The 55,497-nt window shown below is 61.8% G+C and carries 59 protein-coding genes (2 of these 59 only partly in view); 35 read left to right on the top strand and 24 right to left on the bottom strand.

Going from position 1 to position 55,497, the window contains the following annotated elements; translation table 11 throughout:
• Nucleotides 1-1,206, top strand: partial view of a calcium-binding protein gene (locus Q5Y75_RS05025; protein WP_306194926.1) — the 3' portion only. 705 nt of this gene lie to the left of the window's left edge; 1,206 of the gene's 1,911 nt are visible here — the last part of the coding sequence; its start codon lies off the left edge, out of view; the stop codon is at nt 1,204-1,206.
• Nucleotides 1,207-1,309: 103 nt separating this feature from the next.
• Here the strand turns inward: Q5Y75_RS05025 and Q5Y75_RS05030 are convergent, their stop codons facing one another.
• Nucleotides 1,310-1,927, bottom strand: a complete 618-nt coding sequence (locus Q5Y75_RS05030; RefSeq protein ID WP_306194928.1) for a hypothetical protein — start codon at nt 1,925-1,927, stop codon at nt 1,310-1,312.
• Between the two features lie 341 nt (nt 1,928-2,268).
• Between Q5Y75_RS05030 and infC the strand changes: the two genes are divergently transcribed.
• The 4 genes from infC to Q5Y75_RS05050 all read left to right on the top strand — a co-directional run bounded on the left by infC (nt 2,269) and on the right by Q5Y75_RS05050 (nt 5,294).
• Complete coding sequence (gene infC / locus Q5Y75_RS05035; RefSeq protein WP_306195702.1) at nt 2,269-2,730, top strand: translation initiation factor IF-3; 462 nt, start codon at nt 2,269-2,271, stop codon at nt 2,728-2,730.
• 223 nt (nt 2,731-2,953) lie between these two features.
• Complete coding sequence (locus Q5Y75_RS05040) at nt 2,954-4,354, top strand: selenium-binding protein SBP56-related protein (RefSeq protein WP_306194930.1); 1,401 nt, start codon at nt 2,954-2,956, stop codon at nt 4,352-4,354.
• Nucleotides 4,355-4,369: 15 nt separating this feature from the next.
• Nucleotides 4,370-5,017, top strand: a complete 648-nt coding sequence (locus tag Q5Y75_RS05045) for a hypothetical protein (RefSeq protein WP_306194932.1) — start codon at nt 4,370-4,372, stop codon at nt 5,015-5,017.
• 76 nt (nt 5,018-5,093) lie between these two features.
• Nucleotides 5,094-5,294 (top strand): hypothetical protein, encoded by a 201-nt coding sequence (locus tag Q5Y75_RS05050; RefSeq protein ID WP_306194934.1) that lies wholly within the window; start codon nt 5,094-5,096, stop codon nt 5,292-5,294.
• 4 nt (nt 5,295-5,298) lie between these two features.
• Here Q5Y75_RS05050 and Q5Y75_RS05055 read toward each other — a convergent pair whose 3' ends face one another.
• Entirely contained in the window at nt 5,299-6,303 is a 1,005-nt protein-coding gene (locus Q5Y75_RS05055; protein ID WP_306194936.1) for a molybdopterin-binding protein, read from the bottom strand.
• Entirely contained in the window at nt 6,300-7,268 is a 969-nt protein-coding gene (locus Q5Y75_RS05060; protein WP_306194937.1) for an XdhC family protein, read from the bottom strand. The genes Q5Y75_RS05055 and Q5Y75_RS05060 overlap by 4 nt, the downstream gene beginning before the upstream one ends.
• A gap of 228 nt (nt 7,269-7,496) precedes the next feature.
• On the opposite strand from Q5Y75_RS05060, the gene Q5Y75_RS05065 reads away from it, so the two are divergent.
• Entirely contained in the window at nt 7,497-7,997 is a 501-nt protein-coding gene (locus Q5Y75_RS05065) for a hypothetical protein (protein ID WP_306194939.1), read from the top strand.
• 33 nt (nt 7,998-8,030) lie between these two features.
• Here Q5Y75_RS05065 and Q5Y75_RS05070 read toward each other — a convergent pair whose 3' ends face one another.
• The 3 genes from Q5Y75_RS05070 to Q5Y75_RS05080 are packed head-to-tail and all read right to left on the bottom strand — an operon-like array spanning nt 8,031 to nt 10,738.
• Entirely contained in the window at nt 8,031-9,287 is a 1,257-nt protein-coding gene (locus tag Q5Y75_RS05070) for a vWA domain-containing protein (RefSeq protein WP_306194941.1), read from the bottom strand.
• Nucleotides 9,280-9,825 carry a P-loop nucleotide/nucleoside kinase family protein gene (locus Q5Y75_RS05075; RefSeq protein WP_306194943.1) on the bottom strand — a complete coding sequence of 182 codons (546 nt, stop codon included), beginning with the start codon at nt 9,823-9,825 and terminating at the stop codon, nt 9,280-9,282. The genes Q5Y75_RS05070 and Q5Y75_RS05075 overlap by 8 nt, the downstream gene beginning before the upstream one ends.
• Nucleotides 9,826-9,829: 4 nt before the next feature.
• Nucleotides 9,830-10,738 carry an AAA family ATPase gene (locus tag Q5Y75_RS05080; RefSeq protein WP_306194945.1) on the bottom strand — a complete coding sequence of 303 codons (909 nt, stop codon included), beginning with the start codon at nt 10,736-10,738 and terminating at the stop codon, nt 9,830-9,832.
• A 182-nt stretch (nt 10,739-10,920) separates the two neighbouring features.
• Here Q5Y75_RS05080 and Q5Y75_RS05085 point away from each other — a divergent pair, with 182 nt between their 5' ends.
• The 18 genes from Q5Y75_RS05085 to Q5Y75_RS05170 all read left to right on the top strand — a co-directional run bounded on the left by Q5Y75_RS05085 (nt 10,921) and on the right by Q5Y75_RS05170 (nt 28,522).
• On the top strand, nt 10,921-12,000 hold the full coding sequence (locus tag Q5Y75_RS05085) for a glycosyltransferase family 2 protein (protein WP_306194947.1): 1,080 nt from the start codon (nt 10,921-10,923) through the stop codon (nt 11,998-12,000).
• A gap of 88 nt (nt 12,001-12,088) precedes the next feature.
• The gene (locus Q5Y75_RS05090; RefSeq protein ID WP_306194948.1) at nt 12,089-13,051 is read left to right on the top strand and encodes a phosphoadenosine phosphosulfate reductase; all 963 of its coding nucleotides are present in this window, start codon (nt 12,089-12,091) and stop codon (nt 13,049-13,051) included.
• Between the two features lie 52 nt (nt 13,052-13,103).
• The gene (gene pyrC, locus Q5Y75_RS05095) at nt 13,104-14,144 is read left to right on the top strand and encodes a dihydroorotase (RefSeq protein WP_306194950.1); all 1,041 of its coding nucleotides are present in this window, start codon (nt 13,104-13,106) and stop codon (nt 14,142-14,144) included.
• 70 nt (nt 14,145-14,214) lie between these two features.
• A complete protein-coding gene (locus Q5Y75_RS05100) occupies nt 14,215-14,895 on the top strand; it encodes an orotate phosphoribosyltransferase (protein WP_306194952.1) in 681 nt (226 codons plus the stop codon).
• A gap of 239 nt (nt 14,896-15,134) precedes the next feature.
• Nucleotides 15,135-16,625 (top strand): replicative DNA helicase, encoded by a 1,491-nt coding sequence (locus Q5Y75_RS05105; RefSeq protein ID WP_306194954.1) that lies wholly within the window; start codon nt 15,135-15,137, stop codon nt 16,623-16,625.
• Nucleotides 16,625-17,053 carry a VOC family protein gene (locus Q5Y75_RS05110; RefSeq protein ID WP_306194956.1) on the top strand — a complete coding sequence of 143 codons (429 nt, stop codon included), beginning with the start codon at nt 16,625-16,627 and terminating at the stop codon, nt 17,051-17,053. Before Q5Y75_RS05105 ends, Q5Y75_RS05110 begins: the two co-directional genes overlap by 1 nt.
• Nucleotides 17,054-17,139: 86 nt before the next feature.
• Nucleotides 17,140-18,174, top strand: a complete 1,035-nt coding sequence (gene alr, locus Q5Y75_RS05115; RefSeq protein WP_306194958.1) for an alanine racemase — start codon at nt 17,140-17,142, stop codon at nt 18,172-18,174.
• The gene (locus tag Q5Y75_RS05120) at nt 18,171-18,953 is read left to right on the top strand and encodes an MlaE family ABC transporter permease (RefSeq protein ID WP_306194960.1); all 783 of its coding nucleotides are present in this window, start codon (nt 18,171-18,173) and stop codon (nt 18,951-18,953) included. Before alr ends, Q5Y75_RS05120 begins: the two co-directional genes overlap by 4 nt.
• Nucleotides 18,950-19,696 (top strand): ABC transporter ATP-binding protein, encoded by a 747-nt coding sequence (locus Q5Y75_RS05125; RefSeq protein WP_306194962.1) that lies wholly within the window; start codon nt 18,950-18,952, stop codon nt 19,694-19,696. The genes Q5Y75_RS05120 and Q5Y75_RS05125 overlap by 4 nt, the downstream gene beginning before the upstream one ends.
• 453 nt (nt 19,697-20,149) lie before the next feature.
• Complete coding sequence (locus tag Q5Y75_RS05130) at nt 20,150-20,602, top strand: paraquat-inducible protein A (RefSeq protein WP_306194964.1); 453 nt, start codon at nt 20,150-20,152, stop codon at nt 20,600-20,602.
• 244 nt (nt 20,603-20,846) lie between these two features.
• Complete coding sequence (locus tag Q5Y75_RS05135; protein WP_306194966.1) at nt 20,847-21,515, top strand: DNA repair protein; 669 nt, start codon at nt 20,847-20,849, stop codon at nt 21,513-21,515.
• Between the two features lie 99 nt (nt 21,516-21,614).
• The gene (locus Q5Y75_RS05140) at nt 21,615-23,354 is read left to right on the top strand and encodes a pentapeptide repeat-containing protein (protein ID WP_306194967.1); all 1,740 of its coding nucleotides are present in this window, start codon (nt 21,615-21,617) and stop codon (nt 23,352-23,354) included.
• Nucleotides 23,355-23,474: 120 nt separating this feature from the next.
• The gene (gene radA / locus Q5Y75_RS05145; protein ID WP_306194968.1) at nt 23,475-24,836 is read left to right on the top strand and encodes a DNA repair protein RadA; all 1,362 of its coding nucleotides are present in this window, start codon (nt 23,475-23,477) and stop codon (nt 24,834-24,836) included.
• 44 nt (nt 24,837-24,880) lie between these two features.
• Nucleotides 24,881-25,435 (top strand): CvpA family protein, encoded by a 555-nt coding sequence (locus tag Q5Y75_RS05150; RefSeq protein ID WP_306194970.1) that lies wholly within the window; start codon nt 24,881-24,883, stop codon nt 25,433-25,435.
• Between the two features lie 129 nt (nt 25,436-25,564).
• A complete protein-coding gene (locus Q5Y75_RS05155; protein ID WP_306194972.1) occupies nt 25,565-26,080 on the top strand; it encodes a hypothetical protein in 516 nt (171 codons plus the stop codon).
• A 157-nt stretch (nt 26,081-26,237) separates the two neighbouring features.
• The gene (gene purF / locus Q5Y75_RS05160; protein ID WP_306194974.1) at nt 26,238-27,698 is read left to right on the top strand and encodes an amidophosphoribosyltransferase; all 1,461 of its coding nucleotides are present in this window, start codon (nt 26,238-26,240) and stop codon (nt 27,696-27,698) included.
• Nucleotides 27,699-27,830: 132 nt separating this feature from the next.
• Nucleotides 27,831-28,076: a hypothetical protein gene (locus Q5Y75_RS05165; RefSeq protein ID WP_306194976.1), complete on the top strand. Its 246-nt coding sequence runs from the start codon at nt 27,831-27,833 to the stop codon at nt 28,074-28,076.
• Complete coding sequence (locus Q5Y75_RS05170) at nt 28,073-28,522, top strand: DUF1284 domain-containing protein (RefSeq protein ID WP_306194977.1); 450 nt, start codon at nt 28,073-28,075, stop codon at nt 28,520-28,522. Before Q5Y75_RS05165 ends, Q5Y75_RS05170 begins: the two co-directional genes overlap by 4 nt.
• Here Q5Y75_RS05170 and Q5Y75_RS05175 read toward each other — a convergent pair.
• The gene (locus Q5Y75_RS05175; RefSeq protein ID WP_306194978.1) at nt 28,514-29,503 is read right to left on the bottom strand and encodes a zinc-dependent alcohol dehydrogenase family protein; all 990 of its coding nucleotides are present in this window, start codon (nt 29,501-29,503) and stop codon (nt 28,514-28,516) included. The two genes, Q5Y75_RS05170 and Q5Y75_RS05175, sit on opposite strands and share 9 nt — an antisense overlap.
• A gap of 107 nt (nt 29,504-29,610) precedes the next feature.
• Nucleotides 29,611-30,213, bottom strand: a complete 603-nt coding sequence (locus tag Q5Y75_RS05180) for a biotin transporter BioY (RefSeq protein ID WP_306194980.1) — start codon at nt 30,211-30,213, stop codon at nt 29,611-29,613.
• Between the two features lie 100 nt (nt 30,214-30,313).
• Between Q5Y75_RS05180 and Q5Y75_RS05185 the strand changes: the two genes are divergently transcribed.
• The gene (locus Q5Y75_RS05185) at nt 30,314-30,958 is read left to right on the top strand and encodes an SDR family NAD(P)-dependent oxidoreductase (RefSeq protein ID WP_306194982.1); all 645 of its coding nucleotides are present in this window, start codon (nt 30,314-30,316) and stop codon (nt 30,956-30,958) included.
• Here the strand turns inward: Q5Y75_RS05185 and Q5Y75_RS05190 are convergent.
• From Q5Y75_RS05190 to Q5Y75_RS05205, 4 genes are all read right to left on the bottom strand, one after another.
• Nucleotides 30,955-31,803, bottom strand: a complete 849-nt coding sequence (locus Q5Y75_RS05190) for an ATP-binding protein (protein ID WP_306194984.1) — start codon at nt 31,801-31,803, stop codon at nt 30,955-30,957. The genes Q5Y75_RS05185 and Q5Y75_RS05190 overlap by 4 nt on opposite strands.
• A 122-nt stretch (nt 31,804-31,925) precedes the next feature.
• On the bottom strand, nt 31,926-32,801 hold the full coding sequence (gene tatC, locus Q5Y75_RS05195) for a twin-arginine translocase subunit TatC (RefSeq protein ID WP_306194986.1): 876 nt from the start codon (nt 32,799-32,801) through the stop codon (nt 31,926-31,928).
• Entirely contained in the window at nt 32,798-33,256 is a 459-nt protein-coding gene (gene tatB, locus Q5Y75_RS05200) for a Sec-independent protein translocase protein TatB (protein ID WP_306194987.1), read from the bottom strand. The genes tatC and tatB overlap by 4 nt, the downstream gene beginning before the upstream one ends.
• 6 nt (nt 33,257-33,262) lie before the next feature.
• Nucleotides 33,263-33,478 carry a twin-arginine translocase TatA/TatE family subunit gene (locus tag Q5Y75_RS05205; RefSeq protein WP_306194988.1) on the bottom strand — a complete coding sequence of 72 codons (216 nt, stop codon included), beginning with the start codon at nt 33,476-33,478 and terminating at the stop codon, nt 33,263-33,265.
• Between the two features lie 218 nt (nt 33,479-33,696).
• Here Q5Y75_RS05205 and Q5Y75_RS05210 point away from each other — a divergent pair, with 218 nt between their 5' ends.
• Together Q5Y75_RS05210 and Q5Y75_RS05215 are read left to right on the top strand one after the other, a co-directional pair.
• Nucleotides 33,697-34,005 carry a hypothetical protein gene (locus Q5Y75_RS05210; RefSeq protein WP_371933231.1) on the top strand — a complete coding sequence of 103 codons (309 nt, stop codon included), beginning with the start codon at nt 33,697-33,699 and terminating at the stop codon, nt 34,003-34,005.
• Nucleotides 34,006-34,032: 27 nt separating this feature from the next.
• Nucleotides 34,033-34,701: a helix-turn-helix transcriptional regulator gene (locus Q5Y75_RS05215; RefSeq protein WP_306194991.1), complete on the top strand. Its 669-nt coding sequence runs from the start codon at nt 34,033-34,035 to the stop codon at nt 34,699-34,701.
• Nucleotides 34,702-34,711: 10 nt separating this feature from the next.
• Here the strand turns inward: Q5Y75_RS05215 and Q5Y75_RS05220 are convergent, their stop codons facing one another.
• Entirely contained in the window at nt 34,712-35,521 is an 810-nt protein-coding gene (locus tag Q5Y75_RS05220; protein WP_306194993.1) for a M90 family metallopeptidase, read from the bottom strand.
• Between the two features lie 25 nt (nt 35,522-35,546).
• Entirely contained in the window at nt 35,547-36,008 is a 462-nt protein-coding gene (locus Q5Y75_RS05225) for an Lrp/AsnC family transcriptional regulator (RefSeq protein WP_306194995.1), read from the bottom strand.
• A 101-nt stretch (nt 36,009-36,109) separates the two neighbouring features.
• Between Q5Y75_RS05225 and Q5Y75_RS05230 the strand changes: the two genes are divergently transcribed.
• From Q5Y75_RS05230 to Q5Y75_RS05250, 5 genes are all read left to right on the top strand, one after another.
• A complete protein-coding gene (locus tag Q5Y75_RS05230) occupies nt 36,110-37,528 on the top strand; it encodes an aminotransferase class V-fold PLP-dependent enzyme (protein ID WP_306194997.1) in 1,419 nt (472 codons plus the stop codon).
• 88 nt (nt 37,529-37,616) lie between these two features.
• Entirely contained in the window at nt 37,617-39,260 is a 1,644-nt protein-coding gene (locus Q5Y75_RS05235; RefSeq protein ID WP_306194999.1) for a peptidoglycan-binding domain-containing protein, read from the top strand.
• A gap of 59 nt (nt 39,261-39,319) precedes the next feature.
• A complete protein-coding gene (gene hisC / locus Q5Y75_RS05240; RefSeq protein ID WP_306195001.1) occupies nt 39,320-40,405 on the top strand; it encodes a histidinol-phosphate transaminase in 1,086 nt (361 codons plus the stop codon).
• Nucleotides 40,402-41,322 (top strand): prephenate/arogenate dehydrogenase family protein, encoded by a 921-nt coding sequence (locus Q5Y75_RS05245; RefSeq protein WP_306195003.1) that lies wholly within the window; start codon nt 40,402-40,404, stop codon nt 41,320-41,322. The genes hisC and Q5Y75_RS05245 overlap by 4 nt, the downstream gene beginning before the upstream one ends.
• Nucleotides 41,319-42,155 carry an extensin-like domain-containing protein gene (locus Q5Y75_RS05250; protein WP_306195005.1) on the top strand — a complete coding sequence of 279 codons (837 nt, stop codon included), beginning with the start codon at nt 41,319-41,321 and terminating at the stop codon, nt 42,153-42,155. The genes Q5Y75_RS05245 and Q5Y75_RS05250 overlap by 4 nt, the downstream gene beginning before the upstream one ends.
• Before the next feature lie 34 nt (nt 42,156-42,189).
• Here Q5Y75_RS05250 and Q5Y75_RS05255 read toward each other — a convergent pair whose 3' ends face one another.
• The 4 genes from Q5Y75_RS05255 to Q5Y75_RS05270 all read right to left on the bottom strand — a co-directional run bounded on the left by Q5Y75_RS05255 (nt 42,190) and on the right by Q5Y75_RS05270 (nt 45,543).
• The gene (locus Q5Y75_RS05255) at nt 42,190-43,377 is read right to left on the bottom strand and encodes a LysM peptidoglycan-binding domain-containing protein (RefSeq protein WP_306195007.1); all 1,188 of its coding nucleotides are present in this window, start codon (nt 43,375-43,377) and stop codon (nt 42,190-42,192) included.
• 69 nt (nt 43,378-43,446) lie between these two features.
• Complete coding sequence (locus tag Q5Y75_RS05260; protein ID WP_306195009.1) at nt 43,447-44,094, bottom strand: protein-L-isoaspartate(D-aspartate) O-methyltransferase; 648 nt, start codon at nt 44,092-44,094, stop codon at nt 43,447-43,449.
• Nucleotides 44,091-44,873 (bottom strand): 5'/3'-nucleotidase SurE, encoded by a 783-nt coding sequence (gene surE, locus Q5Y75_RS05265; protein WP_306195011.1) that lies wholly within the window; start codon nt 44,871-44,873, stop codon nt 44,091-44,093. Before surE ends, Q5Y75_RS05260 begins: the two co-directional genes overlap by 4 nt.
• Nucleotides 44,874-44,955: 82 nt before the next feature.
• Nucleotides 44,956-45,543, bottom strand: coding sequence for a riboflavin synthase (locus Q5Y75_RS05270; protein ID WP_306195014.1), 588 nt, complete (start codon nt 45,541-45,543; stop codon nt 44,956-44,958).
• A gap of 129 nt (nt 45,544-45,672) precedes the next feature.
• Here Q5Y75_RS05270 and Q5Y75_RS05275 point away from each other — a divergent pair, with 129 nt between their 5' ends.
• The 3 genes from Q5Y75_RS05275 to Q5Y75_RS05285 all read left to right on the top strand — a co-directional run bounded on the left by Q5Y75_RS05275 (nt 45,673) and on the right by Q5Y75_RS05285 (nt 50,223).
• Complete coding sequence (locus Q5Y75_RS05275) at nt 45,673-46,992, top strand: capsule polysaccharide biogenesis protein (protein ID WP_306195016.1); 1,320 nt, start codon at nt 45,673-45,675, stop codon at nt 46,990-46,992.
• A 105-nt stretch (nt 46,993-47,097) separates the two neighbouring features.
• Complete coding sequence (locus Q5Y75_RS05280; protein ID WP_371933232.1) at nt 47,098-48,219, top strand: polysaccharide biosynthesis/export family protein; 1,122 nt, start codon at nt 47,098-47,100, stop codon at nt 48,217-48,219.
• 3 nt (nt 48,220-48,222) lie between these two features.
• Nucleotides 48,223-50,223 carry a capsule polysaccharide biogenesis protein gene (locus Q5Y75_RS05285; RefSeq protein WP_306195021.1) on the top strand — a complete coding sequence of 667 codons (2,001 nt, stop codon included), beginning with the start codon at nt 48,223-48,225 and terminating at the stop codon, nt 50,221-50,223.
• A gap of 4 nt (nt 50,224-50,227) precedes the next feature.
• Here Q5Y75_RS05285 and ribD read toward each other — a convergent pair whose 3' ends face one another.
• The 6 genes from ribD to rpoD form a co-directional block, all read right to left on the bottom strand.
• Complete coding sequence (gene ribD / locus Q5Y75_RS05290) at nt 50,228-51,328, bottom strand: bifunctional diaminohydroxyphosphoribosylaminopyrimidine deaminase/5-amino-6-(5-phosphoribosylamino)uracil reductase RibD (RefSeq protein ID WP_306195023.1); 1,101 nt, start codon at nt 51,326-51,328, stop codon at nt 50,228-50,230.
• Nucleotides 51,325-51,795 (bottom strand): transcriptional regulator NrdR, encoded by a 471-nt coding sequence (gene nrdR, locus Q5Y75_RS05295; protein WP_306195025.1) that lies wholly within the window; start codon nt 51,793-51,795, stop codon nt 51,325-51,327. Before nrdR ends, ribD begins: the two co-directional genes overlap by 4 nt.
• 136 nt (nt 51,796-51,931) lie before the next feature.
• Entirely contained in the window at nt 51,932-52,342 is a 411-nt protein-coding gene (locus Q5Y75_RS05300) for a secondary thiamine-phosphate synthase enzyme YjbQ (protein ID WP_306195028.1), read from the bottom strand.
• A gap of 60 nt (nt 52,343-52,402) precedes the next feature.
• The gene (locus tag Q5Y75_RS05305; protein ID WP_306195030.1) at nt 52,403-52,837 is read right to left on the bottom strand and encodes a hypothetical protein; all 435 of its coding nucleotides are present in this window, start codon (nt 52,835-52,837) and stop codon (nt 52,403-52,405) included.
• A 129-nt stretch (nt 52,838-52,966) separates the two neighbouring features.
• Nucleotides 52,967-53,380 carry a hypothetical protein gene (locus Q5Y75_RS05310; RefSeq protein WP_306195031.1) on the bottom strand — a complete coding sequence of 138 codons (414 nt, stop codon included), beginning with the start codon at nt 53,378-53,380 and terminating at the stop codon, nt 52,967-52,969.
• Between the two features lie 162 nt (nt 53,381-53,542).
• Nucleotides 53,543-55,497, bottom strand: partial view of an RNA polymerase sigma factor RpoD gene (rpoD, locus tag Q5Y75_RS05315; protein ID WP_306195032.1) — the 3' portion only. Its footprint extends 43 nt past the window's final position; only the last 1,955 of its 1,998 coding nucleotides appear in the window; the start codon falls outside the window, past its right edge; it ends in the stop codon at nt 53,543-53,545.

Below are 55,497 nucleotides of genomic sequence, written 5' to 3' on the forward strand. Positions count from 1 at the left end.
TCCGAAGAATATGCCAATGGGGGCAGCGGAAACGATCTGTTGTTGCTCGTTATAGAGGGCGAAGAGGACCATCTGATCACATTTAATCCGGGCGGCAGATCGACTGTGTCCAACGGGTTGATCCTGGATGATTTCGAGTATCTCTATCTTGAGACCGAAGCAGGAAATGTGACGCTGGAACTTGGGCTGCACGACGCCGACTGGAATTACTATTGGACAGCCGGGCTTGGCAGGGATCATGCAATTATTGACATATCTGCTTTCTCGGGCGCGGTCTCTTTCGATGTGCAATATGGATACGATGAATTGCCAGAGATGTTTGGGCCGATCTGGGCGGGGCCTAGAATTAGCTTGCACGATGTGGACCGGCTAACGTTCCGGGGCAACAACGACGCAAACGAAGTCTACGGTGGGGATTTTCGCGACGCTCTGTTTGGCGCAGGGGGCGAAGACACTCTGTTCGGTCGCGCTGGACAAGATCAGCTCTTTGGCGAAGCAGGCAACGATAGTTTGTCAGGCGAAGATGGGGCCGACAGCCTGAATGGCGGCAACGGCAACGACGCGTTGGATGGCGGAGCGGGCAATGATTTTCTGTCCGGTGGCAACCAGAATGACAGTCTGCATGGCGGGCAAGGCGATGATGTTTTGCTGGGCGGAAATGGCGCTGACTGGCAAAGCGGCGATGAGGGAGCGGACCGGCTTCAGGGAAATCAGGGACATGACAGGCTCATCGGCGGTGATGGCGCTGATACCGCCTATGGGGGCGACGGAGAGGATGCATTGGGCGGCGGTGCGGGCGACGATCATCTGGGCGGCGGCACCGGCAAAGACAGGGTGTTCGGAGGGCTCGGAAACGATGTGATCTTCGGCGGGTCGGGCGCGGATGTGCTGTTTGGCGGCGCGGACAATGACCTGATACGAGGCGGCCTGGGCAACGACACTCTGAACGGTGGTAGCGGCTCTGACATTTTTGTTTTCAAGGCGAAACACGGGAAAGATCAGATCGTTGATTTCGAACTTGGACTGGACAGGATTGCGGTGGAAGGGGAAGGCATTGCCTTTGATGACCTGAGTTTCACCTCCAATGGCGGCGGTGTGACGGTCGAGATTGCCGATCTTGACCATCCGCTCGCATTGAGCGTGCAGATCGATGGCGTGAGCGTCGACGATATCGCCCAAGAAGCGAATTTTGTGTTTCTGGGCTAGGCGCTGAGCGGTGCTATCCAGAAGGCTTTTAGCCTAAGCGCCCAACCAAAAAGAAGGGCCGCGTACCCGTCCGGTACGCGGCCCTTCTCTTGTTTTTCGGGTATCAGTTGCCCGATGTGGTCGTGTCGTCGGCTGTGCCGGTGGCAGCGTCATTTGCCGTGCCAAGCGCATCCGAGACCGAATCGTTGACCGCATCTGCCGCGTCCGAGGCCGCGTCACTTACCGCGTCAGCCGCATCGCTTGCCGCGTCCGTAGCCGCCTCGGTTGCATCTGTCGCTGCATCACTTGCTGCGTCAGTCACTGCATCTGCGGCATCGCTTGCAGCATCACTTGCCGCATCGGCGGCGTCACTTGCCGCGTCGCTTGCTGCATCAGCAGCATCGCTCGCCGCATCGGTGGCCGCGTCAGCCGCGTCGCTTGCCGCATCGGTGGCAGCGTCAGCGGCATCACTTGCCGCATCCGTGGTGCTATCGACGGCCTCTTCAACCGCCTCTTCGACCGTTTCAGCCGCCTCTTCCGCAGCATCGCCCACGCTTTCGACAGCTTGCTCAACCGATTCTTCTGCGGTTTCAGCGGCGGTTTCGGCCTCCTCCGTTGCGGTTTCAGCCGCAGCCTCTGGCGTGGCGGCCTCTTCGCCTGCACCCTCGGACTGTGCGTTGAAATAGAAATAGCCACCCGCTGCGAGCCCTGCGAGAATTATCAAGACAACAATTGGTTTCATTACTGTTTTTCCTGTTTTCGCGATAACGCCCCTGGGGTGGGCGCCCGATGATCAAGTGGTCGGATTCAGCATCCGGCACAAGGGGGAAAACCCGATGATACCACATCATCGCGCCGGACCGCGCTGCGTCGGCAGGTAATCGCCTCTTGAAATGTACGCAGCACATCGGCATATGGCGCTAACCGCTTGAATCACTGGTGACAGAGCGTTATTTTTCCGGCACTTTCAGCTGAAACTATCAAAGGATTGAACCCATAGCTCGCAGACCTCACAACGCGCCGCCGCAACGAGACACTGGCCCGCGCGTCAACGAAAAGATCCGTGCCAACGAAATCCGCCTGATCGGCGCTGATGGTGAGAATGTCGGTGTCGTGACACCTGCCCGCGCCATCGACATGGCGGTTGATGCCGGTCTGGATCTGGTTGAGATCTCTCCCAATGCGAACCCGCCGGTCTGCAAGATCATGGATTTCGGCAAGTACAAATATGAGCAGCAAAAGCGCGAGAGCGAAGCGCGCAAGAAGCAGAAGATCATCGAGATCAAAGAGGTCAAGTTCCGCCCCAACACCGACACGCATGACTATGACGTCAAGATGCGCAACGTGTTCAAGTTTCTGGAAAACGGCGACAAGGTGAAGGTCACCCTGCGCTTCCGTGGCCGCGAGATGGCACACCAGAACCTGGGCCGCGAATTGCTGGAACGGGTGGCCGAGGACACCAAGGAAATCGGCAAGGTCGAAAACTTTCCAAAGATGGAAGGCCGTCAGATGATCATGCTGATCGGGCCCCTGCCGCAGAAATAACAGCTCTGCTGAACGGTTTTATTCGAAACGCCCCGGCCCTTGCGCGGGGCGTTTTTCTTTGCGGGAACAGGCGTTCCAACCACCGACCATAGTCGGTACCAACATTATTCTTCTTGACCAAAGGGAAGCCCGGCACCGACCATATCTGCGTTGGAGGACGGGTACGCAGCACCTGGGCCAGTTCGGCGCAAAGCATGCGAATTAGAACTTAGGGAGAGAATTCATGAACTTACGACCGGATCCTACCTTTCATCCATCCCCCCGGCTGGCCATGGAAGCACCTGCCGAGACATTGGCATTCACCCTCATGCTCAGCCCGGACGGGTCGCAACCCGACGGTCTGGCAGTGGTCGATGTGGACCCCACCTCGTCAACTTACGGCAAAATCGTGCATTCGGTCATCATGCCCAATACCGGCGATGAGTTTCATCATTTCGGATGGAACGCCTGTTCCTCGGCGCTGTCGCCGCTGTCGGGCCACGCCTTTCTGGAGCGCCGCTATCTGATCATTCCGGGTATCCGTTCTTCGCGGATCTATGTGATCGATGTGAAAGAACCGCTCAAGGCCAAGATTCACAAGATCATCGAACCCGAAGAGGTCTTTGCCAAGACCGGTTATTCCCGCCCCCACACGATCCATTGCGGTCCCGAAGGCATCTATGTCTCGACCCTGGGTGGCGGTGGCGAAGACGGCACCGATGGACCGCCGGGCATCTTCATCATGGATTGCGAAAGCTTCGAGATTCTGGGCCGTTACGAGATGGATCGCGGCGTGCAGGACAAGCATTACGATTTCTGGTGGAACCTGCCGCGCGACTATATGGTCAGCTCGGAATGGGGCCTGCCGCCGCAATTTGAAAACGGTCTGGTGGCCGAAGATCTGCTGTCGAACAAATACGGCCATTCGATCCATTTCTGGGACCTGCGCGGGCGCAAGAATATCCAGACCATCGATCTGGGCGCCAATCACCAGATGGCGCTGGAAATCCGCCCCGCCCATGATCCGTCCAAGGAATACGGGTTCTGCGGTGTGGTGGTAGACACCACCAATCTGCAAGGCTCGATCTTCACCTGGTGGCGCAATGCGGATGGCAGCTTCGAGGCCAAGAAGACCATCACTATCGATCCGGTCCCGGCCGACCCCGACGACCTGCCCGAACTGCTCAAGGGCTTCTCGGCGGTGCCGCCATTGGTCACCGATATCGACCTGAGCCTGGATGACAAATATCTCTATGTCGCCTGCTGGGGGTTGGGAGAGATGCATCAATATGACGTCTCGGACCCGATGAACCCGGTTCTGGCCGGCAAGGTTGAGATTGGCGGCATCGTCAAAAAGACCAAGCATCCCAATGGGAAAGACTTCGGCTATGGCCCGCAAATGGTCGAGATCAGCCGCGATGGCAAGCGCGTCTACTGGACCAACTCGCTCTATTCGACCTGGGATGACCAGTTCTATCCAGATGACGAGGGCGCGGCGATGGTGATGGCAAATGTCGGCGAGACTGGCGGCCTGACGCTGGATGAGAACTTCTGGGTCGATTTCCCCGAAGGCTACCGCTCGCATCAGATCCGGCTGGAGGGCGGCGACTGTTCCACTGACAGTTTCTGCTATCCCTCGGCCTGATCGGTGAACCCTGACATGACCACCGCCGCGCTTTGGCTGGCGGTGGTTCTGAGCGGTCTTTATCACGGTGCCAATCCCGGCATGGGATGGCCGCTGGCGGTATCCTCGTCGCTGATGGAGCGCCGCCAGGGGGCGCTGTTCTCCGCACTTGGCGCGCTGGCGCTAGGGCATTTCCTAGCGATGCTGGCGATCCTGCTGCCGCTGTCGGCGATGACGGCGCTGGTGGCTTATGAACGCGAGTTGCGGCTGGCCACCGGCGGCGTCGTTGTGCTGTGGGGTTGCTGGATCCTGATCACCCGCAAACATCCGCGCTTTCTGGTGCGGGTGCCGCCCTCGCGGCTGGCGCTGTGGTCCTTTCTGGTCGCGCTGGCCCATGGGGCGGCGCTGATGTTGGTGCCGATTTATCTGGGACTGTGCAAGATCGATGAGTTGGATACCGGCCATCTGGCCGCCTCGGAACTGATGGCGCGCAATGCTGGGCTGACGCTTGGCGTGGCCCTCTTGCATACGGGCGCGATGTTGTTGGCCGGGGGAACGATCGCCTTTGCCGTCTATCGCTGGCTGGGCTTGCGGTTCCTGTCGAAGGGCTGGTTCGATCTGGAGATTCTCTGGGCGCTGAGCCTGATCCTTGTCGGTGGGCTTGGGCTCTATACCGCGATCTGAAAAAACGACATTTGGCGCGACGGAAAGTGCGCGTTGAGGCGTTCTATCCCCGAAGACATGGAAACTCGGGACAGACATGCGCGCTATAATCCTCACCATTCTCATTCTTGTGGCCTATCCCTTCGTGAAATCCGACAGGGCTGATCCCCATCGCTACGTGGTCGATCCGCCGGAGCGGATCGAAGTCAATGATCTGAAACCGTCCTTGAGACCGATGCGTTATGGCCTGAACGGGTCGGGTTGTGCCGGGCAGCGTGGCGACTGCGCGCCTGCCTGAACGCTCAGCCGCGTTTCTTCCCTGCGCGTGGCTGCGGGCGCGTGGGAATCTCTTTGAGCAGCCCCCCAACCCCCATCGCGGCAATATCCGCACCCGTGGTGGTGACCCCGCAAGCCACCCGCGACAGCACCCAGTCAGCACCGTTGAGCGCAGGTGAGCGGGCGCAGCCCGGCAGGCCAATCACCGGGCGCGGGCCAAGCTGGCCCAGAAACAGCAGGTTGCCGGGATCGACCGGCATCCCGAACCGATCCACCCTGCCACCCGCATGACGCAGCGCCGCCGGGGCCACATCCTGCGGGTCCGAGGTGGCCGAGCCGGTCAGGATCATCACCATATCACCTGCCACATCCTGCAAAGCGGCGCTCAGCGCCTCTTCGCGATGGGGCACAATGCGGATATCGCTCAGGTCCATACCCAGCGCCTCGACCCGGCCGCGAATGGCCGCGATGCCCTTGTCGTTGGACGGCCCGCCGGGAATCTCACTCACGATCAGCCCGGCCGAGCCGTGTACCGGTGCAATCAGCCGGATCGCGTCGCGGGCAGCCTCTGCCGCGCGGGTCACGTCAATCTCGGGCACCGCGTAAGAGATCACCTTGATCGTCGCCAACATGCCGCGCGGCGACATCTGCTGATAGGGCGGCACCGTCGCCACGGTGATCATCGGATGGACCTGATTGAACCGCTCAACCGCGGCCACATCCAGATCGACGATGCCGGGCGACGCCGCCAGAATATTCACCCGCCCGGTAAAGGGTGCTGTCAGCGTGACATTGACGGCGGCGGGATCGGGCACCAGCGCAGCCGCCAAAACCTTGGCGGCGGTATCCTCGTGAACATCGCCCGGCTCCAGCCGGGCCACGGTGACCTCGCCCACGCCATTCTCGGTCAGCAGGGACAGCTCCTGCGCGCCCAGCACGATCCCCTTGCGCAGCTTTCGTCCACCGGCACTGACCGAATGCGCCAGAACGGCACCCTCCGCGTCAGCAACCGGAACCGGGCCGAACCTCATGCCTTGCCCCTCAGCACAGCGGTCATTTCCGCCAATATCGCCACCGCAATCTCGGACGGGCCAGCGGCCCCAATATCAAGCCCGATTGGCCCGTGAATGCGCGAGATCTGTTCTTCGGAGAACCCCGTTTCCTGCATCCGCGCGACGCGTTTGGCGTGGGTGCGGGTCGAGCCCAGGGCGCCGATATAGAAGACATCTGCGCTCAGGGCCGCCTGCAGCGCAGGGTCGTCCAGCTTGGGGTCATGTGTCAGCAGCACCAGCGCCGTGCGCGTATCAAGGCCGATCTCGGCCACCGCCTCATCCGGCCAGTCGGTCAGGATCGTCTCGCCGGGGAACCGTTCGGAGGAGGCAAAAGCCTCGCGCGGGTCGATGATCACCGGATCATAGCCCGCGATCCGTGCCATTGGCACCAGCGCCTGCGCGATATGCACCGCGCCTACCACCACCAGCCGCAGCGGCGGATTGTGCACAGCGACAAAGGTCTTGCCATCCTCTTCGAAGCCCGAGCGATCCAGGCGCATCCGATCCGCATGGCGCCTGCGCCGAAGCGCGCGGCGGCCCGTGTCGATATTGACCTCATAGGCAACGGGAATGCGCGCGGCGCGCAAGGCAACCAGCTCGGCCAGCATCACCTCGGACAACACCGCGCCGATCGGTTCCACCAGAATGCGGATGGTGCCGCCACAGGCGAGACCCACGGCAAAGGCATCCTCGTCGCTGACGCCAAATTCCAGCATCCGCGACGCGCCCTCTTCAATGGCCTCCAGCGCCTCGACAATCACCGCGCCCTCGACGCAACCGCCCGAGACCGAGCCTTCGATCCGGCCATCGCCGCCGATCACCAGTTGCGCCCCCACCCGGCGCGGCGCGCTGCCCCAGGTTTCGACCACCGTTGCCAGCGCGGCGCTGCCGCCCTCGCGATACCAGTCGAGCGCGGTTTCCGGGCTGTTATCAAAACGTTGCATGCGGTACCTCCCGGCGGTGAGTATGGCCCAGACCCGAAGCGGTGTCTGCTGTGTTTCAGCACTCGGAGCGAGGATTTTTTGCCGCCGCGCAAACTGTCCGAAAATGCTCAACCTTGACTTGCAGACGCAGCAGGTGCGGCCTAACCTGCCGCCAACGCGCGACGGGTCGGCGAGGTGTCATCGGCGGCCCGGAAACTCCCTTATTATTCACCAAGACAAGGATAGATCATGACATATGCAAAACTGGGTTTCGCGGGGCTGCTTGCCCTGATGGCCGGCGCGGCGCAGGCCGATGAGTTCGAGGCTTATGGCACCACCGAAGGCTGGAATGTCTATTTGGATGCGACCAAGCAATCCTGTTTCGTCGAAGCCGTGGACGAATCTGAAAACGTCGTGCAGATGGGCCTGACCACCGATCGCGGCGTCGGCTATGTCGGGGTCTTCACCAAGGCCAAGACCGATATCAAGAAGGACGAAACCCAGGCCGTGGCGATCCTGATCGGAGAAGACATTTTTATCGGCGACGCCACCGGCATGCGGGGTAACATCACCAAGGGCTATTCGGGCGGCTATGTCCTGTCCGATGATCCCGCTTTTTTCGAGGACATCGCCAAGCAATATACGATGACCGTCTTCCCCGAGAAGGAATACGCCTTCGAGGTCAATCTGGCGGGCACCTACAAAGCGTTGGAGATGGCGCGCGAGTGTAACCAGAAACAAATCCAGTGATATGCTGACCAGGGCGGCCGCAAGCGAGCCGCCCTACCCCCGCGCGGCGGCCAGCAGCCGCGCTTTTTCCCCAACATCATCGGGACGCGAGATCACCTCGGCCAGATCTTCGAGCGAGGCGATGGAATGGCCCGCGCGAAAGCTGTCCACATGAGGCAGCATCGCGGCGATGCCACGCGCCTTGGGCGCGAAGCCCTGCCAGCGCAGCAGCGGGTTCAGCCAGATCAGGCGACGCGCCGAGAGGTGCAAACGCTCCATTTCCTTGGCTAATTGGTCGGGGTCGTCCCGGTCCAGCCCGTCGGTAATCAGCAGCACCACCGCGCCCTGCCCCATCACCCGCCGCGACCAGTCGCGGTTGAACTGATGCAGGCAGTGGCCGATCCGCGTGCCACCTTCCCAATCCTGCGCTTCGCCCCCCGCAGCAGCAAGCGCGGCATCCACGTCGCGTTGATGCAGGTGGCGGGTGATATTGGTCAGCCGCGTGCCAAAGGTGAAGGCGTGCACCTTGGCCCAACCCGCGCCCTTGGCATTGGCGACCGCATGCAGGAAATGCAAGATGATGCGGCTGTATTGGCTCATCGAGCCCGAGATGTCGCACAGCACCACCAGATTGGTCCAGCGCGGGCGCGGCTGCAGCGTCGCGATATCGCGCAGCTCACCACCCTGCCGCATTGCCTGCCTAAGCGTGCGGGTCCGGTCGAGGCGGTGGCCCAGATGACTGGCCTGCCCGCGCCGTGAGGGGATCGGCTTCACCGGCAATTCCAGCCGCGCCAGCATCCGCTTGGCACGGGCCACTTCCTCGGTGCTCATCTGCTCGAAATCCAGGCTACGCAGACGTTCTTCGGAGGACATGGTCATCGAGGCATCGACTTCGATCTCGGTGCCCTCTTCCTGGTCTTCGATCTCGGGCAGGTCGCGCTGCGCCCCATCCAGCAGAGCTTCAGCGGCGCGTTTTTCGGCGGCCTGCGCCGTGCGATCCTCCTGCACGCCACGGATCGCGGGCAGCATCATCGCCATCATATGTTCAAGGTAACGCGGGTCGCGCCAATAAAGGCGAAAGACCTGAGCGAAGACCGCCCGGTGTTCGGGACGGTTCACGAAACAGGCATGCAACGTCCAGTAAAAGTCGCGCCGGGCGGTGAACCCCGCCGCTTCGACCGCCTGGATCGCATCCACCACCCGGCCCGTCCCGATCGGCAACCCGGCCTTGCGCAACGCGCGGGCGAAATGGATGATATTCGCTGCCAGACGCGGATTTTCCGGAAGGTCGAGTTTGGCGTATTCAGGCACGCGGATGCTCCAGATGCGCACAGATGTGATCCGCTGCGGTTTGGGCGGTCATATCCGTCACGTCGAGTACAATTGCCCCCTCCGGAAGAAACAGCTTTTCTTGATCGCGCAGGGTTCTCAGCACATTGGTATCTGTAAGCTTGGCGCTTCCCGTGCGCGATGGATCGGAAAGGCGACGCTGGTTCTCCTCAAAAGTCAGGTCCAGCACAAAGGTCCGCAACGGCGCTTTGCGATCTCGGGCAAGATCCAGCGTCGGCTGGAACAAGGTCTTTGCCTCTGGTTCGTCCGCCAACGCATCCGTCAGAATGATTGGCACGTCGTCCGGCAGGCGACGCGCATGGGCGAGGATGAGACCTCTGACCTCTTCCCGCATTGCAATACTCTCGCTTGTGTTACGCGCGTAGATTGCCCGCGCTGCGTCAAGCATGAGATGATTGTGGATCAAACGACCGCCCAAAGCCTCGGCAACGATGCGTCCAATCGTCATTTTGCCCGCACCGGGCCAGCCGCCGATATGAACCACGGGAGCGACCGGCATCTGGTCACGCAGGCTCCAGCGACGCCCTGGCCTGATCCAGCAGGCGTTTGGCCTCGGAGCCTTCGAGCCGCTGGATGTCGTCCTGGTATTTCAGCACCGCGCCCAGCGTGTCGGCGATCACCTCGGGGCTGAGGTCGATCACATCCAACGCCAGCAGGCATTTTGCCCAGTCGATGGTCTCGGCCACGCCGGGTTTCTTGAACAGGTCCTCGGTGCGCAATTGCTGGACAAAGGCCACAACCTCGCGGCTGAGCGCTTCAGCGACCTCGGGGGCGCGGGCGTGCAGGATTTCGACCTCGCGGGTGAAATCCGGGTAGTCGACCCAGTGATAGAGGCAGCGGCGTTTCAGCGCATCATGCACCTCGCGCGTGCGGTTTGAGGTCAGGATAACGATGGGCGGTTCGGCGGCCTTGATCGTGCCAAGTTCGGGGATCGTCACCTGAAAATCGCTCAACGCCTCCAGCAGGAAAGCCTCGAACGGTTCATCGGTACGGTCCAACTCGTCGATCAGCAGCACCGGCGCGCCGTTTTCGTCAGGGCGCATGGCCTGCAGCAGCGGGCGTTCGATCAGATAGTCGTCGCTGAAAAGCTCGGATTGCAGTGCCGTACGATCCGCACCACCCGCTGCCTCGGCGGTACGGATGGCCACCATCTGGGCGGGAAAGTTCCACTCATAGACCGCGCTGGAGGCATCGAGGCCCTCGTAACATTGCAGCCGGATCAGGCGACGGCCCAGCGCGGCGGAGAGCGCCTTGGCAATCTCGGTCTTGCCCACGCCCGCCTCGCCCTCAAGAAACAGCGGGCGGCCCAGTTTGAGAGCGAGGAACACAACCGTGGCCAGCGCGCGGCCGCAGACATAACCCTGCCCGGTCAGCGCGGATTGAACCGCGTCGATGCTGTCTGGTCGCTGCATGTCACCTCCCTCTTTGCCGGTGCAGCAGGTCATGGCACGGCGCTGGCGTCAAGCAAAGAGCCGTGCGACCTTAGTCGCATCACACCAACCCCGGTCCGGGTGATTGACGGGTTGAGGGCAAGATGCCATGACTCGCGCGGGCAAGATGCAAAGCATCCCGGTTACGGGATCGGGGAGATTGCATGCGATATCTGGCTGTGCTGACGGTTCGCAACGAAGGTGCCTTTCTACTGGACTGGCTGGCCCATCACAGGGCCGCCGGGTTCACCGATTTCCTTGTTTTTTCAAACGATTGTCAGGATGGCACCGACGCAATCCTCGACCGGCTGGAGGAGATGGGCCACCTGACCCATCTGCGCAATGACGGCCCCTATGACAAAGGCGGCATCCAGTTCACCGCGCTCAAGGCGGCGTCAAAGCATCGTTTGGTCAGAAAAGCGGACTGGATTTTGCCGCTGGATGTGGACGAGTTCGTCAACATCCATGCCGGTGACGGCACCGTTCAGGACCTGACCGCCGCCCTGCCCGAGGCCACGGCCATCACGCTAACCTGGCGGCTTTTCGGCAATGGCGAGGTCACACGTTACACCGATGCCCCGGTGCCCCGCCGGTTCACCCGCTGCGCCCCGGTGATCATGCACTGGCCCTGGCGCGCGGCAATGTTCAAGACGCTCTACCGCAACAATGGCGCCTACCGGAAACTAGGCGTGCACAGGCCCCGCTCACCACATCCCGAGAAAGAGGCCAAAGCCCGCTGGTTCGACGGGTCAGGCCGCGAGATCGATCTGCGGCAGCAGAAAAAGCGAGTCTTTTCCGATTACGGGCGCGACAATTACGGACTGGTGCAATTGAACCATTATCCGCTGGGCGCGATGGAGAGCTATGTGCTCAAGGCCGATCGCGGTCGCGCGGTGCATTCCGATGACATGCTGGGCATGGACTACTGGGTGGAGCGGAACCTCAACACCGATACCGATGACAGCATCTCGCGCCTCAGCGACCGCACCGATCCGCTGCGCGCCGAAATGATGGAGGATGCCGAGCTTGCCCAACTGCATGACAACGCCGTGACCTGGCGCCATGAGCGGTTCCGTGAATTGATGGAGCTGGACCCCTATCGCGCGCTGTTTTCGCGCCTGCTGATGACGCCCCCCTCGCGCCCGGTATCTGCCACCTCGGCCGAGACGCTGGCCTCTTTCGCCAGTATCGGGATCATGAAATCAAAGCGTGCCACAGCCGGGACGAGCCAGAAAGAGACCTGAGTTCAACCTATTTTTGGCCGCATTCCCCTTTTATGCATAAGGTTACCCAACCGGTCCGCCAAGCGATCGGATCTCTGAGGATCGGCATATGAAGGACATCGAAAGCGCCCTTGACCAGCCGCTGGTCAACCTGCGCCCCCGCGTATGGAAGGCGCGATTGCTGGATCAGGTCCGGACCGAAGGCGAGGCGTATGAGCTGGGCCAGCGACATTTTGCAACCTTAGTAAACCGTGGCCCGACCCTGCTGGTGAGCTTCGAGACGATACAGGGTATTCGGACGCTCTCGGACAGCCAGCAACCCTTGGGCTTCGAGATGGTGCGCAAGAAATCCTGGTCGCATCTCTGCCTCATCTCCAACGGGGACACCTGGTTTCGCGACGACGAGGTTTATGCCTTTTTCGACCGGTTGATCGATGACGGGATATTCGAGGGCTATGACAAGGTTGTCTTCTATGGTGCGGGGTCGTGCGGCTATGCGGCGGCGGCGTTTTCGGTCGCCGCCCCCGGTGCCTCGGTCATCGCGCTTCAACCGCAAGCGACGCTGGACCCGCGGATGACGGAATGGGACGACCGCTTCACCGAGATGCGCCGCACCGCCTTTGATGACCGGTTCGGTTATGCGCCCGACATGCTGGACGCCGCCGATCGGGCTTTTGTTCTCTACGATCCCGGCCAGCGACTGGATACGATGCATGCCACGCTCTTTGCGCGGCCCAATGTGACGCGGTTGCGCATGCGTCATATGGGCAGTGAATTGCAGGCCCGTCTGATCGAGATGAGGCTGCTGCCCCGCCTGCTCACGCTGGCCGCAGAAGACATGCTGACAGAGGGGGAATTCTACCGCATGTTACGGGCGCGCCGCGCGTCTTCGCATTATCTTCTGATGCTCCGAAACCATCTGGAACATCACGAACGCCCCTATCTTGAGACGCTGTTATGCCGCAATGCAATCGCCCGATTGCCCATACGCCGGTTGCAACGCCGCCTGGAACAGCTGCAACAGCTTGCGGCGGAGGGGGCCTTCAGGCCGCCGCCGGACGTGCCCACCTGAACAAGCGCCGCAGGGGCTTTCCCGTCCCGGGCTCCTGTGCTAGCCGAGGCGCATGAGCCAAAGCCTTACGATCCGCCGCCCCGACGACTGGCATCTGCACCTGCGCGACGGCGCGATGTTGCAGGCCGTCCTGCCCGAAACCGCCCGCCATTTCGCCCGCGCCATCATCATGCCGAACCTGGTGCCTCCGGTGGTGACCGGGACCGATGCCGCCGCCTATCGCGATCGCATCCTCGCCGCCCTGCCCGATGGCATGGTGTTCGAGCCGCTGATGACGCTCTACCTGACCGAAGATACCGACCGCGAGGATGTGGCCGCCGCCCATGCCAGCGGCTTGATCAAGGCGGTCAAGCTCTACCCGGCGGGGGCCACCACCAATTCCGCGAGTGGCGTGCGGGATTTCGACAAGGTGCGCGGCGTGCTGGAGCGGATGGCAGAGATCGGCCTGCCGCTCTGCGTGCATGGCGAGGTCACCGACGCTGAGATCGACATTTTCGACCGCGAGGCCGTGTTCATCGACCGGGTGCTTGACCCGATCCGCCGCGACACGCCGGGTCTGCGGGTGGTGATGGAACATATCACCACCTCCAACGCTGTAGACTACGTTAAGGCCAATGCGCAGGACCTGGGTGCGACCATCACCACCCATCACCTGATCATCAACCGCAACCATATCCTGGTGGGGGGCATCAAGCCGCATTACTACTGCCTGCCCGTCGCCAAGCGCGAGGAACATCGCCTGGCTTTGCGCGCCGCTGCCACCAGCGGAGACCCTCGGTTCTTTCTGGGCACCGACAGCGCGCCCCATACCGACCCCCTCAAGGAAAGCGCCTGCGGCTGCGCGGGCTGCTTCACCGCCACCAACACCATGTCGCTGCTGGCCCATGTCTTCGAACAAGAAGGCGCGCTGGACAAGCTGGAGGGGTTTGCCTCGCGAAACGGCCCCGGCTTTTACGGCCTGCCGGTCAACCAGGACAGCCTGACCCTGACCAAAGGCGAAGTTGTGCGTTATCCCGACAAGATCGACACCGGCGACGGCCCGGTCACCGTGTTCGACCCCGGCTTCGAGGTGCATTGGCACGTCACCACCTGAGCCGCAAATTTCTTGCAAGAAATTTGGCCAAGAAAATTCGAATTTTCTTGTTCCCCGAAAGGACCCGATGATGATCCCTACCTCCTACCCGCCCGCCGAAGAGATCGCCCGCCTCACCGCGCGCATGTTGCTGGAAATCAAGGCCGTGCATTTCAACGCGCGCGAGCCCTTCACGCTGGCCAGCGGATTGCCCAGCCCGACCTATATCGACTGCCGCAAGCTGATCTCTTACCCGCGCATCCGGTCCACCCTGATGGATTTCCTGTCCGTCACGGTAATGCGCAATGCAGGGCTTGAGGCCTTCGACAATATCGCAGGCGGCGAGACCGCCGGTATCCCCTTCGCCGCGCTGGTGGCCGAGCGCATGGCGCTGCCGATGACCTATGTCAGGAAAAAACCCAAAGGCTACGGCCGCAACGCGCGAATCGAAGGCGCGATGAGCGAGGGTGAGCGCGTTCTGCTGGTCGAGGACCTGACCACAGATGGCGGATCGAAGCTGAGCTTTGTGGATGCCATCCGCGAGACCGGTGCCACCTGCGGGCATACGGCGGTAATTTTCTATTACGGCATCTTCCCGGAAACCGAAAAGACGCTGGGCGATCACGGGGTTGCGCTGCATCATTTGTGCACCTGGTGGGATGTGCTGGCCGAAGCCAAGGCCCAAGGCACGTTTGACGCCGAGACGCTGGAGGGGGTTGAAGCCTTCCTCAACGACCCGCGCGGCTGGCAAGAGGCCCACAAAAAAGACTGAGACTTCCCTGTGAGCGCTTTGGGGACAACCCGATCTCGAATCGTTTGCGACCCACGACATATTGCGGCCTTCCTTTAAAGCGCCGCATGATGTATGGTTGGCCACCTGAGAGCAGGCCATAGAGCAAAGTTATCCAGACTGCGCGGCGCAGGTTGTCCAACCGTTATCCACAAGAATTTCCAGATGGCGGCGCGCCCTTGCAGCGGGTTAGAAGTGCCGCTCATGCAGGGACAAAAACAATGAACGAGATCAGCAGCATCGATCAGGCGCAGATTCAGATCCAGAATGCGGAAACCATGCCGCATTCGGTGGAAGCCGAGCAGCAGCTTCTGGGCGCGATCCTGACCAATAACGACCTCTATGACCGGGTGGCGGCCATCATCGGGCCCGAGCATTTCTATGACCCGGTCCATGCCCGCATCTTCGAAGTCGCCTCGGCCCGCATCGCCAAGAACGCGCTGGCCTCGCCGGTCACGCTGAAATCCTTCATGGCCGATGATGAGGGCCTGAAAGAGCTGGGCGGCGCCACCTATCTGATCAACCTCGCCGGGGCCTCGATCAGCGCCTTTGCGGTGCACGACTATGCCCAGATGATCTATGATCTGGCGATCCGGCGCGAACTCATTGGGCTGGGGCGCGAGATCTCGGACAAGGCGGCGCGGGTCGATGTGGCCAGCGAGCCCAAAGAGCAGATCGTCGAGGCCGAGCAGAAACTCTATCAGCTATCCGAGCAGGGCCAGACCGAACAGGGGTTCAAATCCTTCCTCAAGGCCGTCACCGAAGCCGTGAACGTCACCAACGAAGCCTATCAGCGTGGCGGCGGCATGGCGGGCCTCTCGACCGGTCTGGCCGACCTGGACAAGCAATTGGGCGGCTTGCATCCCTCGGACCTGATCATTCTGGCGGGGCGACCCTCGATGGGAAAAACCTCACTGGCGACCAACGTGGCCTTCAACGTGGCCAAGGCCTATAAGCGCGGGACCAAGCCCGATGGCACCGAAGGCGCGGTTGATGGCGGTGTGGTCGGGTTCTTCTCGCTGGAGATGAGCGCCGAACAGCTTGCGGGGCGGATTCTGGCGGAGGCCTCGGAAATCTCGTCCCATAAGATCCGGCAGGGTGACATGACGGAATCCGAGTTCCGCCGCTTCGTCAACGCCGCCAAGGATCTGGAAGCCTGCCCGCTGTTCATCGACGACACTCCTGCCCTGCCCATCGCCCAGCTTGCGGCGCGGGCGCGGCGGCTGAAGAGGACCCATGGTCTGGACCTGCTGGTGATCGACTATCTACAGCTCTGCCGGGGCATGGCCGACAACCGCGTCAACGAAATCGCCGAGATTTCCATGGGCATGAAGGCCATCGCCAAAGAGCTACAAATCCCGGTGGTCGCCCTGTCCCAGCTGTCCCGTCAGGTCGAAAACCGCGACGACAAGCGCCCGCAGCTCAGCGACCTGCGGGAATCGGGCTCGATCGAGCAGGACGCCGACGTGGTGATGTTCGTGTTCCGCGAGGAATACTACAAGGAACGCGAGAAACCCGGCGATCATGAGCTCGACAAGATGGAAGAGTGGAAAACCGCGATGGAACACCTGCATGGCAAGGCCGAGGTGATCGTGGGCAAGCAGCGCCACGGCCCCATCGGCACGGTTGAACTCAGCTTCGAGGCGCAATTCACCCGCTTTGGTAATCTGGTCAAACCCTGGCAGCAGGGGATCGAAGACATGGGCCACTGATGCCCCGCATTCGAGGGATCAACCATGTCACGCTGGTGTGTTCCGGTCTCGATCGCTCCTGCACTTATTACTGCGACATTCTGGGGGCACAGCCCCGCGCCCGTTGGGCCACCGGGGCCTATCTGGAACTGGGCGCGTTGTGGTTGTGTCTTGAGCTGGGCACACCCGATAGCCGCGCCGATGACACGCATCTGGCGCTGGATTGCGATGCGTCTGACTACAACGCTTTGGCCGCGCGTATCACAGCGGCCAGCGCGCAATGGAAAGAGAACGGGTCCGAAGTGGCCTCGCTGTATTTCCTTGATCCTGATGGTCACAAGCTGGAACTGCATGTCGGTGATCTGTGCACCCGGCTTGTCGCCTATCAGGGCCGAGACGATGTGGAGATTTTCCCGCCTCCTGTTTCCGGGGCGGAAACGGCAAGCTAGACTTTGCCACCGTCTCTGCGTAAACCCGCCCGACTGCGGGGATTTCTGACTTGACCTGCCCTGCCTCCATGTCATGAACAGGGCCCATGAGCACATCACATCTGACAATCGACCTGACCGCGCTGGCCGACAACTGGAAAGCGCTGGACGCCAGAAACAGCAGCGAGACCGGGGCCGTGGTCAAGGCGGACGGTTATGGGCTGGGTGCGGGCCGTGTCGCCAAGGCGCTGGCGCAAGCCGGTGCGCGGCAGTTCTTTGTTGCGGTTGCCGAAGAAGGCGCCGCAGTGCGCGAGGCGCTGGGGGACGGGCCGGTCATCTCGGTCTTTTCGGGCCATATGCCGGGCGATTCCGCACTGTTGCGCGACAACAAGCTGGTGCCGATGATCAATTCGGTCGAACAGATGCTGCGCCATGCCCGCGAGTTGGGCGGCCACCCGTTTGGCATCCAGCTCGATACCGGCATGAACCGGCTGGGGCTGGAGCCGCATGAATGGGCCGCGCTCAAGGATGTGGCCCTGCGCCAGCAGCCCACGCTGATCATGTCGCATCTGGCCTGCGCCGACGATCCGCACCACGATATGAGCGCGCAACAATTGCAGGTTTTTAAAGAGATAACGGATGAGCTTCAGGTTCCACGCTCGCTGGCCGCCACCGGTGGCCTGCTGCTTGGGCCGGACTATCATTTCGACCTCTGCCGGCCCGGTGTCGGGCTCTATGGGGGCGAGCCGTTTGACGAGGCAAAGGCGGTTGTCACGCTTGATCTGCTGGTGATTCAGGTGCGCACGGTCGAAGAAGGCGAGACCGTGGGCTATGGCAATGCCTGGACCGCACCACGCAAATCCCGCATCGCCACCGTCTCGGCCGGATATGCGGACGGGCTGCATCGCGCGCTTGGCTCCGGCATCGACCTGTTCCACGGCACCCAGACCTGCCCCGTTGTCGGCCGTGTGTCGATGGACCTGATCACGGTCGACATCACCGATCTGGAAAAAACGCCCGAAAACCTGCAGATCCTGAACCGGTTGCAGACGGTGGATGATCTGGCCGAAGCCGCCGGGACAATCGGCTATGAAATCCTGACCTCGCTGGGTAACAGATACCGCCGGAGCTATATTACATGAACCTTCTGGCACCCTTGGGCTGGCTCGGACGCATCACGTTCGAATTGCTGAGCATGTTCGGAGCCGTGTCGCTTTTTGCGGCCCGCGCCATCAGCCATATCTTCCGCCCGCCCTATTATCCGCGCGAATTGATGATCTCGCTGCTCAATGTCGGATGGTTGTCGCTGCCCGTGGTGGGCCTGACCGCGATCTTTACCGGTGGCGCGCTGGCGCTGCAAATCTATGCAGGTGGCGCGCGCTTCAATGCCGAGGCCGTGGTGCCGCAGATCGTCGCCATCGGCATGGTGCGCGAACTTGGCCCGGTTCTGGTCGGTCTGATGATCGCGGCGCGCGTTACCTCGTCGATTGCCGCCGAGATTGCGACAATGAAAGTGACCGAGCAGATCGACGCTCTGGTGACGCTGTCGACCAACCCGATGAAATACCTCGTCGCGCCCCGCGTGCTGGCGGCGCTGATCACCGTGCCGGTTCTGGTCGGCATCGGCGACATCATCGGTATCGCGGGCGGTTATACCGTCGCGGTGCAGAATCTGGGCTTTAACCCCGCCGCCTATCTGCGCAATACCGTTGACTTTTTGGAGATGCGCGACATCGTCTCCTCCCTCGTCAAAGGCGCGGCCTTTGGCGGCATCGCGGCGGTGATGGGCTGCTATTACGGCATGAATTCGGGTCGCGGTGCGCAGGGTGTGGGCCGGGCCACCAAAAGCTCGGTCGAGTCGGCGGCGATCCTGATTCTGGCAGCCAACTTTGTTCTCACGGGGGTGTTCTTTTCGCTATGATCCTGATGGAGAACGTTCAGAAGTCCTTTGATGATAACCACGTGCTGCGCGGCATGAACCTAGAGATCCCCAAGGGCACCTCGATGGTGATCATCGGCGGGTCGGGCACCGGCAAGTCGGTGGGGCTGAAATGCATCCTCGGCCTGATCAAACCCGATGCGGGCCGCATCATGGTTGATGGCAAAGACGCCTCAAAAGGCGACCGCGACAAGTTTCTGGCGCGCTTCGGGATGCTGTTTCAGGGCGGCGCGCTGTTTGACTCCCTGCCGGTCTGGCAAAACGTCGCCTTCCGCCTGCTGCGCGGCTCGCTGAAACGGCCTGTCGAGGAAGCCCGCGAGATCGCCATCGAGAAATTGCGCCGCGTCGGGCTGAAATCCGATGTGGCCGACCGCTTCCCGGCAGAACTGTCAGGCGGGATGCAGAAACGCGTGGGCCTTGCCCGCGCCATCGCCGCCGAGCCCGAGATCATCTTTTTCGACGAGCCGACCACCGGCCTTGACCCGATCATGTCCGGCGTCATCAACGACTTGATCCGCGAGATCGTGGTCGAGATGGGGGCGACGGCCATGACCATCACCCATGACATGTCCTCAGTCCGCGCCATCGCCGACAATGTGGCCATGCTGCATGACGGGGTGATTCAGTGGACCGGACCCGTGAGCCAGATGGACAGCTCCAGCGATCCCTATCTGGAACAGTTCATCACCGGTAGCGCCGAGGGGCCGATTGAGGCGGTGCGGTGAGTCTATCGAGCGCGATTGTCAGTTTTCAGATCATAGCTCTGATTTCGACACTCTCGATAACGTTTTGTGGGCAAAGCAGACTTGGAACCGCGCCTCAATTCCGTCGCATCAAAGCCCTAGCAGCTTTGGTTTTGATGCTGGGCATCGTGACTTTCATAGTTCACCTAACGATGCCGGATCACTCTTCGAAGATACGAGACGGCTTTGCGATCACGGCCTCGGGTCTATGGGTTGTGACCTTGATCGTTTTTATGGCCAACCTGATGACTTTCGAGTGGCGTGGACTTTGGTTTTTGTCGGCAACACTTTGCATAGTTTTGAACTTTCTGGCTGCGATAAGCTTGTTCTTCTATGCTGTGATACTTGTGCTAGGCGACTAAAGTGGCTTGCCTCTCGCGCACTCCCTACGTTTCCACCCAGGAACTTTGAGTGAGCCAAGCAAATAGGTACTTCTTGATACTCCGCCTCCTCACCCTCGCCCTCCTGATCCTCTACCCCATCGCGTGGTTCGCGCCCCTGATGCGGGCGGGGTTGCTGCCGATCTTCGGGCTCAGCGAGATCAGCGTGATCACCGGGTTGCAGGCGCTTTGGGGGACGGATGTGTTCCTCGCCCTGCTCGTCACCTTCCTTGCGATCTTTGCGCCCTATCTCAAGACGCTCGGCCTCGTGCTGGTGCAATGGGACCTGCTGGACCGCCGCCTTTTGCCCGCGCTGCACGTGCTGGGAAAACTGGCGATGGGCGATATTTTCCTGGCCGCGGTCTACATAAGTGTTGTCAAGTCCATTGGTGTCGGAACCATCGAAACGGCCTGGGGACTCTACCTGTTCACCGCCTGCATCCTGGCCTCACTGTTGCTGGGATATCTCACCGAAAACACGCTCAAGCGCGGTCACCACAGCGTGTAATTGCTTGAAAACCAATATCTGTGTATCATCTTTGATATTGAGGCCAGAGCTATTGTGCATGGGTGAACCATGCGGACGGTGCTGGGAATATAGTTGAGCGCTTTTCCGCCGGTTCATCAGAGATTGATGAGGGTGGAGAGTTTTTGCCATGTTGGCGTTGCGTTCAATATTATTCCAGAGTCAGGAGCTGCTGACGCGTCTGACAATTTTCACTATCTGTGCAGGTGCAGTTCTGAGCGTCGGGTTGACCCTGCTTTCGGCTATGGGCGTGCTGCCCTGGCTGTCACTTTCGGCGGGGGTTGGGGACACGATGTCGCCGCTGGCCGGTCCGATTGCCCAGATCGCGCTGACCTGTCTGATCCTGATGCTGGCCTTCTACCTGCCCGCCAATGCGCGGATCATGGCGCTGGAGCGCTCGCATCGCAATTTTGCCATCAACATGAACGATGTGGCCAACGCCTATCACGCCGCCCATTCGGCGGATCGCGAGGGCTACTTCAACCTGTCCTCAGAATTTGACGCGGTGAAAGAGCGGCTGGCCTTCATGCGCGAGCATCCCGATCTGGAGGATCTTGAACCGGATGTTCTGGAACTGGCCGCGCAGATGAGTCAGATCAGCCGCGAACTGGCCCGCATCTATTCCGACGACAAGGTCGCCCGCGCCAAGGGCTTCCTGCTGCAGCGCCAGGAAGAGCTGGAGCGGTTCAACAAGCGGGTGGGCGATGCCAAGATCGTCCTGCAGGAGATGCGGCAATGGCACCACGAGATCGAGATCGAGGAATCGGTGGCACGGTCGCAACTGGCCCGTATCCGCGAAGAGATGTTCGAGCTACTGCCCGAACTTGCGGTCTCACAAAATGCCGAAGATGGTGACAATATCCTGCCCCTGCAGCCGGGGCGCGCCGCCGAGTGACGTCGCTCCGCGCCGAACCCGCAGGATGCTTGCCTTGGCACCCCCACTGTTGTCAGACACCGGCGGCGGCGATAGCCTGAGGTTTTCAAGAGCTATTCGATGCCGCGCAAGGTCTATATCAGCAAGCGCAAGCCCCCCGATACCTCGGCGGTCGACCGGATCAATGAGCTGTCCAAGATCGCGCGCACCAGTTGGTTCGGGCTGTTGGCCTATCTGGCTTTTGCGGGCGTTACCCTACTGGGCGTGCAGGACGCGGATTTCTTTATCGACAGCCGGCAGACCGCGCTACCACTCATCGGGGTCGAGATTCCGACGCGCGATTTCTTTGTCTTCGGTCCGATCCTCGGCACCGCGCTCGTTGTCTACCTGCATCTCTACCTGCTGAAACTGTGGGAGGCGCTGGCCACCGCCCCACCACGCCCCAAAGGAGAGGCGCTGTCGCTGCAGGTGACGCCCTGGCTGATCAACGATCTGGGTCTGGCCCTGCGCCGAGATGGCGCGTTCCACCGCCGCCCGATGGATTGGCTGTCGCATCTGGTGACTTTTTTGCTGGTCTTTGCCATCGGGCCCATCGTGACGGGCTATTTCTGGGTGCGCTACTGGCCCGCCCATGAGCTTGGCTACTCGATCCTCAACGCGCTCTTGTTCACGCTGACCACAATGACTATGCTGTCGAGCCTTTTCACTGCCGTCACCCGACTGCGCTATGGCATGACCTATCGCGGCGGCTGGTGGCACCTGCTGGCACTTGTGCCGACTCTGGCGATCGCCGTACCGACCATCGCGCTGACCATCGCAAAGACCGACGGCCCCGAAAGCCTTGGCCCATTTCGCGGCGTGACCGAATGGGCCTATGACCGAACCAACAAGGCCCTTGTTGCCATCAGCCCATTACACAGGCCTCACCCCGCAGGCTACCCTCTCCGGATCGCGCGCGCGGACTTGCGCGAGGTCGTGTTTACCCCGCTTCCCGATGACTGGTTGGCCCATGAGGTACATCGACGGCAGTTCCGCGTGGACTGGTGCGCCCGGCAAGGGCTTGATCCCGAAACCTGCGGCAGAGCGAGCGAAGATGGAGGTCTCGACCGACACAACGAAACTGCACGTGCCAAATGGTGCGAAGAGAATCGCTATGATCCGGGCTTCCAATGTGATGACCACTTCAGCAGGCTGGAGGCTCGCTTTGCGGAGGCCTGGAAAACAGAACGCAGGGCAGCGCTGAGCGCCCTTGCAAGCTGGTCACCACGCAACAAGGACCTCCGCCATGCGGATTTGGCGCGCACAGTGATACTGGCGGCGGACCTGCGCGTGGCGCAAATGCAGGGGGCGGTCCTGCGCGAGGCGGAGATCCAAGGGGCGGACCTGCGCGCGGCGGAGATGCAGGGGGCGGACCTGAGCGAGGCGGAGATCCTGGGAGCGGACCTGAGCTTTGCGGACATGCGGGGGGCGGATTGGGCGGGTGGCACATCGGCCGCACTCGCCCAATCCGCAGATATCAGGGGAAGTGACAGCCTGACGCAAGTCCGCCTTTCGTCGCTGATTGGCGACGCGCGCACGCTGTTGCCCGACACACCTGATCCGGGGACGGGGCAGCCCCTATTCATTCCCTCCTGCTGGGTCAGTGAGCCCGAAGGCTGGTCGGTACTTGTTGAGAACCTGAGCCCCTCCGGCTTCTCGGAGGATGATATGCGCGCCGACTTCCTCTGCAAACCCGGCACCCGCCCCCAGAAGACCGGAACGCCCTGGCCCGTGGACCAGCCGCCACCGTGGGAGAGTGATCCGAACTGGCAACCCGAAGACCGAGGGCCGGTGGCCCAAGATGCGCCGGACGCGGACTGACTGATCTCGGATCCATGCAAATCGGCTCAGGGGCATAAGTATCGCCCTCTGAATGCGGGGAACGAAACTGCCGCGCGATTGCCGGTTGTGACCGGGCGGCGGCTCGGGCACTAAGCCTCTATGGCAAAGAAGACATTCTCCTGCTCGGCCTGTGGGGCGAGCTTTTCCAAATGGTCGGGGCGTTGCGAGGGCTGCGGTGCGTGGAACACGATCTCGCAGGATGCGGGGCTGTCTGCGGGTCCGCCCTCGAAATCGCTGGGCAATCGGCGCGGCTCGCCTGTGCAGCTGAGCGATCTGAGCACCGAGGAAGCGCCAACGCCGCGCACGCTCTGCGGGCTGGGCGAGTTGGACCGGGTGCTGGGCGGCGGGCTGGTACCTGCCTCGGCCATTCTGGTGGGCGGCGATCCCGGCATCGGCAAATCCACCCTGCTGTTGCAGGCGGCGGCGCAATTCGCGCGCTCGGGGCTGAAGACGATCTATGTCTCAGGCGAGGAAGCCTCAGCGCAGGTGCGGATGCGGGCGCAGCGGCTGGGCCTGACCGAAGCGCCAGTGAAACTGGCCGCCGAGACCAATCTGCGTGACATCCTGACCACGCTGGAAGCAGAGAAGCCTCAACTGGCGGTGATCGACTCGATCCAGACCATGTGGGCCGATAATGTGGACAGCGCGCCGGGCTCGGTCAGTCAGGTGCGCGCGGCGGCGCATGAACTGACCACCTTCGCCAAACGCCATGGCGTGTCGATCGTCATGGTCGGCCATGTCACCAAGGAAGGCCAAATCGCCGGTCCCCGCGTGGTCGAGCATATGGTCGACACGGTGCTCTATTTCGAGGGCGAACGCGGCCATCAGTTCCGCATCCTGCGCGCGGTCAAGAATCGGTTTGGCGCGGCAGATGAGATCGGCGTCTTCGAGATGACCGGCGCGGGGCTGAGCGAGGTCACCAACCCCTCCGCCCTCTTCCTTAGCGAACGGGGCGAAACCAGCCCCGGCTCGGTGGTCTTTGCGGGGATCGAGGGCACGCGCCCAGTGTTGGTCGAGCTGCAGGCGCTGGTCGCCCCCTCGCCCCATTCACAGCCGCGCCGAACGGTGGTGGGCTGGGATGGCGGACGATTGGCGATGATTCTCGCGGTTTTGGAAGCGCGCTGCGGCATCCCCTTTGCCGGCCTCGACGTCTATCTGAACGTGGCGGGTGGTATGAAAATCAACGAACCTGCCGCTGATCTGGCCGTTGCCGCAGCGTTACTCAGCGCGCGCGAAGACGCCGCCTTGCCCGCCGATACGGTGGTTTTTGGCGAGATTTCCCTCTCTGGCGCGCTCAGACCGGCGGCACAGACAGAAAACAGGTTGAAAGAAGCGCAAAAACTTGGTTTCACCGCCGCGATTGCTCCGGCTGGTGGCAAGACGGGCACCGTTGCCGGTCTGCAACTCACCCGCCCCTCCGATCTGGCGGGGTTTGTTGGCGAAACCTTCGGAGCGGGTTAAGGTCGCCCGCAAACGGGCAGGAAACGAAAGAGCAGGCGCGCGCCATGGAAGGTTTCACCATAATCGACGGGGTCGTGGCCCTTGTCATCGTCTTGTCGGCGCTCCTAGCCTATGCGCGCGGGTTCGTGCGCGAGGTCATGGCCATCGCGGGCTGGGTCGCGGCTGCGGTGCTGGCGTTTATCTTTGCCCCCACCACAACGCCGCTGGTGCGCGAGGTTCCGGTACTGCGTGACCTTCTGGGCGAGAATTGCGAACTGTCGATCATCACGGCCTTCGCAGCCGTGTTTGCCCTGGCGCTGATCATCGTCAGCTTCATCACCCCGCTGTTTTCCTCGCTGGTCCAGCGCTCGGCGCTTGGGGGGCTGGATCAGGGGATCGGGTTTCTCTTTGGCGTGCTGCGCGGCATCCTGTTGGTCGCCATCGCCTTCTTTGTCTACGACACGGTGATGACGGGCGAGAACTTCACCATCGTTGATGAAAGCCGCTCGGCGCTGGTATTCGAGCGCCTGACCCAGCAGATCGAGGCGCAGGACCCCGAAGCCGCGCTTGGCTGGATCACCAAGCAATATGAGGACCTAGTCGGCACCTGCACCCAGTAAGCCCCAGCGAGATCCGACAAGACCCGGCCGGTAATATCGCGCCGGGTTTTCTTTTGTCCCGGCTTTGTGGACGCGGTGCCGTCGCAAGGCTAGAATTGCCCTGTCATCCGCTTGAACGCAGGGGTTCACATGACGCGCAAAACGATCTCCCCAACCGTCGCGCTGCTTGCAGCGCTGGCCGTGACCGGCCCCGGTCTGGCCGAAGAATTCTCCCTCACCGGCAGCTACACCGGGCTTTACGCCTGCGACAGCACGACGGCTGGCGTCCCCTCAAGCTGGGCGCGCCCGATGATGGCCGGGATCGAGCAGGAGGGTGCGAACTTTACCATGCAGGTGACCTATTCCGATAAGCTGGAAAGCCCGGATGCGGAATATTCGCTCTATTCCGGACAGGTCGCCCTGTCGCAGGACAACAGCCTGCTCAGCGGTTATTTTGAGGCTTGCGGCGGCAGCTTCCCCTCGAAAGAGCTTGGCCGATTCTTCCCCGCCGCCACGGATGTATCGGATTTCAGCGTCACCATAGACAGCGTCTGGGCCTCTGATCAGGTGCCCAACCTGCCCGGCCTGACGGTCCAGACCTGCCGCTGGAGCCTGACACGCAGTTCGGGCACGGCGCCGGATATTCGGCAATGCACGACGGAATAACAACGGCTGGTTGCTCAATCTGGCGCGCGCAGGGCAAAGTCACGTATGGGAAGCGCAAAACTAATGTGATCCTTTCGTGACAGCGCGCGGTTAAGGCATTATGTGGAGGGCAGAACCTGAAACGGATTCGGAGCTGCCCGCCTTGCCAAGCAAGCAGATGCCCCCCGCCCACCCATTCGATGACGACAAACTGCACGAAGAATGCGGAATTTTCGGCGCTGTCGGCGTCAAGGATGCCGCGAATTTCGTGGCACTTGGGTTGCACGCGCTGCAGCATCGGGGACAGGAGGCTGGCGGGATCGTCGCCCATGACCCGGAACAGGGCTTCAACAACGCCCGCCGCTTCGGCTATGTGCGCGACAATTTCACCTCGCAGAAGATCATGGAGACCCTGCCCGGTCCGCTGGCCATCGGCCATGTGCGCTATTCCACTGCGGGCACCAAGGGTCAGACCGCCATCCGTGACGTGCAGCCGTTTTTTGGCGAGTTCTCGATGGGCGGTGCGGCGATTGCCCATAACGGCAATATCACCAATGCCAACGCCCTGCGGCGTGAGCTGATCGAGCGCGGCTCGATCTTTCAAAGCTCATCGGACAGCGAATGCATCATCCATCTGATGGCGCGTTCTCTGCAGCGCAATATCCCCGAACGCATGGAAGACGCGTTGCGCCGGGTCGAGGGGGCGTTCTCGGTCGTAGCGATGACCCGCACCAAACTGATCGGTGTGCGCGACCCGCTGGGCGTGCGCCCGCTGGTTCTGGGTAAGGTCGGCGACGGCTGGTGTCTCGCCTCGGAAACCTGCGCGCTCGACATTATCGGGGCCGAGTTCCTGCGCGAGATCGAGCCGGGCGAGATGGTGGTCATCACCGCCGAACGCGGGGTCGAAAGCCATTTTCCCTTCCGCCCGCAACCCTCGAAATTCTGCATCTTCGAACATGTCTATTTCTCGCGCCCCGATTCGATCCTGGGCGGGCGTTCGGTCTATGAAACCCGCGAGGCGATTGGCCGCGAGCTGGCCAAGGAAAGCCCGGTCGAGGCCGATCTGGTGTGCCCGGTGCCCGATAGCGGCACCCCGGCGGCCATCGGCTATTCGCTGCAATCGGGCATTCCCTATGCGATGGGCATCATCCGCAACCAGTATATGGGCCGGACCTTCATTGAGCCGACGGAACAGATCCGCAACATGGGCGTGCGGCTGAAGCTGAACGTCAACCGCGCGCTGATTGAAGGTAAGCGGATCATTCTGGTCGACGATTCGGTGGTGCGCGGCACGACCAGCCGCAAGATCAAGGAAATGATCCTGGATGCCGGAGCAAAAGAGGTGCATTTCCGCATCGCCAGCCCGCCCACCGCCTGGCCTTGCTTCTATGGCGTCGACACGCCCCAACGCGACAAGCTGCTGGCCGCCACCATGACCGAAGAGGAAATGCGCGATCATCTGGCGGTGGACAGCCTTAAATTCATCTCGCTTGATGGACTCTACCGCGCCGTGGGCGAGGCCAAGGGCCGCGACAAGGGATGCCCGCAATATTGCGATGCCTGTTTCTCGGGCGAATACCCGGTTCAGCCCGCCGATATGCTGGAACAGGGGTTCGAACTCAAACCCGCCGCAGAGTAGATGCCGCACCGCAGCGGCGGGACTCCGCCCGCCGCGCCCTGTGACGCCCAGTCGTTCTTTCCAACGCCCCGCCCGCTTGCTATCGCGGCGCGTCTGTTAAAGTGGGACCGGTACGCACCGGTAAATTCCAGAATGCCGAGCAATGCTGTGAACAAGGCGGCCACCCAGCGTGGCGCGCTGAAGAAAAACGTGATGTCGCTATTGGGGGTCTATGGCCCCAGTGACTCCATGCAAGCGCTGGTGCGCATGCCGGGTGGCCGGGTGAGAACGGTCAAACCCGGCGCACGTCTGAGCGGCGGCCGCGTTGCGGCCATTGACGCGGATGGGCTGATTGTCCAGAAAAACGGCCAAGCCGAACGGATACCCCTGCTGCAGTGACCATCTCCGATCCCGACACCAACCGGCTCCGGTTCCGGCCGCATCACTTTCTCTGCGCTCTGGGCTATCAGGGCAAAGGCTATAGCGATGCCTTCACCCGCAACATGGACCGAATCGTTCAGGGCAGGCTGCGCGGCAAGGAGGGCGACGCGGTTGAGATCGAGGTGACCGCGCAGACCGACTCGATCTGTGCCCCCTGCCCGCATCGGCGCGGTGCGCTGTGCGAGAGTCAGGAGAAGATCGACGCGCTGGACGCACGGCACGCCACGGCGCTGAACCTGCGCGCCGGGGACCGGCTGAGCTGGGGCGCTGCCAAGTTGCGTATTCGGGCGCAGTTAAAACCCGGCGATCTGAGTGTGATCTGTGAAAGCTGCCAATGGCTGGAATACGGCATGTGTGAAGGCGCGCTGCGCCACCTGCACGAGGCTGCCGAAACGTCAACCTGACACTGTCAGCACCGCCGCTCCCTGCAAGCGACCCATCCTGAGATCGTCGAGCGCGGTATTGGCCTGCTCCAACGGGTAACGGACGGTTTCGGTCCTGACGCCTGCCGCCTCGGCCAGCGGAAAGAACGCCTCGCCATCCGCGCGGGTCAGGTTGGCGACCGACAGGATGCTGCGCTCTTCCCACAGATCGGCATAGGGGAAGGCGGGGATATTGCTCATATGGATGCCGCCACAGACGACGCGGCCGCCTTTGCGCACGGATTTCAGCGCCAGCGGCACCAGCGCGCCTACCGGCGCAAAGATGATCGCGGCGTCCAGGTCCTCCGGCGGTGGTTGCGAGGACGGACCGGCCCAGACCGCCCCCAGCGCGCGGGCGAAGTTCTGCGCCGCATCATCGCCATCGCGGGTGAAGGCATAGACCGAAATCCCCTGATGGCGGGCGACCTGGCACAGGATATGCGCCGCCGCGCCAAACCCATAAAGCCCCAGCCGTTCGACAGGCCCGGCAAGCCTGAGACTGCGATACCCGATCAGGCCGGCACAAAGCAGCGGTGCCAGATCAACCGCGTCCGCTTCCTCGGGCAAGGCAAAGACGAAACGGGCATCCGCCACGCAATATTCGGCATAGCCGCCATTGATTGTGTACCCGGTGAAACCGGGCGTATCGCAGAGGTTCTCGCGCCCCGATCCGCAATAGGCGCAGTGCCCGCAGGTATGGCCCAGCCACGGCACCCCGACCCGTTGTCCTTGCATGAGAGCCTCAACCCCCGGCCCCAGCGCCGCAACCCGTCCGACGATCTCATGGCCGGGTACCAAAGGCAGCGCCGGAAAGGTCAGGTCGCCATCCACCACATGCAGATCGGTGCGGCAGACCCCGCAGGCCTCGACCCGGATCAGAACCTGCCCCGCGCCCGGTTCCGGGATCGGGATATCCCAAAGGCTCAGCCGCGGGCTCTCGCCATCGAAGATCATCGCGCGCATCTCACCCTCCTTACGGTCCTGCCTAGCGGAATCTGATTGCAAGTTTGCGATACGGGCAACAAAAAAGGGCGCCCGGGGCGCCCTTTTGTTTGCATTGGAACGGGGTATCAGCCCTTGCGTGCCTTCAGCAGCGACCAGCCGCCGGTGACCACCAGCGCGGCGATCACGGCCTTGATGGCATCACCCAGCAGGAAGGGGCTGACCCAGTAGGTCCAGATCGAATCTGCGGTAGAGCCGACCCAGCTGCCCTCGATGCCGAACATGCCAGCCACGGCCATCGGCCAGGCTACGCCCGGAATATAAAGCAGCGCCGAGACAATGATGCCAACGATCGCCGTGCTGACAACGCCTTTGGCCAGACCACGCTCGGCCGCCAGACCGGCCAGCCACGCCACCATCACAAAGCCGAACAGGAAGCCAGCGGTCGGACCAAATAGCGATGCGGTCGAGCCACCATTGGCAAAGACCGGCAGACCCATCGCGCCCTCGCCCAGATAGGCCAGAAGCGTCACCGCACCCAGGCGCGAGCCATAGGTCAGACCAACGATCAGGATCGCCAGCATCTGCAGGGTGATCGGCACCGGCCACATCGGCACGCTGATTTGCGCGGCGACCGCAATGAACAGCGAACCGCCCAGCACCATCGCCGCTTTCCAACCCAGAGCTTCAGAGCCGATGACGGCTTTGCCCAGAACAGTTTCGCGAGTCATTTTGTTTCTCCTTCGAATTTGGGCGCATAATTTTGCTGCGGCTGCAAAATGTCAAGCAACGCGGCTTGAAACGCAGCGAAAAGGATGAAATCAGCGGCCCATGAGTGAAATCAGGAAAACCGCCCTCGTCACCGGTGCATCCCGCGGTCTTGGCTTTGCTATGGCCGAGGCGCTTGCGCCCGAGTATCACATAATAGCCGTGGGTCGCACAACCGGCGCGCTGGAGGATCTGGATGACCGCATTCAAGCCAAGGGCGGCGCGGCGACACTGGCGCCGATGGACATCACCAACAAGGACGCGATGGCAACGCTCTGCCGCGGCATTCACGACCGCTGGGGCCATCTGGACCTGTGGCTGCACACCGCGATCCATGCCGCGCCGCTGACGCCTGCGATGTTCGTTGAGGGCAAGGATTGGGACAAGTCGCTGGCGGTGAACGCAAATGCGACCGCGCTGCTGATCTCTTATGTCGCGCCGCTGCTGGGCGAGGCCGGTCAGGCTGTGTTCTTTGACGATGCCCGCGCCGGAGAGAAGTTCTTTGGCAGCTACGGCGCAACCAAAGCCGCGCAAATGGCGCTGGTGCAAAGCTGGGCCACCGAAACCGAGCGGACCGGACCCAGGGTGCAGATCCTTGCGCCGGAGCCGATGAGTACAGCGCTGCGGGCGCGGTTCTTTCCCGGCGAGGACCGCTCGGCGCTAGCCAGCCCCGCAGATGAGGCTGCACGTCTGCTGGCGACGCTTTAGCCGCCGGTCAGCCGCACACCCTGACGACCCGCCAAATCGACGAAGAACTGCCAGGCGACGCGCCCGGACCGCGCCCCGCGCGTGGCCTGCCATTCGATCGCCTCAGCGCGTAGCGTGTCAGGCTCGGTCACGACACCATAAGCCGCGCAATAGCTGTCGATCATCGCCAGATACTCGTCCTGCGTACAGGGATGGAAGCCCAGCCAAAGCCCGAACCGGTCGCTGAGCGAGACTTTCTCCTCGACCGCTTCCGACGGGTTGATGGCGCTGGAGCGCTCGTTCTCGATCATGTCGCGTGGCATGAGGTGGCGGCGGTTTGAGGTGGCATAAAAGACCACGTTTTCCGGCCGCCCCTCGATCCCGCCATCCAGCACCGCCTTGAGGCTCTTGTAATGCTGATCGTCATGGCTGAAGGACAGATCATCGCAGAACAGGATGAACCGGTAGGGCGCGTGGCGCAGATGGTTCAGCAAGCGCCCGACCGAGGGCAGATCCTCGCGCTGTAGCTCGATCAGTTTCAGTGTCGGGAATTCCGGTTGAAGTGCACCGTGCACCGCTTTGACAAGGCTTGATTTTCCCATGCCGCGCGCACCCCAGAGAAGGGCATTGTTGGCCTTGAACCCTTCGGCAAAGCGGCGGGTGTTGTCGGCCAGCGTATCGCGGGATCGGTTGATGCCCAGAAGCAGCTCAAGTTCCACCCGGTTGACCTCTGCCACCGGTTCCAGCCGTTCCGGGGCCACATGCCAGACAAAGGCCGTGGCGCTGGCAAAATCGGGCGCGGCAAGCGGCGCGGGCGACATACGCTCCAGCGCCTCGGCAATGCGGGTCAATGCGGTCTGGTCCAACGAAAATGCCTCCCGGTTATTTGCGCCCCGTGTCAAAGCATGGATTGCGCCGGGCAACAAGCGCTGCCACAAAAAACGCGCCCGGAGGGGACCGGACGCGCCTGTTTCAAGGGTCATGACAGTTAGCTGGTCTTGTCCAACTCGTCGGCAAGGTCCATGTCATTGGCCTCTTCATCGTCGTAATAGCCGTCAGCGCGCAATTGCTCTTCGCGCTTTTTCTCAACGCGGGCGACGAGGAAGATCGAGACCTCATAGAGCCCGTAGACCACGACAAACAGGATCACCTGGGTAATCACGTCGGGCGGCGTGACAAGCGCCGCAAGAACCAGAATGCCCACCACCGCGTATTTGCGGACCGCGCCCAGACCCTCGGCGCTGACCAGCCCGGCCTTGCCCATCAGCGTCAGCAGCACAGGAAGCTGGAAGCAGAGGCCAAAGGCTACGATGAACTTGATCGTGAGGTTCAGGTATTCCTGCGCCGAGCCCTGAAAGACCACGCTGAGCGGGGCAGCTGCATCTGTGGGCAATGCCTCACCCTCGGCCCCGAATTGCTGGAACCCGAGGAAGAAGTCGTAAGCCAATGGTGTCACGACATAAAAGGCGAACGAAGCCCCCAGCAGGAACATGAAGGGCGAGGCGATCAGGAAGGGCAGGAACGCGCCCTTCTCGGACTTGTAAAGCCCCGGTGCCACAAACCGCCACATCTGCATCCCGATATAGGGAAAGGCCAGAATGAACCCGCCCAGCAGCGAAACCTTGATAGCGACAAAGAACCCTTCCTGTGGCGAGATGAAGATCAGCCCGCAATCCTGCCCGCGCTCGTTCAGCACCTCGCAGAGGGGTGCGGTGAGGAAGTTGAAGATCGGCGTCGCCACGGTGAAGCAGATGATCATGCCCACCAGAAACGCCACCACGCAGTGAATGAGCCGTGTGCGCAGCTCGGCCAGATGTTCGATCAGCGGGGCCGCGGAATCGTCGATCTCGTCTGTCTTGCTCATGATTTGGTCTCGGGGTTAAGCGCCGCTTCGGCTTCTTCGGCCTTGGCCAGCGCCTCTTCGGCCTCGCGTGCCTTGCGTTCGGCGGCCTTGCGCGCGGCGGAGGCCTGTATTTTCTTGGCCTGCTCGGCGCGTTCGGCGGCCAGCTTGCCGGTCTCGCTATCGGGGTCGAACTTGCGCGGGTCCATACTGTCGGTGAGGTCCTTGGAGGCCTGTTTGACGCTGTCCATCGCGGTATTCACCGGGTTGGTCGCGGCCTTCAGCCCCTTGGTGATGTCGTTGACCCCAGCCTCATCGGCGGCCTCGTTCATGGCCTGGCTGAATTCGCGCGCCATGCCGCGCGCCTTGCCGACCCAACGGCCGACATTGCGAAAGAGAACCGGCAGGTCCTTTGGCCCCACAACGATCAGAGCCACGATGCCGATGACCAGCAGCTCGGTCCAACCCAGGTCGAACATGCGCGATTAGGCCTTGTCTTTGTCGGACTCGGGCGTGATGTCCTTGGCCAGTTCCGAGGCATCCTGCTCGATCTCTTCCGAGCCTTCCTTGATGCCTTTCTTGAACGAGGTGATGCCCTTGCCCACTTCGCCCATGAGCGAGCTGATCTTGCCGCGTCCGAACAGGACCAGAACCACAACGGCGATAAGCAGGATGCCCGGAAGGCCGATATTGTTCAGCATGTCTATTCTCCTAGTCTGAGGCGCAGAGGCGCCACTCCCCTTGATCTGCGCCCGGTCTAGCGCAGCGGACCACAGAGGTGAAAGCGCTGGCAGGTGCAAATCCCACCGATTTGATCCGCCGGACGTCATTTTTTGCGCTGGCCTTGATCCAACTGACAGGTTTATGTCAGTTGTGGACTGCTAGCACCGGCGCAGTGTCAACACTTACAGGAGAACTGATCATGACCCATGTCGCCGAAATCGTCACGTTTCATCTGGCCGAGGGCGTTTCCCCCGAGGCTTTCGTCAAACTCAGCCAGGCCACCGAGGCATTCGTGAGCGCCCACCCCGGTTTTCTGCATCGTCAACTGAGCCAGGGCGAGGATGGCAGTTGGACCGACTACGTGGTCTGGCGGGATATGGACACGGCGCAGCGCGTGGCCAAGGCATTTGCCGATCAGGCGTTTGCGCCAGAGCTGATGGCGGCGATCGACCCCGAAACCGTGAAGATGCGGCACGAACATATCCATTGGGACATGGCCGCATGACGGCCCGATCCCGAACAGGCGCGGGCCATGCGCCGCACTGACCGCCTGTTCGACATCATCCAGATCCTGCGCGACGGCAAACTGCACCGCGCGCAGGACATTGCGGAGCGGCTCGAAGTGTCGGTCCGCACGATCTATCGCGACATGGACACGCTGGCGGCCTCTGGCATCCCGGTCGAGGGCGAGCGTGGCGTGGGTTACATGGTGCGCGAGGCGATCACCCTGCCGCCGCTGACCCTGACCGCCGAAGAGCTTGAGGCGCTGAATCTGGGCATGGCCATCGTGGCCGAGGCCGCCGATCCCGGCCTGCGGGCGGCAGCGGAGTCACTGGCTGACAAGGTGGATGCGGTACTGCCGACCGAGGTGATCTCGGAAGCGGATACGTGGAAATTCGCGGTCTATCCCTTTGCTGACGCAGCGCGCGGATTTGCCCATATGGCACCACTCAGGGCGGCGATCAAATCCCGCCAGAAACTTGATCTGCACTATCGCCGTATCGATGGCACGCTGACGCATCGCAAGATTCGCCCGCTGCATATGGAATATTGGGGCCGGGTCTGGACCCTGACCGCCTGGTGTGAGGCCCGCGATGATTTCCGGGTGTTCCGCGTCGATCTGATCGAAGACCTCACGCCCCTGCCCGAGCTTTTTGTGGATGAACCGGGCAAGCGCCTGTCGGACTACGTGCCGGATTGAGCGGGCGCGCTCAGATCCAGCCAACGGGATCGAGCCGAAACAGTTTCGACAATTGCTCATACACCTCCGGCACGTCGCTTTTCAGCGCCTGCGGCCTTTCGAAGAACACCTCGACCGAGACGGCAAAGAACTCCTCATGCCCTTCCGCGCCATAGGGATCGATCACCGTTTGGTGCCCGGTTTCCACGGCACGCAAATGGGCCTCATAAGCGGTCAGGAACACGCGTTCCCATTCGGCAAAGCTCTGCCCTTCGCTCAGGATAGGCACCCCGTTGGTGCGCCCCGACAGATCATCGATCTGATGGGCGAATTCGTGAAAGACGACATTATGCCCGTCGTGATCATTTAGGCCGCCCTGTCGGCTATGCGCCCAGGACAAGATCACCGGACCGCGATCCCAGCTTTCCCCGGTGCGCACGACCTCCTGTTCGGTCACGACATAGCCCGAATGCCGGCGCTGGCGCGATTTGAAGGCGTTCGGGTAGATCAGCACGGTTGTCAAGTTATCGTACCATAGCTCGCTATTCACAACGAGCAGGCAGGCCTGCGCCGCGATCGAGAGCCGCATATCCTCGGTCACGTCCAGACCGTCACAGCCAACGAAATCCACCTGATCCAGAAACAGGTTCACCTTGCCATCGAGCCCCGCGCGCAGCTCTGGCGGCATCCTGCGCACAATCGGCACCAGATCTTCGATGGTTTTGTGCTGCGCATCGGAAAGCGGCGTGTCCAGCAGCGCACGGCGCGTCTGTTTTTTCGACCAATAGCGATAGCCCAGCGCCGCCGCGATCAGCAACAGAATGGCAAAGAAGATCAGCATCGTAGGACCGTACCCTCAGATTGGATCAAAGCGGCAGCGGTCGCCCTTCGGCAATCGCCTCCATCGCGAAATAAGAGGTGACGCTGTCCAGTTCCACCTTTTCGATCAGCCGCTGATAGACCTTGTCATAGCTGGTCATGTCCTGCGTCACCACCTTGAGCTGATAGTCATAGTCACCTCCGATCCGATGAAAATCGACCACTTCGGGGATGGTCAGCACATGACGTCGAAAGGCCTGCAACCACTCCGCCGAATGATGCCGGGTGCGCAGCATCACAAATACCACCAGCGTCAGCCCCAGCTTTTCCCGCGCGACGCGGGCGCGTGACCCTTGCAGGACCCCCGCCTCGGTCAAAGCCTTCAGGCGTCGCCAGCAGGCGTTCTGAGACAACCCCACCCTCTCCGCCAGATCGCGCTGCGACAGGCTGGCGTCCAACTGCATCTCGCGCAGCAGCTTGAGGTCAATATGATCTACTTGATGGCTCATTTTAGATCATTTGACACATAATTTGGGATTATTCCACAAAGAATGGTGAAGATGTTTGCCTTTGCGAGGGTCATATTGATCCTAAAGAAGGAGCCACGCCCATGCCATTCACCCAGTTTCGCAACAGTATAGAAGCCGCCACGCACGCTGGAACCCTTTGCGACGGGCTGATCGGCGAAGGTGTGATGGTCCCCGGTCTCTTTGGGGATGTCCCGCTGGTTTATGCCGATTACGTGGCCTCCGGGCGCGCCATGCGTCAGGTCGAGGAGTTCATCGCCACGCAGGTGCTGCCCTACTACGCCAACAGTCATACCGAGGCGTCTTATTGCGGTGCCTACATGACCCGGCTGCGCAGCGCGGCACGGGCCGAGATCGCGCGTGCGGTGAATGCGGGCAAGGACGATGCTGTGATCTTCACCGGATCAGGGGCGACTGCGGGTCTGAACCGCTTGGTCAGCCTGATGGGCGTGGAAGAAGCGGATCGTCCGGTCGTGTTCATCGGACCATACGAGCATCACTCCAACATCCTGCCCTGGCGCGAGAGCAAGGCCGAAGTTGTCGAGATCCCCGAGGCGCCGGGCGGCGGGATCGATCTGGCCGCGCTGGAGGCCGCGCTGCGCGCGCATGGCGACGCCGACCTGATGATCGGCAGCTTCTCGGCAGCCTCGAACGTGACCGGCATTCTCACCGACCCCGACCCGGTCAGCCGCCTGCTGCGCCGCCATGGCGCGCGGGTGGTTTGGGACTATGCCGGGGGCGGCCCCTATCTGCCCATCGATATGCGCGCCGGAAGCGATGCGCAAAAGGATGCGGTGGTGATTTCACCACATAAGTTCCCCGGTGGACCGGGCGCGTCCGGCGTGCTGGTGGTCAACAAGGCCGCGGTGCAGCGGAGCTGTCCGAGCTGGCCCGGCGGCGGTACGGTGTCGTTTGTCTCACCCTGGCGGCATGATTACAGCGGTGATCTGGCCGCCCGCGAAGAGGCCGGAACGCCCAATGTGATCGGCGATATCCGCGCCGCGCTGGCCTTTATCATCAAGGATGCGGTGGGCAGCGACATGATCGCGGAACGCGAGGCACGCTATAACCAGATGGCGCTGGAGGGCTGGCGCGACAATCCGAACCTGACCCTGCTGGGCACCGATGCCGGGCATCGCCTGCCGATCTTTTCCTTCCTCGTGCGCGACGATACGGGGCAGCCGGTGCATCAGCAGCTCTTCACCCGGATGCTGAGCGATGTCTACGGCATCCAGGCCCGTGGCGGCTGCGCCTGTGCCGGGCCTTATGCGCATCGCCTGCTGGGGATCGATCACGCGGCCTCTCAGGCCCTGCATGACGAGCTTGCGGCGGGACATGAGCTGAGCAAGCCGGGCTGGGTGCGGCTGAACTTCTCCTACCTGATGGGCGAAGAGACGGTGCAATTCATCATCGATGCGGTCAACGACCTGTCGCACCGGACCGCAGAGCTTGCGCCGCATTACCAAGTTGACGCAACGACAGCCCGATTCAAGGCCGCCTGAACGCTGATAATGTGAACCAGCTCACAGTCATCGCCTCCGCTCTTTGCCAGATTATGCCCATATTTTATTCTGCATTTGGAGCTGAGGCATGGCCTTGAAAATTTCCGCCCCTGTTGGTGACAAGACCCGAATTACCAAACCCGATCCGAAGAAGAAGAACGCCAAATTCAAACCGGTACAGAACAAACCCGGTGACGTTGAACTGGTCCGCCTGATGCTGAAGGCGAACGGGTATGCGATTGCGGTCAACGGCAAATGCGATGCCGGGCTGATCAAGACGATCCGCGATTTCCAGAAGAAAAAGCTGGGCTTCAAAAAGCCTGACGGCATCGTCGATCCCGGCATGCGCACCTGGAATGCGGGCCTGCCGAAACTGGCCGCGCAGGTCTCGGCGGACGCCAAGGTCGAGGTGTATGAGGTCTATGAAGGCGGCAAGAAAAAGCTGGTCACCAAGAAGGAATACGAGGCCGGCGTCAAAGCGCTGCAGAAAGAGGTGCTGTCCAAGGCCAACAAGATGTATTCCGAGGCCGAGGTCTGGGTCGATATCTGCAACGACATCGAAAAGACACGGCAGGCGCAGGACGGGCTGATGAATGCGCTGGTGGAATTTGCCGTCAGCACCGTCAACGACACGACCGACCCGCCCTGGACCGACATTCTGAATGCCCGTTCCGAGGCCTCGTTCCTGAAGACATTGGCGGGCAAATCATCGCCGGATTGGAACAAGGTCTACAAGCAGGATCAGAAGGCGACGAAGGCCTATAACAAGGCGGTCAAATCCTACAAGAAGTTCATTCAAGCCCGTATCAGCACTGCGGGGTCGATGTTGAGCGGTCTGGAAGTGGTGCGCGACACCTCCTTTGCCACGGTCGAGGCCTATATGACCGCCCGTCTGGTGGTCACCAAAGGCATGACCCCGGCCAAGGCCAATGCCGTGGCCGCCGCCAGCACCGAGGCGCTGAAATCAGGGGCCGGACAGTTTGGCGAATATCTCGCGGGCAACAAGGTGACCTGGGACGGGGCGGCCAAGAAAGTGTTCATCGACAGTTTCATCGCCGGTCTCGCGGGTGCCGCGGGCGGCAAGCTGGGGGATGCGCTGTCCAAGGGGCTGGCGGCCAAGCTGGCGGCGGCGGTGCTGCCGAAGCTCACCGGCAATATCTCGAAAAAAGCGGCGGAGGCGTTTTTCAAACGCTTCCTCACTTCCAAGGCGGGTGAGGCATTGGTCACCAACGCATTGAAGGAAACCATCGGCCTGATGAAGCCCATGATCGAAAAGGGCCGCGCCCCGAACCTCAAGGAGGTGAAGGAAGCGGTCGCCAAAACGCTGACGGCGGGCATCATGTCCCATGCCTCGGCCAAGGCGCTGGAAGGGTTCACCAAGAAGCTGCCCGGCGCGGGTGAGGCGTTTCTGCGCAAGACCATGGCACCCAAGGTCATGGAATCCATGCGCGGTGATCTGGTCAAGCTCTATGGCGCCGATACTTTTGATACGCTGGCCAGCAAACATGCGGGCGAAATCTATGTGAAAGTGGCCGAAAGCCTGACCGGCAAGGCGATCGAAAAGGCGGCGGTCGATGCGGTGAACGCCTCGGACGGATCGCAGAATGCAGGCCAGATGCAGAAGCTTGCCAATGACGCGATGCGCAAAGATGCCGAGCTGCGCAAGAAGATGCAAAACATGATCAAGGCCGAGTTCGCGCGCAAGGCAAAGGTGATGAAGAAAGCCGCCTGATCTTGCCGCTTTCCTCTGCGGTGTGAGGCCGCTATTAGGGGTCCATCAAGGAGCCTGACATGAACAAACTCACACCGCAGCCCGGAATTATGGACATCACCCTCTATCAGGGTGGGGCTGCGCATGTGAAGGGCGTCAGCAATGTCATCAAGCTCAGCTCCAACGAAAACCCCTATGGGCCAAGCCCCAAGGCGATGGAGGCGGTCCGCGACAGTGCCGCGCTGCTGCACCGCTACCCCTCGACCAATCACGCGCCGCTGCGCGCCGCCATTGGCGAGGTGCACGGGCTGAACCCCGACCAGATCATCTGCGGCGTCGGCTCGGACGAGGTGCTGCAATTTGTGGTCCATGCCTATGCCGGACCCGGCGACGATGTAATCTACACGCGCCACGGATTTTCCATGTACCCGATCCTGGCCCGCATGGTCGGGGCCACCCCGGTGCAGGTGGATGAGAGCGAGCGCAAGGTCGATGTGGATGCGATCCTGGCCACCTGTTCGGAGCGCACCAAGGTGGTGTTCCTCGCCAACCCCGCCAATCCAACCTCGACCATGTTGGCCGAAGGCGAGATTGCGCGGCTGGCCGATGGCTTGCCGCCACAGGCGATCCTGGTGCTGGACGGGGCCTATGCGGAATTTGTCGAGGGTTTCGATGGCGGCGCGGCGCTGGTGGCTGCGCGCGATAACGTGATCATGACCCGCACCTTCTCCAAGATCTACGGTCTGGGCGGCATGCGGGTCGGCTGGGGCTATGCCCCGCAGGACATCATCAATGTGCTGAACCGCATCCGCCAGCCCTTCAACCTGTCCTCCACCGCGTTGGTTGCGGCAGAGGCGGCGGTGCGCGACCGTGATTATGTTGAGCATTGCCGTGCTGAAAATACGCGCCTGCGCGCCTGGCTTGCCGGGGAACTGGCCGAGGCGGGCGTGCCGTCGGACACATCCTGCACCAATTTCATTCTGGCGCGGTTTGCCGATCAGACCGAGGCAGAGGCCTGCGACGCCTATCTGCAGTCCCAGGGCCTGATCGTGCGCAAAGTGGCGGGCTATGGCCTGCCCAACGCGTTGCGCATCACGGTGGGTGACGAAGATGGCTGTCGCCGGATCGCCGAGGCCGTGCGCGGCTTTAAGGCGGGGCAGGCATGAGCCAGATATATGACCGCGTGGCCCTGATCGGTCTGGGCCTGATCGCGTCTTCGATGTTCTGGGCGATCAAGCGGGCCGGCCTTGCTGGTGAGGTCACCGGCTATGCCCGCTCCGAGGCCACCCGCGACACGGCTCGCCGCATCGGGCTGTGTGACCGGGTCTGCGACAGCGCCGCCGAGGCCGCGGAAGGCGCCGATCTGGTGGTGCTCTGCGTGCCGGTGGGCGCGATGGGCGCGGTTGCTGCCGAGATCGAACCGGCGCTGAAACCCGGCGCGACCGTGTCGGATGTCGGCTCCGTCAAGCGCAGCGTGGTCGAGGCGGTGTCGCCGCATATCCCCGAGGGCGTGCATTTTGTTCCCGCCCACCCGCTGGCGGGGACCGAGCATTCTGGGCCCGAATCCGGCTTTGCCGAGCTGTTCGACAACCGCTGGTGCCTGCTGGTCCCGGTCGAGGGCAGCGATCCCGAGGCGATCGCCAAACTGCGCGCGTTTTGGGAGGGGCTGGGCTCCAACGTCGAAGAGATGGAGGTCGAGCGTCACGATCTGGTGCTGGCGGTGACCAGCCACGCACCACACCTGATCGCATATACGATGGTGGGCGTGGCCGACGATCTGCGCCGGGTCACCGATAGCGAGGTCATCAAGTATTCTGCCGCGGGCTTTCGGGACTTCACCCGGATCGCGGCCAGTGACCCGACCATGTGGCGCGATGTGTTCCTGACCAACAAGGAAGCGACGCTGGAGATTCTCGGCCGTTTCACCGAAGAGCTTTTTGCGCTGCAACGGGCCATCCGCACCGGCGATGGCGACATGTTATTTGACTATTTTACCCATACCCGTGCTATCAGACGCGGCATTATCGAGGCGGGGCAGGATACCGATGCCCCCGATTTCGGGCGAGGGAAGGCCAAGACATGACAAGGTGGAGATGGTGTCTGGCGGCAATGGCCGCATCACTGATCGGCAGCGACATGGCGCAGGCGCTCAGTCCCGACACCTCTCCCCGCCCGCAGATGCGCCCCGTCGAAACCGTTGAGGTGACCCGCGCGGCCTTTGTGGCCACAACTACGCGCATCCGCCCGGTCGCGCGCCCGCCCTCTGAGCAGGCGCTGCAGGCGACCGCGCGCATCCTGGAGTCGATCACACCCGGACCTGCTATCTCGCTGCGTCCCTCAGAGAGACCGAAGGGGCTGGAACAAAAGGTCTTTTTCAAGAAACGCAAGCTGCGCAAGACCTCAGTCTGCGGTGATGTCGACATTCAGGGCGAGAAAATCGGCAATGTTCCCGGCAAGCTGCGCGGCTGCGGCGCGAAGAACGCCGTGCGGGTGAAATCGGTTGGCGGTGTCTTGCTGAGCCGCCCCTCGGTGATGACCTGCGAGACAGCGGAGGCGCTGAACAGATGGGTGCAGCGCGGGGTCAAGCCAGCCTTCCAGCCGATGGGGCGCGTGGCCCGGTTGGAAGTTGCGGCGCATTACTCCTGCCGGACCCGCAATAATAAACGCGGTGGGAAAATCTCTGAGCACGGAAAAGGCAAGGCGATCGATATCTCAGGTTTCACGCTGGATACCGGCCGCACCATCACCATCTTGGGCGGCTGGCGGTCTGGCCAGTCCCGCAAGGCGTTGCTTCGCGCCTGGCGCTCGGCCTGCGGCCCGTTTAGCACTGTGCTGGGCCCCAATGCCGACCGCTACCATCAGGATCATTTCCACATGGATACCGCCAGCTACCGGGGCGGCAATTACTGCCGTTAGGCGCGGGTCCGGCCACGGCTACCAGGGCGCCAAATCACTTCAGATAGGGTCCAGGATCAACGCTCTCGAACCCTTCGCGCACTTCGAAATGCACATAGGCGTCATTGCCGCCGCGCAACTGAGCAACCTTCTGACCACGTTTGACACTGTCGCCCTTCTGGACCTCGATATCGGTCACATTGGCATAGACCGTCAGCAGGTTGTTCTTGTGGCGCACCACGATAATCGGCACTTCGTCGGCATCAGCGGTGATTGCGGCCACCGTGCCAGCCTCGGCCGCCAGAACGGCGGTGCCGGGGGCGGCGGCGATATCGATCCCCTCGTTCTTGCCCTTGGAATAGGTCCGGATGATCTTACCGGTCACCGGATAGCCCAGCCGCGCGGAACTGCTGGTGGCTTGCTCTTGCAGCGACACATCCGGCGTTTCGGGTGCCTTGGCCGAGATCTTCTCATCCGGCAGCGCGGTGGTTGAACTGGGCGGTGTCGGGGTCGGACTGCCTTGCCCCGGCCCGCTCACCGCCGTGGTGGTGGTAGCAACGGCGACCGGGATCGGCGCGGGCTGGTCCTTAACCGGGATCAGCAGGAACTGCCCCTCGCGGATCGCGAAATCGGTACCGAGCCCGTTCCATTCGGCCAGTGACTTGACCGGCACCTGATAGAGCCGCGAGATGGTATAGGCGGTCTCGCCGCGTTTGACCTTGTGGCGGATCGGTTCCGGACCGGTCGGTTTGGCCGGTGCTGCGGCGGGGGCGGCAGGCGTGGCCGGGGCCAGCGTCGTGGTCTGTACCGGCGTGGTGTCGGGTGCCTGATCGATGGCGGACCCGGCGAGCGTGGCGATATCCACATTACCGGTGCCCGGCGCGGGTTCGGCCACCCGACGCGGCAGCGACACGACCTCGCCATCGCGCAGCCCATCATTGGCGTTGAGCCCATTGAACCGCGCCACTTCGCTGGGCGTCAGCCCGACGCGGTTCGCCAGTGAGGTGACAGTGTCACCGCGTCGCGCCACCGCAACCTGATAATTCGGGTAAGAGATCACGCCCCGGCTATCGGGGCTTGGCCGGGCCTGCGTGTTGACGTTCTGGGCCGCTTCGGTGGTGTTGAATGCTCCGACCTGGCCGCGCAGATCATAATCCAGCGGTCCTTCGCAAGCCGCGAGGAGCCCCGTTGCCGCGATGGCCAGCGGCCAGCGCATCCGGGAACCGACAAAGGGTACTGCCATAGCTCAATCCTCAAAATCCGCGCCCCCTGTTGACCGGAGGCTTGATGTGCCGGGTCTGCCCTACCCGGTTCAGCCGTCTTTTCCCAGCCCTTCCAGCAAGGGCACGAAGCGCACCGGGCGCAATTCGTCATAATCATAGCCCGTTTCCGTCCGGCGCACCCGGATCAGGGTCTGAACCGCATCGGACTGGCCGACCGGTACCACCATGATACCCCCGATCTTGAGTTGCGCCAAGAGCGGGCCGGGCGGATCTTCGGCGGCTGCGGTCACAATGATGCGGTCAAAAGGGGCCTGTTCAGGCAAACCGTGCGATCCGTCGCCGACCATGGCGGTGATGTTGACCAGATCGAGCTCGTGAAACAGCTGCATGGCCTCGCGCACCAGCCGCGCGTGTCGCTCGATCGTATAGACCCGCCGCGTCAGCCGGGCCAGAACGGCGGCCTGATAGCCCGAGCCGGTCCCCACCTCCAGCACCTTGTCGCGCGGTGTCAGCTCCAGCGCCTGGGTCATGATCCCCACGACCGTGGGCTGGCTGATCGTCTGCCCGCAGGCGATCGGCAGCGGCATGTCCTCATAGGCGCGCCCCGTGAACAGCCCGCGCACGAAGGGGCCGCGATCAATCTCTTCCATCGCGGCCAGTACTTTGGCATCGGTCACCCCGCGCGAGCGCAGGTGATAGAGGAACTGCATCTTGGTTTCGGCGTCGGGTCCGCTCATTCGATCGCTTTCAGCGCCTGTATCTGGTCATGGGCCGTCAGATCGGCGCGCATCGGCGTGACCGAGATATAGCCATCCAGATTGACCGCCACATCGGTATCCGGCGCGCTGCGCTCGCGCTGATCGCCGCCCTGTATCCACAAAAACCGGCGGCCCGTGGGCGAATTCTGTGGCATGACTGAGAACCGCGCATGCGGGCGATAGCCTTGAGGAACAACGCGAATACCGGCCAGATCACCAGCAGGGATCGGCGGAAAGTTAACGTTGTAGAACAGGCGGTAATCGCCGTCCTCGGGCGGGCTGTTGTCGAGGATCGACCGAACCACTCCCGCGCCATGCACACGCGACACCTCGAAAGGGTCCTCAAGGTCGCGATTTTCAGGGCCATAAAACTGCGACAGCGCGATGGCGGGCAAGCCCTGCAGCGCTGCTTCCATAGCGGCGCCGATGGTGCCGGAATAGAGCGTGTTTTCACCGGCATTGTTGCCCCGGTTCACACCGGAGAGCACCAGGTCAGGTGCCGCATCCTTCATCACGTCATGCACGGCCACCATCACGCAATCCGCCGGGCTGCCCTCGGCGGCATAGCGGCGATCCTCCAGCTTGATGACCATCATCGGGCGGGTGTAGCTGATGCAGTGTCCCACGCCCGATTGCTCGAAGGCAGGGGCCACGACCCAAACCTCGCCATCGGGGCCAGCGATCTCGGCAGCGATCTCTTCCAGCACCGTGAGACCCGGCGCGTTGATGCCGTCATCATTTGTCAGAAGAATGCGCATATTGTCCCTGCCCTGTCTGAGCTCTGCCCTTGTTCAGCCTTGATAGACCTCGCCCGGATGCGCGGCAAGCTGCCGATGCGGTTCAGCCGACCTCGTTCAGCCGCGCGACGTAGCGTGCCAGCGTGTCGATCTCAAGATTGATGTGATCGCCAGTGGCAACCTCACCCCAGGTTGTGACCTCTTTGGTATGCGGGATGAAGTTGATGCCGAACTCGGCGCCCTGCACATCATTCACCGTCAGCGAGGTGCCGTTGAGCGCAACCGAGCCCTTGGGCGCAATGAACCGGGCCAGATCGTCCGGCGCGCGGAAGGTGACACGCGTGCTGTCGCCCTCATCCTCGACCGCGATCACCTCGGCCACGCCATCCACATGGCCCGACACGATATGCCCGCCCAACTCGTCACCCACCTTGAGCGCGCGTTCCAGATTGACACGCTTGCCGATCTGCCAGGTGCCAAGGTTGGTCTTTGACACGGTTTCAGCGCTGATCTGCACGTCATACCAGTCCTCACCCAGCGCGATCACCGTCAGGCAGACACCGTCGCTGGCGATTGAGGCACCGATATCGATGCCCGCCGTATCATACCCGGTCCGGATACGCGCCCGCAGGTCTCCCTGCTGATCCAGTTCGATGACCGTGCCCACATCCGTGACGATACCCGTGAACATTTTCGAAACCTCTGCGTGTTTGCCTTATTGCTGACCTAACGACGCACCACGCAACGGGCAAGCCCCCGCTTGCCTGCAAGTGCGGTTCTGGTCATAGTTTCGACCAAAAGACAGAGCAGTATCGCGCAGATGATCCAAGAGGCCCAAAAACCGGACGATGCCACGCCGCCGAAAGCACGGCGCGTGTTCCTGTTCCTGCAAGGTCCGCATGGGCCGTTCTTCCACAGCCTGGCCCGGATGCTGCACGCCACCGGTGCCGAAACCTGGCGCGTGGGCTTCAACGCGGGCGACCAGGCCTTCTGGCGTCACGCGGCGCGCTTTATTCCCTATCGCGGAACCCTTGCGGACTGGCCCGATGCGCTGAGCGCGCTTCTGGATCAGCACGGGGTGACCGATATCGTGCTTTATGGCGATGCCCGACCGATCCACGCAAACGCGATCCGGATCGCCCATGCGCGCGGGGCGAAAGTGCATGTGTTCGAAGAAGGCTATCTGCGCCCCTATTGGGTGACCTATGAGCGCGACGGCTCGAACGGTCATTCGCGGCTCATGGACATGAGCGTGGCGCAGATGCAGGACGATCTGGATCACTCGGATCACGATTCTCCGCCGCCCCCCGCCCATTGGGGCGACATGCGTGAACACATCTTTTATGGCGCGCTGTATCACTGGTTCGTCATGTTCCGGAACCGCCGCTACCGGAACTTCCAGCCCCATCGCGAGTTTCCGGTGACGGCCGAGTTCAAGCTCTACCTGAAACGGTTGTTGCTGATGCCGGTTCACGCGATCGAGCGCCGCATCGCCACGTTACGCGTGCGCAGCGGCGGGTTTCCCTATCACCTTGCTCTGTTGCAACTTGAGCAGGACAGCTCGTTTCAGAACCACTCGCCCTTTGCCCGCATGAGTGAGTTTCTCGGCGCCCTGTTCAAAGGATTCGCCGAAGGCGCACCGGGCCATCATCATCTGGTGATCAAGGCGCATCCGCTCGAAAATGACCGCGTCCCGCTGCGTCAGGAGGTCCGGCGGCTGGCCCGCGAACACGGGATCGGCGCGCGCGTGCATTATGTGCGCGGCGGCAAGCTGGCACAACTGCTGGATCACGCGCGCAGTGCGGTCACGGTCAATTCCACCTCGGGGCAGCAGGTGCTGTGGCGCGGCATTCCCCTGAAAATCTTCGGCACGGCGGTCTATGCAAAGCCCGAATTCGTCTCGGATCAGCCGCTGGCTGCGTTCTTCGAAACCCCCGCGCGCCCCGACAAAGACGCCTATCGCTGCTATCGGCGATATCTGCTGGAAACCAGCCAGGTGCCCGGCGGGTATTACGCCCGCAAGGGGCGTCAGCAATTGCTGCGACAGGTGGTTGACATGATGCTGGCACCCGGCGATCCCTATGAAATGCTGAAAGCGGGAAACGCGGCTCCACAGCAACAGTTACGTCTGGTGAACTGACTGTCGCACCCGCGGCCTCTGGAAATTGACGCTCGATTTCGGTAGCTTGCCCCGAAACCCGAGGCAGGCCTACAAAAAGGGTCGAGGAGACCGACAGTGAATTCCATTTCCAATCGCTGGGCGAAACCCATTGCGTTGCTGGCTGTTCTGGGTCTGGTGACGTCTTGTTCGCTGCCCCGTTCCGGACCAAGCAAAAACCAGATTTTTGCGGGTTCGGTGCAAAATGAAGGCGATTCTTTTGTCGTGGCGGTCAACGACCGCGTGACGCGTGCAACCGCCGTGGTGCCTGCGCTTGGGTTTTCCGACAGCTTCAAATCAGCCTCGCAGCTCACCTCTGACACGATTCGCCCCGGTGACGTTCTGGGCCTGACCATCTGGGAAAACGTCGATGATGGGTTGCTTTCAGGTGAGGTCAGCAACTCGACCCCTCTGGAAGAGGTGCAGGTTGACAGCGACGGGTTTATCTTCGTGCCTTATGCCGGACGGGTGCGCGCCTCGGGCAGTACCCCCAATCAGCTGCGCCAGGAGATCACCGCAAAACTGGAAGAACAGACACCGGACCCGCAGGTCGAGGTGCGACGCCTGGCAGGTGATGGCGCAACCGTCTCGGTCACCGGCTCGGTCGGGGCACAGGGTGTCTTTCCCATCGAGCGCCCGACGCGCACCCTGTCTGCCATGCTGGCACAGGCGGGTGGCATCGTTATCGAGCCTGAAATTGCCCAGGTAACCGTCATTCGCGGGCGCCAGAAAGGCAAGATCTGGTATCAGGATCTGTTTCAGCATCCCGAGTTGGACGTGGCGCTGCGCGGCGGCGATCGCATTCTGGTCGAAGAAGACGACCGTACATTCACAGCTCTCGGCGCGACCCAGAGCCAGGCGCGTGTCCCGTTCGAGACACAGGATCTGTCAGCGCTGGAGGCGATCGCACAGATTGGCGGACTTATCTCTTCCGCTTCGGACCCGACGGGCGTTTTTGTCCTGCGCAACGAGCCGGCCGAAATTGCGGGTCAGGTTCTGGGCCGCAACGACCTTCAAGGCGCGCAGCGGATGGTCTATGTGCTGAACCTGACCGAACCCAACGGGCTGTTCCTGGCGCGGGATTTCGTGATCCGGGACGAGGATACGCTTTATGTGACCGAAGCGCCTTATGCGCAATGGACCAAGGCGATCTCGCTCATCGCGGGTGGCCTGACACCCTTTGCCAACGTCAAGACGCTGACGAACTGATCTGTGACCTCAGAATTTGAACAGGCAGCTGGTGGTGATCGCCACCGATTGTTTGTCTATAACGGCGGCTTCCTGACCCAACGCCGGGTGCGCCGCATTCTCTCGCTGGCCGGTTATGACATCCGCGTCGGACTGTCGGGTGCGGATGATCTGGTGGGCATCTGGGGCGACAGCCCAACCGCCCATCGCGGCAAGGCCATCGCGGCGCGCCGTGGCGTCCCACTCTTGCGGGTCGAGGACAGCTTTCTGCGCTCGCTGCATCCGGGCCGCGCTGGTGAGTCGCCCATCGGCCTCAATCTCGATCGCGCGGGCGTGCATTTCGATGCCACCATCCCTTCCGATCTGGAGGCTCTGCTGACCACGCATCCGTTGGATGACACGGCGCTGCTAAACCGCGCGCGTGACGCAATAGCCCGGATGCGCGCCCAGCATCTGAGCAAATATTGCGCCGTCGATCCGTCGCTGCCCCCACCCGAGCCCGGCTATGTGCTGGTGGTGGATCAGACGCGCGACGATGCGTCGGTCCGGGCCAGCGGCGGCAATGACGCGCTGTTCCGCGAGATGCTGGTCTTTGCACAGGAGGAACATCCCGGCGCCCGGGTGATCATCAAGACTCATCCCGAAACCACGGCAGGCTATCGGGGCGGCTATTATTCAGAGGCGGACGAAAATCACCGCGTCAGCCTACTGGATCAGCCCATCAGCCCGTGGTCACTGCTGGAGGGGGCGGTGGGTGTCTATACGCTGTCCTCGCAACTTGGGTTCGAGGCCATTCTGGCGGGGCACAAGCCGCGCATCTTCGGCGCTCCTTTTTATGCGGGCTGGGGTCTGACGCAGGATGAAAACCCGGTTCCCCGGCGCGAACGCAAGCTGACCAAGGCGCAGCTTTTTGCGGCGGCGATGATCCTCTATCCGGTCTGGTACGACCCTTGCCGCGACCGGCTCTGCGATCTGGAATGCGCACTGGATATGATGGAGGCGCAGGCACGGGCCTGGCGACAGGATCATCACGGCTGGATCGCTTCGGGCATGCGGCTGTGGAAACGCCCGGCGATCCGGCGGTTTTTTGGCAGCCACGGCAAGGTCAGTTTTACCGAAACCCGCCCGCCGGACGACACCCACCCACGCATGATCTGGGCCTCGAAAGCCGATGCGGATAACGATGCCACCCTGGTCGAGGATGGCTTCCTGCGCTCGCGCGGTCTGGGCGCGGAGCTGGTGCCGCCCCTCTCCCTGGTGACCGACACCAGCGGCATCTATTACGACCCCAAGCGCCCTTCTGATCTGGAAGAGATGATCGCGCGGCGTGAACACCTGAGCGATGGTGAACGCAGACGCGCAGAGCGGCTGGTGGCGCGGCTGACCGCAAATGGTGTGACCAAATACAATCTGGCGGGTGACCAGCCGGACCTGCCAGCGGGGTATCGCATTCTGGTACCGGGACAGGTCGAGGACGATGCCTCAATCCTGCAGGGGACCGAGCTGGTGCGGACCAATCTGGACCTGCTGCAAGCCGCGCGCGCCGCCCATCCTGACGCGGTCTTGATCTACAAACCGCACCCGGATGTCGAGGCAGGTCTGCGTGCGGGTAAGCTCGACGCCACAGGCCTAGCCGATCTGGTGGCCGAGCAGAGTGACCCGGCGGCCCTGTTGGCGCAGATAGACGAGCTCTGGACCATGACCTCACTCATGGGGTTCGAAGCGCTCTTGCGCGGCGTCAAAGTGACAACGTTAGGCGCGCCGTTTTATGCCGGCTGGGGCCTGACCGAGGATCTGGGGCCAGTTCCAGCGCGGCGCGGCGCGCGGCCCGACCTGATGGGGCTGGTCCATGCGGTGCTGATCGATTACCCGCGCTATCGCGATCCGGTGACCGCCCTGCCCTGCCCGGTCGAGGTGGCCATCGACCGACTGGCCAGCGGCGACATCCCGCATCCAGGTCTGGCCAACCGGCTGTTGTCAAAGCTGCAAGGCGTATTTGCAACCTATGCGCCCTATTGGCGCTGAGCAGTCACTTCAACGCGCGCGTCCATCGGTGCAGGATATCCGCGCCGATCTGGTGGGTTTCAGACAGGGTGAAGCGCGGCGCATCCTCCAGCCGGTCCAGCCCCATCGCGCCAATCGCTGGCAGCCCCTCCGCTCCGATGGCAAGCCCGGCGCCAAAGCCCACGAACTCGTCAACCAAATCATCAGCCAACAGCGACGCCGCAAGCGCGGAACCGCCCTCGCAGAACACCCGTGTCAGCCCTGCGGCCCCAAGCTGCTGCAACAGGTCACCCGCATCCAATTGGGTGCCATGCACCGCGCAGGGGATCAGCTTTGCGCCCAATCCTTCCCACGCTTGCATGCGTTCATGGTCCGCCCCCGGCCCATGGCAGAGCCAGACCGGATGCTCGGCGGCACTGCGGGCCAGCTGGCTCATCAAGGGCAGGTCCAGATGGCGCGAGACGACAACCCGTACAGGCTGTTGCGCAACGCCCAGATCGCGCACGGTCAGCGGGGGATCATCGGCACGCGCGGTTCCCGCCCCGACCATCACGGCGTCATGGCGTGCCCGCATCGCATGCACGGCGCGGCGCGCCTGCGGGCCGGTGATCCATTTGCTCTGCCCCGTGGCGGTGGCAATCCGGCCATCAAAACTGCTCGCCAGTTTCAACGTCACCAACGGTCGCCCCTGTTCGGTGCGCAGGAAAAACCCCGCATGATCGCGCATCGCCTGCTGATCCAGAACGCCGGTATCCACCGTGATCCCCGCCGCGCGCAGCATCGCAAAGCCCTGCCCCGCAACGCGCGCATCGCTATCTTCAACCGCGGCAACGACCCGCGCGACGCCCGCGTCGATCAACGCCTGCGCACAAGGGGGCGTCCTGCCCTGATGGGCACAGGGTTCCAGCGAGACATAGGCCGTGGCACCGCGTGCGGCCTCCCCAGCCTGCGCCAGCGCCTCGGTCTCGGCATGGGGTCGTCCGCCGGGCTGAGTCCAGCCGCGCCCAACGACGCGCCCTTCGCGCACAACCACGCATCCGACCGCAGGGTTGGGCCATGTCATACCCTGACCGCGTCGGCCCAGGGACAGGGCCAACGCCATATATCTTTCGTCTGGTGACGTCATTCTTCGCTGGGCGGGTTTGGCGGACGCAATTCGTGGACGAACTCCTCGAAATCATCCGCCGCCTGGAAGTTCTTGTAGACACTGGCGAAGCGCACATAGGCCACGGTGTCGATCCGGGCCAGCGCCTCCATCACGATCTCGCCGATGCGATTGGAGGGAATATCCGTTTCACCCATGCTTTCCAGCCGCCGCACGATGCCAGAGATCATCTGGTCGATGCGATCTGGCTCAATCGGGCGTTTCTGCATCGATATGCGGATCGAGCGTTCCAGCTTGTCGCGGTCGAAATCCTCGCGTTTGCCGTTGGATTTGATGACCACCAGATCGCGCAATTGCACCCGCTCATAAGTGGTGAACCGGCCGCCGCAGGCCGGGCAGAACCGCCGCCGCCGGATCGAAACGTGATCCTCCGCCGGTCTGGAATCCTTGACCTGAGTGTCGATATTTCCGCAAAACGGGCAGCGCATTCGCCGTCTCCCTCGTTGTCTTGACTTGTATTTCCGCCTCGAATTGTGAGCGCTTCGGCCCACTTATCCACAACTATAGGCTACCCTCTGCATTTTGGGTAGCCGGAAAAATGCACCGCTAGATTATGGTGTTGTATCAGGCGAAATGGAGCACGATCCGGCGTTGATGCGGCGCGTCGCGATGCTCAAACAGATAGACGCCCTGCCACGTGCCCAGCATCGGAACACCACGCGAGACCGGGATTTGCAGACTGACTGGCAAGAGCGCCGCCTTGATATGGGCGGGCATATCGTCGGGCCCCTCATAGGTGTGGCGCAGATACGACATCGACGGATGATCCGAGGGCGGCACCAGCCGTTGAAAGAAGGCTTTCAGATCGGTCCTCACCTCGGGATCGGCATTTTCCTGAATGAGCAACGAACAGGAGGTATGCCGCACAAACAACGTGACCAATCCGTCGCCTTTGGTGGAAACGGTCGAGCGGAGGCCATCGGTGAATTCATATAGACCCTGCCCGCAGGTCGCGATTTCAAGCTCCACAATCATATCGCCTCACGCAAAACCTACGCATAACCGTCCTGGCAGGTTCCATCGCTGATGGGCATGTCAGAAACGTCCTGCCCTGATAGGAAGAGCTGTCTCGCATCGGGTACGCCCTTGCGAAATCGTCATGCTGTCACCGACGTTGATGCCCCACCGAAAGAACTGCTCAGTAGGTGTTACTCCAATTGCCGCCGGATCAAGCGTGAAACGTACCGCTGAAGACCGTTCAGTCGTAAGGCTTGGGCCGATTGGACTCGCCACATAAATTCTGTCCGACCACCCCGCCCCCAGTTTGCGCCGCGCATATTCCGAAGCGCCGCACCAGTAGCCATCGAATGTACCACTTGGCCCGAGGATCACCTCAAACTCCTGTGCATTCACGGGATTTACACGGGGTCCATAGGGTGAAACGAATGCATATCTATTCGAGGTTCCTTCCCCTGGAGGCAAATCACAAGCAGCCAAGGCCATGGCGGCAATCAAAATTTTCAGCTTCATCCCGACTAACCCTCGGTTGTACGACACACGTGATTAACCTAGCCGGGAATGAGGAGCTAGCACAGTTATGTCTGGACGAAAGTTCGCCAAGACACGGCAGGTGTCTTATTTCCGCCGCGCCCTCCTGACTTACCTCTCGTTGAACGGAATCCTGTTGCATCTGGTGTTTGCTTTTTGAACAGTCACATTCGCACCGGGATTGAAACCTGAGCCAAACCCTGACGACTTCGACCTGACATTTGCGGCACCTGGATCAAGCGTGAACTGCACTGACGTCGGGCTTCCAGTTGTTTGACTTCTCGCATAGCCACGCACCACGTAGAGATTTTGCTTCCAATCCGCCCCAAGCCTGCGCACAGCGTATTCAGAAGCAGCGCACCAGAAGTTATCCGTTCTGGACGTCCCTCGCGGGCTGGTTTCGAAAATCGCAGAGTTGACCTGGTTCACAGCGACTTTGTTGAACACGAAGTCGGGGCTCTGACCCGAAGCTGACACGCTTTGCGCGGCAAGTGCGAAAGTTGCGATAGCGAGTGCCTGTCTCATCTATAAGCTCCTGACTGGTTAATTGATCGGCCCTACAAAGGTAAAACTCTGATCATGATGGAACAGAGCGCATAACAACCTTGTCAGAGCGTCTCCGGCACTCAACAAAAGAACCCACTGGAAAGCCAGTGGGTTCAAAGCACTACGCGATGTGATTGCGTCTTACTGATCCAGGAACGACCGCAGCTTGCGCGAGCGGCTGGGATGTTTGAGCTTGCGCAGCGCTTTGGCTTCGATCTGCCGGATACGCTCGCGGGTCACGCTGAACTGCTGGCCGACCTCTTCCAAAGTGTGGTCGGTGTTCATGCCGATGCCGAAGCGCATGCGCAGAACCCGCTCCTCGCGCGGGGTGAGCGAGGCCAGAACCCGGGTCGTGGTTTCCTTGAGGTTTTCCTGAATGGCGCTGTCCAGTGGCAGCACGGCATTCTTGTCCTCGATGAAATCGCCCAGCTGGCTGTCTTCCTCATCACCAATCGGTGTTTCCAGAGAGATCGGCTCCTTGGCGATCTTCATCACCTTGCGGACTTTTTCCAGCGGCATCTGCAGCTTTTCGGCCAGTTCTTCTGGCGTCGGCTCGCGACCGATTTCGTGCAGCATCTGACGACCGGTCCGGACCAGTTTGTTGATCGTTTCGATCATATGCACCGGAATACGAATAGTCCGCGCTTGGTCTGCAATCGACCGCGTGATCGCCTGACGAATCCACCAGGTCGCATAGGTCGAGAATTTGTAGCCGCGGCGGTACTCGAACTTGTCCACCGCCTTCATCAGGCCGATATTGCCTTCCTGGATGAGATCAAGGAATTGCAACCCGCGGTTGGTATATTTTTTGGCGATCGAGATCACCAGACGCAGGTTCGCCTCGACCATTTCCTTCTTGGCCTGACGCGCCTCTTTCTCGCCCTTCTGGACTTGCTGGACGATGCGGCGGAATTCGCTGATGTCGAGGCCCACATACTGGCCGACCTGCGCCATGTCGGCGCGCAGTTCCTCGACCTTGTCAGTGGAGCGTTCGATGAACATCTGCCAGCCCCGGCCCGGCTTTTCAGCCATTTCGGTCAGCCAGTTCGGATCAAGCTCGCGCCCGCGATAGGTGTCGATGAATTCGCGGCGGTTGATGCGGGCCTGGTCGGCCAGCTTCACCATTGCGCTGTCCAGCGACATCACCCGGCGGTTGATGCCATAAAGCTGGTCGATCAGCGCCTCGATCCGGTTGTTATGCAGGTGCAGCCCATTCACCAGTTCCACGATCTCGGACCGCAGCGCCTGATAGGTGTCCTCGTCCTGGTTGCTGAAAGAGCCATCCTCGTTCAGCGTGGCCGAAATCCGGTTGTCCTGCATCTCGCTGAGCTGCGCGTAGTCCGACGAGATCCGTTCCAGCGTGGTCAGCACCTGATCTTTCAGGGCCGCTTCCATCGCCGCCAGCGACATATTGGCCTGATCGTCCTCGTCCTCGTCATCGTCCTGTGCGATGGGATTGCCATCGGCATCCAGTTCCGGCCCCTTGTCGGTATTGGCGGGTTTCGCCGCATCCACAGGCGCGGCTGCCGGGGCAACAACAGGTGCGTCGCCTTCATCGTCCTCGCCCATCTGGTTGCCGAACGTGGTCTCAAGGTCGATCACATCGCGCAGCAGAATGTCCTCGGACAGAAGTTCGTCATGCCAGATGGTGATCGCCTGGAAGGTCAGCGGGCTTTCGCAGAGCCCTGCGATCATCGTGTTGCGCCCGGCCTCGATCCGCTTGGCGATGGCGATCTCGCCCTCGCGGCTGAGCAGTTCGACAGACCCCATCTCGCGCAGATACATGCGCACAGGATCGTCGGTGCGATCCAGCTTTTCGGTTGCGGCGCTGGCCAGCGTGATTTCACGCGCGCCTTCGGTGGTGACCAGATCGGTCGAGCCCTTCTGCTCTTCCTCTTCGGCCTCTTCATCTTCGATGATATTGATGCCCATTTCAGAGAGCATCGACATCACATCCTCGATCTGTTCAGAGCTGACCTGATCGGGCGGCAGCACCTGGTTGAGCTGATCGTAGGTGATGTATCCCTTTTCACGGGCCTCGGCGATCATCTTCTTGATCGCGGCCTGGCTCATATCCAGCGATGTTTCGGGTTCCT

The organism is Ruegeria discodermiae (genome assembly GCF_030758345.1).
Classification (GTDB): Bacteria; Pseudomonadota; Alphaproteobacteria; order Rhodobacterales; family Rhodobacteraceae; genus Ruegeria_C.

Bases quoted from the DNA above. Each gene is read 5' to 3' on its own strand.
- Q5Y75_RS05085 (WP_306194947.1), top strand. From the start codon at position 10,921: ATGCGATATCTGGCTGTGCTGACGGTTCGCAACGAAGGTGCCTTTCTA.
- Q5Y75_RS05040 (WP_306194930.1), top strand. From the start codon at position 2,954: ATGAACTTACGACCGGATCCTACCTTTCATCCATCCCCCCGGCTGGCC.
- surE (WP_306195011.1), bottom strand. From the start codon at position 44,873: ATGCGCATTCTTCTGACAAATGATGACGGCATCAACGCGCCGGGTCTC.
- Q5Y75_RS05165 (WP_306194976.1), top strand. From the start codon at position 27,831: ATGCCGAGCAATGCTGTGAACAAGGCGGCCACCCAGCGTGGCGCGCTG.
- Q5Y75_RS05150 (WP_306194970.1), top strand. From the start codon at position 24,881: ATGGAAGGTTTCACCATAATCGACGGGGTCGTGGCCCTTGTCATCGTC.
- ribD (WP_306195023.1), bottom strand. From the start codon at position 51,328: ATGACGTCACCAGACGAAAGATATATGGCGTTGGCCCTGTCCCTGGGC.
- Q5Y75_RS05100 (WP_306194952.1), top strand. From the start codon at position 14,215: ATGATCCCTACCTCCTACCCGCCCGCCGAAGAGATCGCCCGCCTCACC.
- hisC (WP_306195001.1), top strand. From the start codon at position 39,320: ATGAACAAACTCACACCGCAGCCCGGAATTATGGACATCACCCTCTAT.
- Q5Y75_RS05045 (WP_306194932.1), top strand. From the start codon at position 4,370: ATGACCACCGCCGCGCTTTGGCTGGCGGTGGTTCTGAGCGGTCTTTAT.
- Q5Y75_RS05230 (WP_306194997.1), top strand. From the start codon at position 36,110: ATGCCATTCACCCAGTTTCGCAACAGTATAGAAGCCGCCACGCACGCT.
- Q5Y75_RS05250 (WP_306195005.1), top strand. From the start codon at position 41,319: ATGACAAGGTGGAGATGGTGTCTGGCGGCAATGGCCGCATCACTGATC.
- Q5Y75_RS05225 (WP_306194995.1), bottom strand. From the start codon at position 36,008: ATGAGCCATCAAGTAGATCATATTGACCTCAAGCTGCTGCGCGAGATG.
- Q5Y75_RS05140 (WP_306194967.1), top strand. From the start codon at position 21,615: ATGCCGCGCAAGGTCTATATCAGCAAGCGCAAGCCCCCCGATACCTCG.
- Q5Y75_RS05175 (WP_306194978.1), bottom strand. From the start codon at position 29,503: ATGCGCGCGATGATCTTCGATGGCGAGAGCCCGCGGCTGAGCCTTTGG.
- Q5Y75_RS05180 (WP_306194980.1), bottom strand. From the start codon at position 30,213: ATGACTCGCGAAACTGTTCTGGGCAAAGCCGTCATCGGCTCTGAAGCT.
- purF (WP_306194974.1), top strand. From the start codon at position 26,238: ATGCCCCCCGCCCACCCATTCGATGACGACAAACTGCACGAAGAATGC.
- Q5Y75_RS05065 (WP_306194939.1), top strand. From the start codon at position 7,497: ATGACATATGCAAAACTGGGTTTCGCGGGGCTGCTTGCCCTGATGGCC.
- Q5Y75_RS05120 (WP_306194960.1), top strand. From the start codon at position 18,171: ATGAACCTTCTGGCACCCTTGGGCTGGCTCGGACGCATCACGTTCGAA.
- Q5Y75_RS05155 (WP_306194972.1), top strand. From the start codon at position 25,565: ATGACGCGCAAAACGATCTCCCCAACCGTCGCGCTGCTTGCAGCGCTG.
- tatC (WP_306194986.1), bottom strand. From the start codon at position 32,801: ATGAGCAAGACAGACGAGATCGACGATTCCGCGGCCCCGCTGATCGAA.
- Q5Y75_RS05050 (WP_306194934.1), top strand. From the start codon at position 5,094: ATGCGCGCTATAATCCTCACCATTCTCATTCTTGTGGCCTATCCCTTC.
- Q5Y75_RS05305 (WP_306195030.1), bottom strand. From the start codon at position 52,837: ATGAAGCTGAAAATTTTGATTGCCGCCATGGCCTTGGCTGCTTGTGAT.
- Q5Y75_RS05090 (WP_306194948.1), top strand. From the start codon at position 12,089: ATGAAGGACATCGAAAGCGCCCTTGACCAGCCGCTGGTCAACCTGCGC.
- Q5Y75_RS05245 (WP_306195003.1), top strand. From the start codon at position 40,402: ATGAGCCAGATATATGACCGCGTGGCCCTGATCGGTCTGGGCCTGATC.
- alr (WP_306194958.1), top strand. From the start codon at position 17,140: ATGAGCACATCACATCTGACAATCGACCTGACCGCGCTGGCCGACAAC.
- Q5Y75_RS05105 (WP_306194954.1), top strand. From the start codon at position 15,135: ATGAACGAGATCAGCAGCATCGATCAGGCGCAGATTCAGATCCAGAAT.
- Q5Y75_RS05275 (WP_306195016.1), top strand. From the start codon at position 45,673: ATGATCCAAGAGGCCCAAAAACCGGACGATGCCACGCCGCCGAAAGCA.
- Q5Y75_RS05215 (WP_306194991.1), top strand. From the start codon at position 34,033: ATGCGCCGCACTGACCGCCTGTTCGACATCATCCAGATCCTGCGCGAC.
- pyrC (WP_306194950.1), top strand. From the start codon at position 13,104: ATGAGCCAAAGCCTTACGATCCGCCGCCCCGACGACTGGCATCTGCAC.
- Q5Y75_RS05220 (WP_306194993.1), bottom strand. From the start codon at position 35,521: ATGCTGATCTTCTTTGCCATTCTGTTGCTGATCGCGGCGGCGCTGGGC.
- Q5Y75_RS05270 (WP_306195014.1), bottom strand. From the start codon at position 45,543: ATGTTCACGGGTATCGTCACGGATGTGGGCACGGTCATCGAACTGGAT.
- Q5Y75_RS05030 (WP_306194928.1), bottom strand. From the start codon at position 1,927: ATGAAACCAATTGTTGTCTTGATAATTCTCGCAGGGCTCGCAGCGGGT.
- Q5Y75_RS05080 (WP_306194945.1), bottom strand. From the start codon at position 10,738: ATGCAGCGACCAGACAGCATCGACGCGGTTCAATCCGCGCTGACCGGG.
- Q5Y75_RS05310 (WP_306195031.1), bottom strand. From the start codon at position 53,380: ATGAGACAGGCACTCGCTATCGCAACTTTCGCACTTGCCGCGCAAAGC.
- Q5Y75_RS05185 (WP_306194982.1), top strand. From the start codon at position 30,314: ATGAGTGAAATCAGGAAAACCGCCCTCGTCACCGGTGCATCCCGCGGT.
- Q5Y75_RS05235 (WP_306194999.1), top strand. From the start codon at position 37,617: ATGGCCTTGAAAATTTCCGCCCCTGTTGGTGACAAGACCCGAATTACC.
- Q5Y75_RS05125 (WP_306194962.1), top strand. From the start codon at position 18,950: ATGATCCTGATGGAGAACGTTCAGAAGTCCTTTGATGATAACCACGTG.
- Q5Y75_RS05055 (WP_306194936.1), bottom strand. From the start codon at position 6,303: ATGAGGTTCGGCCCGGTTCCGGTTGCTGACGCGGAGGGTGCCGTTCTG.
- Q5Y75_RS05075 (WP_306194943.1), bottom strand. From the start codon at position 9,825: ATGCCGGTCGCTCCCGTGGTTCATATCGGCGGCTGGCCCGGTGCGGGC.
- Q5Y75_RS05110 (WP_306194956.1), top strand. From the start codon at position 16,625: ATGCCCCGCATTCGAGGGATCAACCATGTCACGCTGGTGTGTTCCGGT.
- Q5Y75_RS05205 (WP_306194988.1), bottom strand. From the start codon at position 33,478: ATGCTGAACAATATCGGCCTTCCGGGCATCCTGCTTATCGCCGTTGTG.
- Q5Y75_RS05060 (WP_306194937.1), bottom strand. From the start codon at position 7,268: ATGCAACGTTTTGATAACAGCCCGGAAACCGCGCTCGACTGGTATCGC.
- radA (WP_306194968.1), top strand. From the start codon at position 23,475: ATGGCAAAGAAGACATTCTCCTGCTCGGCCTGTGGGGCGAGCTTTTCC.
- tatB (WP_306194987.1), bottom strand. From the start codon at position 33,256: ATGTTCGACCTGGGTTGGACCGAGCTGCTGGTCATCGGCATCGTGGCT.
- Q5Y75_RS05260 (WP_306195009.1), bottom strand. From the start codon at position 44,094: ATGAGCGGACCCGACGCCGAAACCAAGATGCAGTTCCTCTATCACCTG.
- nrdR (WP_306195025.1), bottom strand. From the start codon at position 51,795: ATGCGCTGCCCGTTTTGCGGAAATATCGACACTCAGGTCAAGGATTCC.
- Q5Y75_RS05255 (WP_306195007.1), bottom strand. From the start codon at position 43,377: ATGGCAGTACCCTTTGTCGGTTCCCGGATGCGCTGGCCGCTGGCCATC.
- Q5Y75_RS05300 (WP_306195028.1), bottom strand. From the start codon at position 52,342: ATGATTGTGGAGCTTGAAATCGCGACCTGCGGGCAGGGTCTATATGAA.